This is a genomic window from Luteolibacter arcticus, from assembly GCF_025950235.1.
Taxonomy (GTDB): domain Bacteria; phylum Verrucomicrobiota; class Verrucomicrobiia; order Verrucomicrobiales; family Akkermansiaceae; genus Haloferula; species Haloferula arctica.
Genome location: NZ_JAPDDT010000020.1, coordinates 57672 through 103070 on the forward strand (window position 1 = coordinate 57672; position 45399 = coordinate 103070).

The 45399-nt window shown below is 63.3% G+C and carries 34 protein-coding genes and 1 tRNA gene (1 of these 35 cut by a window edge); 23 read left to right on the forward strand and 12 right to left on the reverse strand.

Annotation, left to right across the window (positions count from 1 at the left end):
- On the reverse strand, positions 1–687 hold the 5' portion of the coding sequence (locus OKA05_RS26100) for an NAD(P)-dependent oxidoreductase (RefSeq protein WP_264490161.1). 153 nt of this gene lie to the left of the window's left edge; only the first 687 of its 840 coding nucleotides appear in the window; its start codon is at positions 685–687; the stop codon falls past the left edge of the window.
- Complete coding sequence (locus OKA05_RS26105; protein WP_264490162.1) at positions 684–1523, reverse strand: hypothetical protein; 840 nt, start codon at positions 1521–1523, stop codon at positions 684–686. Before OKA05_RS26105 ends, OKA05_RS26100 begins: the two co-directional genes overlap by 4 nt.
- A gap of 176 nt (positions 1524–1699) precedes the next feature.
- On the opposite strand from OKA05_RS26105, the gene OKA05_RS26110 reads away from it, so the two are divergent.
- The 6 genes from OKA05_RS26110 to OKA05_RS26135 all read left to right on the forward strand — a co-directional run bounded on the left by OKA05_RS26110 (position 1700) and on the right by OKA05_RS26135 (position 6733).
- Positions 1700–3208 carry a cellulose synthase family protein gene (locus OKA05_RS26110; RefSeq protein ID WP_264490163.1) on the forward strand — a complete coding sequence of 503 codons (1509 nt, stop codon included), beginning with the start codon at positions 1700–1702 and terminating at the stop codon, positions 3206–3208.
- 8 nt (positions 3209–3216) lie between these two features.
- The gene (locus OKA05_RS26115) at positions 3217–3843 is read left to right on the forward strand and encodes a L,D-transpeptidase (protein ID WP_264490164.1); all 627 of its coding nucleotides are present in this window, start codon (positions 3217–3219) and stop codon (positions 3841–3843) included.
- 107 nt (positions 3844–3950) lie between these two features.
- On the forward strand, positions 3951–4214 hold the full coding sequence (rpsT, locus tag OKA05_RS26120; RefSeq protein ID WP_264490165.1) for a 30S ribosomal protein S20: 264 nt from the start codon (positions 3951–3953) through the stop codon (positions 4212–4214).
- 74 nt (positions 4215–4288) lie between these two features.
- Entirely contained in the window at positions 4289–4525 is a 237-nt protein-coding gene (locus OKA05_RS26125; protein ID WP_264490166.1) for a hypothetical protein, read from the forward strand.
- 113 nt (positions 4526–4638) lie between these two features.
- Complete coding sequence (locus OKA05_RS26130) at positions 4639–5115, forward strand: hypothetical protein (RefSeq protein ID WP_264490167.1); 477 nt, start codon at positions 4639–4641, stop codon at positions 5113–5115.
- 133 nt (positions 5116–5248) lie between these two features.
- Positions 5249–6733 carry a cryptochrome/photolyase family protein gene (locus OKA05_RS26135; RefSeq protein ID WP_264490168.1) on the forward strand — a complete coding sequence of 495 codons (1485 nt, stop codon included), beginning with the start codon at positions 5249–5251 and terminating at the stop codon, positions 6731–6733.
- On the opposite strand, the gene OKA05_RS26140 is transcribed toward OKA05_RS26135, so the two are convergent.
- Entirely contained in the window at positions 6730–7614 is an 885-nt protein-coding gene (locus OKA05_RS26140; protein WP_264490169.1) for a tyrosine recombinase, read from the reverse strand. The genes OKA05_RS26135 and OKA05_RS26140 overlap by 4 nt on opposite strands.
- 115 nt (positions 7615–7729) lie before the next feature.
- On the opposite strand from OKA05_RS26140, the gene OKA05_RS26145 reads away from it, so the two are divergent.
- The 3 genes from OKA05_RS26145 (at position 7730) to OKA05_RS26155 (ending at position 11601) form a co-directional block, all read left to right on the forward strand.
- Positions 7730–8719 carry a TerC family protein gene (locus OKA05_RS26145; RefSeq protein ID WP_264490170.1) on the forward strand — a complete coding sequence of 330 codons (990 nt, stop codon included), beginning with the start codon at positions 7730–7732 and terminating at the stop codon, positions 8717–8719.
- Positions 8720–8782: 63 nt separating this feature from the next.
- A complete protein-coding gene (locus OKA05_RS26150; protein ID WP_264490171.1) occupies positions 8783–10093 on the forward strand; it encodes a hemolysin family protein in 1311 nt (436 codons plus the stop codon).
- A 356-nt stretch (positions 10094–10449) separates the two neighbouring features.
- Complete coding sequence (locus OKA05_RS26155) at positions 10450–11601, forward strand: Fic family protein (RefSeq protein ID WP_264490172.1); 1152 nt, start codon at positions 10450–10452, stop codon at positions 11599–11601.
- 7 nt (positions 11602–11608) lie between these two features.
- On the opposite strand, the gene OKA05_RS26160 is transcribed toward OKA05_RS26155, so the two are convergent.
- Together OKA05_RS26160 and OKA05_RS26165 are read right to left on the reverse strand one after the other, a co-directional pair.
- Positions 11609–12415 carry a TatD family hydrolase gene (locus OKA05_RS26160; protein WP_264490173.1) on the reverse strand — a complete coding sequence of 269 codons (807 nt, stop codon included), beginning with the start codon at positions 12413–12415 and terminating at the stop codon, positions 11609–11611.
- 8 nt (positions 12416–12423) lie between these two features.
- The gene (locus tag OKA05_RS26165) at positions 12424–12687 is read right to left on the reverse strand and encodes a hypothetical protein (protein WP_264490174.1); all 264 of its coding nucleotides are present in this window, start codon (positions 12685–12687) and stop codon (positions 12424–12426) included.
- Positions 12688–12794: 107 nt separating this feature from the next.
- Between OKA05_RS26165 and OKA05_RS26170 the strand changes: the two genes are divergently transcribed.
- The 6 genes from OKA05_RS26170 to OKA05_RS26195 all read left to right on the forward strand — a co-directional run bounded on the left by OKA05_RS26170 (position 12795) and on the right by OKA05_RS26195 (position 20589).
- The gene (locus tag OKA05_RS26170; RefSeq protein WP_264490175.1) at positions 12795–13349 is read left to right on the forward strand and encodes a sigma-70 family RNA polymerase sigma factor; all 555 of its coding nucleotides are present in this window, start codon (positions 12795–12797) and stop codon (positions 13347–13349) included.
- Positions 13346–14710 carry a hypothetical protein gene (locus OKA05_RS26175; protein WP_264490176.1) on the forward strand — a complete coding sequence of 455 codons (1365 nt, stop codon included), beginning with the start codon at positions 13346–13348 and terminating at the stop codon, positions 14708–14710. The genes OKA05_RS26170 and OKA05_RS26175 overlap by 4 nt, the downstream gene beginning before the upstream one ends.
- A gap of 75 nt (positions 14711–14785) precedes the next feature.
- Positions 14786–17539 carry a DUF1549 and DUF1553 domain-containing protein gene (locus tag OKA05_RS26180; protein ID WP_264490177.1) on the forward strand — a complete coding sequence of 918 codons (2754 nt, stop codon included), beginning with the start codon at positions 14786–14788 and terminating at the stop codon, positions 17537–17539.
- 126 nt (positions 17540–17665) lie between these two features.
- Complete coding sequence (locus tag OKA05_RS26185) at positions 17666–19069, forward strand: DUF1501 domain-containing protein (RefSeq protein ID WP_264490178.1); 1404 nt, start codon at positions 17666–17668, stop codon at positions 19067–19069.
- A gap of 68 nt (positions 19070–19137) precedes the next feature.
- Positions 19138–19617: a rhodanese-like domain-containing protein gene (locus tag OKA05_RS26190; protein ID WP_264490179.1), complete on the forward strand. Its 480-nt coding sequence runs from the start codon at positions 19138–19140 to the stop codon at positions 19615–19617.
- Positions 19618–19662: 45 nt separating this feature from the next.
- The gene (locus OKA05_RS26195; protein ID WP_264490180.1) at positions 19663–20589 is read left to right on the forward strand and encodes a ThuA domain-containing protein; all 927 of its coding nucleotides are present in this window, start codon (positions 19663–19665) and stop codon (positions 20587–20589) included.
- 53 nt (positions 20590–20642) lie between these two features.
- Here OKA05_RS26195 and OKA05_RS26200 read toward each other — a convergent pair whose 3' ends face one another.
- The 4 genes from OKA05_RS26200 to OKA05_RS26215 form a co-directional block, all read right to left on the reverse strand.
- Positions 20643–21254, reverse strand: coding sequence for a transposase (locus OKA05_RS26200; protein WP_264490181.1), 612 nt, complete (start codon positions 21252–21254; stop codon positions 20643–20645).
- Between the two features lie 80 nt (positions 21255–21334).
- Positions 21335–24625: a carbamoyl-phosphate synthase large subunit gene (gene carB / locus OKA05_RS26205; RefSeq protein ID WP_264490182.1), complete on the reverse strand. Its 3291-nt coding sequence runs from the start codon at positions 24623–24625 to the stop codon at positions 21335–21337.
- A 127-nt stretch (positions 24626–24752) separates the two neighbouring features.
- Entirely contained in the window at positions 24753–25508 is a 756-nt protein-coding gene (locus OKA05_RS26210) for a class II aldolase/adducin family protein (RefSeq protein ID WP_264490183.1), read from the reverse strand.
- 9 nt (positions 25509–25517) lie between these two features.
- Complete coding sequence (locus OKA05_RS26215) at positions 25518–26405, reverse strand: helix-turn-helix transcriptional regulator (RefSeq protein WP_264490184.1); 888 nt, start codon at positions 26403–26405, stop codon at positions 25518–25520.
- Between the two features lie 158 nt (positions 26406–26563).
- Between OKA05_RS26215 and OKA05_RS26220 the strand changes: the two genes are divergently transcribed.
- The 6 genes from OKA05_RS26220 (at position 26564) to OKA05_RS26245 (ending at position 35677) form a co-directional block, all read left to right on the forward strand.
- Positions 26564–28345 (forward strand): L-fucose isomerase, encoded by a 1782-nt coding sequence (locus tag OKA05_RS26220; RefSeq protein ID WP_264490185.1) that lies wholly within the window; start codon positions 26564–26566, stop codon positions 28343–28345.
- An 80-nt stretch (positions 28346–28425) separates the two neighbouring features.
- On the forward strand, positions 28426–29394 hold the full coding sequence (locus OKA05_RS26225; protein ID WP_264490186.1) for an ABC transporter substrate-binding protein: 969 nt from the start codon (positions 28426–28428) through the stop codon (positions 29392–29394).
- 82 nt (positions 29395–29476) lie between these two features.
- On the forward strand, positions 29477–31069 hold the full coding sequence (locus tag OKA05_RS26230) for a sugar ABC transporter ATP-binding protein (protein WP_264490187.1): 1593 nt from the start codon (positions 29477–29479) through the stop codon (positions 31067–31069).
- 19 nt (positions 31070–31088) lie between these two features.
- Entirely contained in the window at positions 31089–32021 is a 933-nt protein-coding gene (locus OKA05_RS26235; RefSeq protein ID WP_264490188.1) for an ABC transporter permease, read from the forward strand.
- A 62-nt stretch (positions 32022–32083) separates the two neighbouring features.
- Entirely contained in the window at positions 32084–33463 is a 1380-nt protein-coding gene (locus tag OKA05_RS26240; RefSeq protein ID WP_264490189.1) for a DUF58 domain-containing protein, read from the forward strand.
- Positions 33464–33493: 30 nt separating this feature from the next.
- Complete coding sequence (locus tag OKA05_RS26245; RefSeq protein ID WP_264490190.1) at positions 33494–35677, forward strand: transglutaminase-like domain-containing protein; 2184 nt, start codon at positions 33494–33496, stop codon at positions 35675–35677.
- Here OKA05_RS26245 and OKA05_RS26250 read toward each other — a convergent pair.
- Entirely contained in the window at positions 35667–36326 is a 660-nt protein-coding gene (locus OKA05_RS26250) for a hypothetical protein (protein ID WP_264490191.1), read from the reverse strand. The two genes, OKA05_RS26245 and OKA05_RS26250, sit on opposite strands and share 11 nt — an antisense overlap.
- Before the next feature lie 241 nt (positions 36327–36567).
- Between OKA05_RS26250 and OKA05_RS26255 the strand changes: the two genes are divergently transcribed.
- Positions 36568–40935 carry a DUF7133 domain-containing protein gene (locus OKA05_RS26255; protein WP_264490192.1) on the forward strand — a complete coding sequence of 1456 codons (4368 nt, stop codon included), beginning with the start codon at positions 36568–36570 and terminating at the stop codon, positions 40933–40935.
- Between the two features lies 1 nt (position 40936).
- On the opposite strand, the gene OKA05_RS26260 is transcribed toward OKA05_RS26255, so the two are convergent.
- Both OKA05_RS26260 and OKA05_RS26265 read right to left on the reverse strand, forming a co-directional pair.
- Positions 40937–43129 carry a hypothetical protein gene (locus OKA05_RS26260; protein WP_264490193.1) on the reverse strand — a complete coding sequence of 731 codons (2193 nt, stop codon included), beginning with the start codon at positions 43127–43129 and terminating at the stop codon, positions 40937–40939.
- Positions 43130–43190: 61 nt separating this feature from the next.
- Positions 43191–44717 (reverse strand): arylsulfatase, encoded by a 1527-nt coding sequence (locus OKA05_RS26265; RefSeq protein WP_264490194.1) that lies wholly within the window; start codon positions 44715–44717, stop codon positions 43191–43193.
- Positions 44718–44845: 128 nt separating this feature from the next.
- Here OKA05_RS26265 and OKA05_RS26270 point away from each other — a divergent pair.
- A tRNA-Cys gene (locus OKA05_RS26270) sits at positions 44846–44920 on the forward strand.
- Positions 44921–45399 lie beyond the last annotated feature (479 nt).

Consider the following 45399-nt stretch of genomic DNA (forward strand, 5'->3'; position numbering starts at 1 on the left):
GAGCATGTTGGAGAGCGAGAAATGGGTGTCGAACTCGCCCTTGGCCATGGTGGGCAGCTTCATCGACGCGAGCACCGAACCACAGGCGTTGAGGGAAACGGCATGGGTCAGTGCCTCCGGGGAGATGCCATGGCGGGTGGCGGTCGCCAGCGATTCAGCCAAGGCCTGCACGGTGCAGGCGGAGATCAAGTTGGTGACCAGCTTCATCACCGTGGCGGTGCCAGCCGCGCCGCAGCGCAGCACGGACTTCGCGGTGTGCAGGAGCACCGGCTCCACGCGGTCGATCAGCTCGTCCGGGCCGCCGGCGTAGTAAACCAGCGCTCCTCCCGCGGCGGCCTCGCGGCTGCCGGTGAACGGGCAATCGAGAAAACCGATGCCGCGGGCGGCGCATTCGTCGGCCAGCCAACGGGTGGTCGGCAGATCGACGGTGGCGTGATTCACCAGCACCCGCTCGCGGGCCGGGGCGGCGAAAACCCGGGCTGCGACTTCGCGCACGGCGGGCGCGTCCTTCAGGTAGAGGAGCACCAGATCGGCGTCGGCGACGGCGTCTTCCACGCTGGCGGCTTCGTCCGGCAGCCCTTTCGGGGTGCGGTTCCAAGTCTTCACGCGGGCCGCTTTGGCCAGATGCGAGGCGGCACGGGAACCAATGATGCCGAGGCCGAGAACGGCGATGGTGTCGAAACTCATGGCCCTTCGTCGCGCCGGAGGGCGAGCTCGGCAAGCTTCGCCGCCTGCTTGGTGATCTCGGCGACCTTGGACTGGGTCACTTGTTCGCCCTCGGCGACCGTCATCTCGGTCCGCAGTCCGGCGAAGAGGTCGCGCATTTCCAAGTAGGTGGGGCGCTCGGAAATCCGCGGATTCAGGCTGCCAACCACCGCCGAGTAGTAGTCGGCGATGTCCTCACGCATCACGTGCTTGGCGCGCTCCGGGCTGAACTGGGCTTGCACCGCGGAGGAGGAAACCTGCAGCGCCCGGATCCAGCCGCCCATCGAGATCAGGTGGGCGAGGTCGGCATCGCGGAGGGCGACGAGTTCCAGCTCGACGTCCTTCTGGGTGTCGCGAAGTTCCATTTTGAGCTGGGCGATATCCTGCTTGCGGGCGCTTTCCAGCAAGCTGGCGGCGTGGCGGTTCACCCGTTCGCCCGCTCCGAGGGCCTTCCCGTAGCGGGTCATGTCGGCGGCCAGCTTCTCAACCTTGCCCAATTCTCCGGCTTGAACCACCAGGAAGCCGTCGGCGATCAGGAACCCGAGTTCCACCGCGAGATCGGCACGGTCCAGCGGGGTGGTCGCCGGGGTTTCGCGCTGGAATTTCAGGAACGGCAGCGGGGCAAGTGCCTCCAGAGATTCGAAGATCTTGGCGATGGACGGGGCGGTGAACTCGTTGATGGCGAGTTCCTCACGGACATGGGCATCTTCCAGGAGGTCGGCCGGGATTTCCGGCTTCTCCGCTTGTTGGGCGGTCACGGGCAGACAGGCCAGCAGAGCCCCGAGGGCGGCGGCAAACGTCGGGCGGGAAAGGATCACGGAAGAAATGCTGCCACCGGACTGTATTTCCCGCAACCGGCAATGCGGAGCCGGCCTAACAAGGTTGGCGAGTTCCCGGCTTGACTTGGGGGCGGGGGCATGTTGGCCTCCGGCCGCCCGGATTGCCTCTATTTCAAGCGCTTGGCGACGCCGCGTCTCATCCAATACCCGAGCTCATGGAACTCTCTTCACCTCTTTGGTACGCTTCCTACGTTCTTGTCCTGATCGGCCTCGCCGGTTACGGCTTCCATCGCCTGTGCATCGTTTACCTCTATGCGAAGCACGCCCGGAACAAGCCGGAGCCCAAGGAGTTGTTCAAGGATCTCCCGCTGGTGACCATCCAGCTCCCCGTGTTCAACGAGATGCATGTGGTGGATCGCCTGCTGGAGTCCGTCTCCAAGCTCGATTACCCGCAAGACAAGCTCCAGATCCAGGTGCTGGATGACTCGACCGACGAGACCACCGAGATCTGCCGTCTCGGCGTGGAACGGCTTCGCGCCCAAGGCTTCGACGCGGAGATGATCCACCGCACCGACCGCACCGGCTACAAGGCCGGAGCGCTGGAACACGGCACCAAGTTCGCCAAGGGCGAGCTGCTTTTCATCCTGGACGCCGATTTCGTCCCGAATCCGGACGTGCTCCAGAAGACGGTGCACTACTTCACCGACGAGAAGATCGGCATGATCCAGACCCGCTGGGGTCACCTGAACCGCACCTTCAACGTGCTGACCCGCATCCAGGCGATGTTCCTGGACGGTCACCTGGAGCTCGAGCAGACCGCCCGCAACCGCAGCGGCCGCTTCTTCACCTTCAACGGCACCGCCGGTATCTGGCGGAAGGGCTGCATCGCCGACGCCGGTGGTTGGGAGCACGACACGCTCACCGAGGACATGGACCTCAGCTACCGCGCCCAGCTCAAGGGCTGGCGCTTCATTTTCCTCAACGACGTGGAAACCCCGGCCGAGCTGCCGGTGGACATGGACGGATTCAAGAGCCAGCAGCACCGCTGGACCAAGGGCTCGATCCAGGTGTGCAAGAAGGTCCTGCCGGCGATCTGGAAGTCGAAGGTGCCGCTCTACATCAAGATGGAAGCCACGGCGCACCTGACGTCGAACTTCGCCTACCTGATGCTGATCTGCCTGTGCTTCTTGATCTACCCGAACCAGCACGCGGCCCCGAACTTCGGCCCCATGACGTATTACATCGTCAATATCCCGATCTTCTTCTTCGCGTCCGTCTCGGTGATCGTCTTCTACGTGACCGCCCAGAAGGCGCTCCGTCCGCACACCTGGTGGAAGGAGCTTCCCTACCTGCCGCTGTTGCTCGCGCTGGGCATCGGGATGTCGATCAACAATGCCAAGGCGGTGATCGAGGCGATCTTCAACCACCAGACCGGCTTCGTCCGCACGCCGAAATACGGCATCGGCCAGAAGGCCAAGGGCGACTGGAAGAAGAGCAGCTACAAGGCGATGAAGACCCTCACGCCGGTGGTCGAGCTGTTGTTCGGCTTCTTCTTCCTGTTTGTGGTGGTCGAAGCCGCGATGCAGAGCCGTGTGGCCTCGGCAATTCTTCTCCTTCCCTTCCCGATCGGTTTCTTCTACACTTCGCTATCGTCATTGGCACGCTTGCTGCCCTCCGGTCGCGTAGCCTTGGACTCCACTGCTGACAACTCCAAGGAAAACTAGAAGCACCCATGATCCGGCGAATTCTCCGTACCGGCTTACTCATCGCATTATCCCTTCCCGCGGCATTCACCCTCACCAGTTGCGGGGGCGGGAAGGACCAGCGAAATCAAATGATCGTCAGCGTGACCGACCAGCGCATGCTGCTCGTCCACGATGGCAAACCCGTCAAATCCTACCCGATTTCGACTTCCAAGTTCGGGATCGGTTCGGAGCGCAACAGCAACCGCACCCCGCTGGGGCGCTTGGAAGTTGCCCGCAAGATCGGTGACGGCGCTCCGACAGGCATGGTTTTCAAGAGCCGCCGCCCCACCGGCGAGGTTCTCAAGCCGAATGCTCCCGGCCGCGACCCGATCGTCAGCCGCATCATGTGGCTGCACGGTACGGAAACCCACAACCGCAATACCTACGGGCGCTGCGTGTACATCCACGGCACCCCAGAGGAGTGGCGGCTGGGGAGTCCGGCGTCCTACGGCTGCATCCGGATGGGCATGAAAGACGTGGTCGATCTTTACGACCGCATCGGCGAGGGAGCTGAGGTCCGGATCATGCGCGGATCGCTGCTCGATACCTGGGCCGGCCAGGAATACGTCCGCAAGCACTCATCCGAACAATTGCTGGGTGTGGCTAAAAGGTAGATTCTGGATTCCACCCGAGACACAAGCTTGACAGGAGAGGTTCGATTCCTACATTGCCGCCCCCGCGCGACCCGGATCGCGCATCAACCGTCCGAACTTTTCCGAAAATGGCTAATCACAAGTCCGCCCTCAAGCGCGTCCGTCAGACCAAGGTCCGCACCGAGCGCAATCGCGCCCGTAAGCAGACCATCAAGACGCTCCGCAAGAAGACCCTCGCCGCCGTCGCCGCCTCCGACAAGCCGGTCGCCGGTCAGTCGCTCTCGGAGTTCTCCTCCGCTGTGGACAAGGCCGCCAAGAAGGGCCTGATTCACAAGAACAAGGCCGCCAACCTCAAGAGCAAGGCTGCGAAGGCGCTGGCCACGCTCGGCTGAAACTTTCTACCGGACGGTTTTGAAATCTTGAAGCGGCTCCGGGCTCCGGTGCCGCTTCTGTTTTTTGAAGGCCTATGGCTACTCCAACCCCGGATCCCGATTCACGCGAAGCGAAAGCTGCCCGGATCGCCGCCAACCCCGCTTCCTACAAGGTTTGCGAGGGCTGCGACTCGATCGTCGGCAGCGGCGTCGTCCTCTGCCCGAACTGTCACAGCTACCGCTTCGACGCCACGCCGGAGAGCGTCCGTCGCCAGGCTTTGGCGCTCGGATCGCGTGAACAAACCTCGGTCACGGCAGGGGATTTGAGCTGAGTTTGAAAGATTTCGAAAAAAATTGCCACTTTCCGGGAACAAATTCGCCTTTCCTGTGTTCTCAGATGAGGTTAAACGACCAACGGATTCCATACCAACCACCACAGCCATCCATGAAACTGCTACTCAGCTCATTCGTCGCGCTCTTCTGCTGCGCCCCGCTCGCCTTCGCTGGTGATTGCGAAAAGTGCAAGGAAGGTGACAAGAAGGAAGAGACCACCCTTGCCGGCAAGTGCAAGGACGGTGACTGCGACAAGGAAGAAGACCCAGCTCTCGCCGGCAAGTGCAAGGATGGCGATTGCGACAAGGAAGAGGACACCGCCCTCGCCGGCAAGTGCAAGGACGGCGATTGCGACAAGGAAGAAGACACCGCCCTCGCCGGCAAGTGCAAGGACGGCGATTGCGACAAGGAGGAAGACACCGCCCTCGCCGGCAAGTGCAAGGACGGCGATTGCGACAAGGAGGAAGACACCGCCCTCGCTGGCAAGTGCAAGGACGGCGATTGCGACAAGGAAGAAGATCCCGCTCTCCTCGCTGGCAAGTGCAAGGATGGCGATTGCGACAAGGAAGAAGATCCGGCCCTCGCCTGATTTCCCTTTTCAGCACTGATTTTTCCAAGCCGCCGGGTTTCCGGCGGCTTTTTCGTGTTCGCGTCGCTCGGCATGAGATGGCGTGCTCCGGTGGTCCGCGGTAGCCTGAGAGCGGCTTTCCCCCCTTTTTCCCATGCACACGGTCAGCCTCGTCTACCCTCACCAGCTCTTCGAGCGACACCCGGCGCTGCGAGCGGGGCAGCCAGCGCTGCTGATCGAAGATCCGCTGTTCTTCGGGAATGACCCGCACTGGCCTCTTGCGGTCCACAAGCAGCGGCTGGTCCTGCACCGGGCGTCGATGAGGGTTTGGGCCGCGGGGCGGAAGGACGTCCACTACGTCGAGGCCCCGTGCGGGGCTGAACTTGATTCGGCCGAGTTGTTGGAAAGGGTCGTGCCGCAAGACGTCACGGGGCTGGAGCTTGCCGATCCGCTCGATGATGTACTCCTGCGCCGCATTCGCCGTTTCTCCGCGAGGCGCGGGATCGGGTTGGTGGTGCACCCCACGCCGAACCTGCTGACGCCGCCGGACTTCCTGGAGAAGCACACCGGCAGCGGCCGGAAGAGGCCCTTCATGGCGACCTTTTACCAGGCCCAGCGTCATCGTCTGGCCATCCTCCTTGAGCCCGATGGCTCGCCATCCGGCGGCCAGTGGTCCTTCGATGCTGAAAACCGGCAACGGTTCCCCGAGGACCACCTCGCACCAACCGAACCCCGGGCCGCGCAAAACGAGCATGTGAAAGCGGCGATCGATTGGGTGGACACCCGCTTTCCCGACAATCCCGGACGCTCAGGGACCTTCGCTTACCCGGTGACGCGGCGCGACGCCCTGGCGTGGCTGGACCGCTTCCTTGGCGAGCGTTTCACGGACTTCGGTGCCTATGAAGACGCGCTGTCGCGGAATCACCGGGTGCTCTTCCATTCGGTGCTCACGCCAGCCCTGAACATCGGCCTGCTCGATCCGCTGGAAATCGTGGACCGCGCCTTGGCTCACGCCACGCGGCACCAAGTGCCGATGAATTCGCTCGAGGGCTTCATCCGTCAGGTGATCGGTTGGCGCGAGTTCATGGCCGGGATTTACCGCCATCGCGGCGTGGAGATCCGGAACGGTAATTTCTGGAAGCACGACCGGCCGATGCCGCGCGCCTTTTATGATGGGACGACCGGCATTCCGCCGGTGGACGACGCGATCCGGCGGGTGCTCGACCACGGCTGGTGCCATCACATCGAGCGCTTGATGGTGCTGGGCAACTTCATGCTCCTCTGCCGGATCCGGCCGGACGATGTCTACCAGTGGTTCATGGAATTGTTCGTCGATGCCTACGACTGGGTGATGGTGCCGAACGTTTATGGCATGTCGCAATTCGCGGACGGCGGGACCTTCACTACCAAGCCGTACCTGAGCGGATCGAATTACCTCCGGAAGATGTCGTACTATCCGAAGGGAGACTGGTGCGACACGTGGGACGCGCTGTTCTGGTGCTTCATCGCCGATCACCTGGAGTTCTTCGGCTCGAACCCGCGGCTGTCGATGATGGCCCGCACCTGGGAGAAGCTGCCAGGAGCGAAGAAAGAAGCGCACTACGCCCGGGCCACGGCCTTCCTCGCGGGGCTCGGCTAGCCGCGCGGATGGAACTTCTTGTGCACCGCCTTGAGCCGCGTGCCATCGACATGGGTATAGATCTGGGTCGTGGCAATGTCCGCGTGGCCAAGCAGCTCCTGGATCACCCGCAGGTCGGCCCCGCCTTCCAGCAGGTGGGTCGCGAAGGAGTGGCGGAGCAGGTGGGGATAGACGTTCTGGTCGATCCCCGCCATGGCGGCCCGCTCCTTCACCACTTGCCTCACCCGGTCGGGAGAGAGCTTGGTGCCCCGGACGCTCAGGAAGATCTCCGAGCCGGTCCGCTTCTTCACGAGGGCCGGGCGTTCGTTGGTCAGGTAGTCCTCGATCGCCTCTTCCGCGCGCTGGCCGACCGGGACGAGACGGGTTTTCGACCCCTTGCCCACGACCCGGATGAAGTGCTCGACCGAATCGAGGAACTCCAAGCGTGCGGAGCAGATCTCCGCCAGCCGTAGGCCGGAAGAGTAGAAGAGTTCCAGAATCGCGAGATCGCGGCGGCCGAGCTGCTTGGTGCGGTCGATCGATTCGAGCAGCTTGCGGATGTCCTCGGCGTGAAGCGTTTCCGGCAGCGTCTTCTCCGGCCGTGGGGAGAGCAAGGGCTCGGCGGGATCCATCGGTAGCTTGCCGCGCCCCGCCAGCCACCGGAAGAAGACCTTGAGATGAACCGTGGCGATCCGCAGTGACGAAGCGGCCAGGCCAGCGGTCTTTCGTTCCGCGAGGAAGGCGGAGAGTTCGTCGGTTCCCACGTCGGCGAGTTGCAGGCTGCGCGTCCGGAGGTAGGCGGAAAATGCATCCAGGGTTTGCTGCACGGAAAGCTGATAGCTTGCCGAGAGACCACGCTCGGTCGCCAAATATAGGATGAATCCTTCGACCTCCGCGTCCACGGCGTGAAACTGCCAAACCGCCGGGATTCTGGCGAGGGCTCAGGGGGCCGCTTGAAAAACCGGGCCGGGTTTCCAATTGCCTCGGCACGCCGATCGCTCTTGGTTTTGGAGCTTCATGCCTGCGATACCTATCTCCTGGTGGATTGCCTTCAATGCCTTCGTGATTTTCATGCTGGCCCTCGATCTCGGAGTCTTCAATCGGAAGGCCCACGTGGTGAAGCTGAAGGAGGCGCTGGGATGGACCGCGGTGTGGATAGCCATGGCGATGGTCTTCAACGCCTGGGTCTGGTGGAAGCTGGGGGCGAAGTCCGGGCAGGAATTCCTCGGCGGCTATCTGTTGGAGAAATCGCTGTCGGTGGACAACGTCTTCGTCTTTGCGGTGATCTTCTCGTTCTTCAAGGTGCCGCGGGAGTACCAGCACAAGGTGTTGTTCTGGGGCATTTTCGGAGCCCTGGCGCTGCGTGCCATCATGATCGCTGGCGGTGCAGCCCTGATCACGAATTTCGGCTGGATCATCTACATCTTCGCCGCGTTCCTAGTCTACACGGGCTTCAAGATGTTCTTCCACAATGAGGATTCGGTCGATCCCGGGAAGAGCCTCGTCGTCCGGTTGCTGAAGCGAACGATGCCGATGACCCCCGACTACGTCGGCTCGAAGTTCTTGGTGAAGCAGGATGGCAAGTGGTTCGCGACGCCTTTGCTCGCGGTGCTGCTTTGCGTGGAGGTGACCGACGTGATTTTCGCGGTCGATTCGATTCCGGCGATCTTCGCGATCACGACGGACACCTTCATCGTCTACACGTCGAACGTGTTCGCGATCCTGGGTCTGCGCGCCCTGTATTTCGCCATCGCGGGCATCCTGCCGTACTTCCATTTCCTGAAGTATGGCTTGGGAGTGATCCTGATTTTCGTCGGCGTGAAGATGTCGCTGGCCCACACTCAGTGGAAGATCGACATGAACGTCTCGCTGGGGGTCATCGCCGGCGTGCTGGTCGCGTCAGTCATCGCCTCGATCATCCACCGGGAATTGCACCCGCTGCCCGAGCCGCTGGAAACGCCTGAAGATGCGGTGAAGGCTGAGGAAGAGGAGAAGGAAAAGGAATGATGCTTGCTTGCCTGGAAGTGGGGATGAAATCCTTCCCAGCCTCCCTCGGGTAATCACTCTAAAATGTCCGTTCTCTTTGAAATCGCGCTGATCCTCGTCCTTCTGGCGTTCAACGGGGTCTTCGCCATGGCTGAGATTGCCATCGTGTCGTCGCGCCGGGCCGTCCTCCAGGCGCGCGCGGAATCCGGCAGCAAGGGCGCGGCGCGGGCATTGCGGATGGCGGATTCGCCAAACCAGTTCCTTTCCACGGTCCAGATTGGCATCACCCTGGTCACCATCGTCAACGGTGCTTTCGGCGGTGCCAGTCTCGGAGCCAGGCTTGCGGAATGGCTCAAGCCAATGGGCATCTTCGGGAAGTTCACCGAGGAGATTTCCATGGCGGTGGTGATCACCTCGATCACCTATGTCTCGATCGTCGTGGGCGAACTGGTGCCGAAGCGGCTGGCGATGCGTTACGCGGAAAGCATTGCCAGCATGATGTCCGGCCCCATGTCCGGGCTTTCCAAGGCGGCTTCTCCCTTCGTGCGGCTGCTTTCGTGGTCCACCAGCGGTCTGCTCCGTCTCTTCGGCGTGAAGGAGTCCGACGATCAGAAGCTCTCCCGCGAGGAGATGACAGTCTTGATCCGTGAGGGCATGGTGGCCGGCGGGGTGGAACGAAGCGAATCGCGGATGATGGAAGGCGTGCTCGGGTTCGACAAACTCGACGTCTACGACATCATGATCCCGCGCCCCAAGATGGTGTGGATCGAACGCGACGAGCACCACGCCGAGGTTTGGCCTCGGATCGTCAAGAGCACCCAGGGAGTGTTTCCGATCTATCAAGGGCAGCGCGACAATCTCGTCGGGGTGGTCTCGGTGAAGGACTGCTATGCCCAGCTCGCCGCGGGGATCGAGGTCAAGTTCCAGAACCTGATGCAAGCGCCGCTGCTGGTGCCGGAAGTGCAGAAGGCGAGCCTTTTGCTGGAGGATTTCCGCCGCACCGGCCATCACGCAGCCTTCGTGGTGGACGAGTTCGGCGGCGTGATCGGAATGGTGACGCTCATCGACCTCATGGAAGCGATTGTCGGTGACGTGCCGTCGAAGGAAGAGCGTCTCACCATGCCGATCAAGCAGCGCAAGGACGGCTCATGGCTGATCGACGGGCTGTTCGAGATCGAGAAGCTGGATGCTTTCCTGAAGGGCTTCCGGCCACCGGATGGCGCCGGGGATGAATACCAAACCCTTGCGGGCTGGTTTTCCCAGCGTCTCGCGCGCGTGCCGACCGAAGGTGATCAACTCGAGGAATACGGCTGGCGTTTCGAGATCGTCGACATGGACGGCATCCGTGTGGACAAGGTGCTGGCGATGCGGATTCCACAGGGGCCAAAAGGATAGGACAATCGTGCCAGATTAAACTGGCGCGATTTGGTAAATCGTGCCAGATTGCGCGCGAGGCGGCACGATACCGAGGAATCGTGCCACTATTCCTCAGCCCAAATATGCCGCTTGAAATTCCACCCGATGAACTGAACGCCCTCCTAGAGTTAGTCAGGCGTCGTTACAATGGAGCTTCTATCAGCGAGTTGCTTCGTTATCCAGAACTCGGGCTACCGAAGCGAACCCTACAGAGACGTCTGGGCCGCTTGATCGAAGAGAAGAAAATCGTGCCACATGGGGAGGGGCGGGCACGCCGGTATCGTGCCACTTTGCAGGAGAGACCTAGGGAGGTTTCCAAGGAGGAGCCCCGCGAGGTGTACGTCGTCCTTCGTGAAGAACCGCCGGGAGGCGAGCTTTCCACGGCTGCCCGGGAGATCCGCACGTACATCCGCCAGCCGCTGGTGAAACGGCAGCCGGTAAATTACTGCGGGGAGTTTCTTGATGCCTACCAGCCGAACCGCACGTTCTACCTGCCAGAACAGCTGCGCGACGAACTCGGACGGATTGGCCAGGTCGGCATGGAGCAATTGCCCGCTGGCACCCACGTCCGGCAGGTAATGGGCCGGCTGCTGATCGACCTGTCGTGGAACTCCAGCCGACTGGAGGGAAATACCTACACGTTGTTGGAAACCCAGCGGCTGTTAGAGCTCGGCGAAGACGCCGACGGGCGGGCGACGGAAGAAGCGCAGATGATCGTGAACCACAAGGCTGCCATCGAAATGCTGGCCGAGGACGCGGGGGAGATCGGCTTCAACCGATACACCATCTGCAATCTCCACGCCGTGCTGGCGGACAACCTCATCCGCGACGGGGCTTTGGGACGGGTGCGCTCGATCCCGGTGGGGATCAGTGGAACCGTTTACCATCCGCTCGCGGTGCCGCAGCAGATCGAGGAGCGCTTCGACGAAGTCCTGCGGAAAGCGGAGGCCATTCGGAACCCGATCGAGCAGGCGTTTTTCGCGATGGTCCATTTGCCGTACTTGCAGCCCTTCGAGGACGTGAACAAGCGGGTGTCGCGGCTGGCGGCGAACATCCCGCTGATCCGGAGCAACCTGTGCCCGCTGTCCTTTGTGGAGGTGAAGCGCGAGGACTACATCGGGGCGATCCTCGGCGTGTACGAGCTCAATCGCGTGGAGTATCTGTGCGAGGTGTTTGCGGATGCTTATCGCCGGTCGTGCTTGCGCTACGCGCGGGTGCGGCAGGAGGTGGGCGACCCGGATCCGTTCCGGCTGCGTCACCGCATGGCCATCGCCCGTGTGGTGCGGGAGGTCGTGCAGGGCGCGATGAACCAGCGGCAGACGCTGAAATGGATCGCCGCGGAGGCGGAGAAGGAAATGCCGGCTGCCGACCGCGCGCAGTTCTCCGGAGAGGTCGAGCAGGGGCTACTCAACTTGCACGAGGGGAACATCGCGCGATACCGGCTGCGCCCGGCCGAGTTCGAGGCGTGGCGAAAAAACTGGCGGTGAAGCCTGGTCAGTCGCCGAGCTTGAAGTTCGGCGACTGGCTGAGGAAACGCTTCGGATTCTCGTAAAGCACGCGCTCGATGTCCGTTGCGGAGTGCTTGCGGCGCTTCATCTCCAAGCCGCATTTGACAACCGCCAGCGGGTCGGAGACACCCCAGTCGCAGGCGGAATTCAGCCACAGCCGGTCGCTGTCGCAGGTTTCCAGCATGTCGATCGCGCGGTTCGGCGTGCACTTGCTTTCAGGATAGAGGGTCATGCCAGCCCAGTAGCCCTGCTCTTGTACGAGATTCACCGTATGTTCCTCGACGTGGTCGATGATGACCTTGCCGCGGTCGAGCTTAGAGAACGACGCCAGCGCATCCAGAATGAGCCGGGTGCCCTTGAGCTTGTCCTCGAGGTGCGGCGTGTGGATGAGGATCGGCAGGTCGCGGTCGAGAGCGAGCTGGACGTGCTCTTCGAAGATCGCGAGCTCGCTCTTGGTGTTCTTGTTCAACCCGATCTCGCCGATGCCGAGCACCGTCGGCTTGTCGAGAAACTCGGGAATGATCGCCATCACCTCGCGGGCGAATCCTGCGTCCTCGGCTTCCTTCGGATTGATGCACAGCCAGCAGAAATGCGGGATCCCATACCTCGCGGCGCGCTTCGGCTCATACTCGGTGAGCTGGCGATAGTAGTCGTAAAAACCAGCGGGCGACGAGCGGTCGAAGCCAGCCCAGAAGGCGGGCTCACAAAGGGCGGCGCAACCGGCGAGGGCGAGCTTTTCATAGTCATCCGTCGTCCGGCTGACCATGTGGGCGTGGGGCTCGATGTATTTCATGGAAAATCTCAGGCTTGGGGAGCGCCGAAGGCACCTTGGAAGGTGGCCTTTTCCGCCGGTGCGGTGGAGTGATCGGAGAGCGACTCGAGCACGGCCTTGGCCCGGCCGGGGTGATCGGAAAGGAGGATCGGCAGCGCTTTTTTCAGGCCCTCGAAGCGGAAATCCACCTCTCCTGGGTGCCTCTCGACCCGGTCGAGGAAGGCGGCGAGGTCGATGAGTTTGCACCGCGCATCCATGAAATGGAGGTCGAGGATGTCCTTCTTCGTCGGCATGGGACGACATTACGGTGTCAATTTCCGATTCCCAGCGGGAAAGCGTGGCAGCAGCAGGGGAATCTAAACCTTTCGCGCCGGACCGACATCGTCTCAAGTAGAGGATCATGAACGCCGCCAGAAACCCGGACGAAGGCGAGGTCTCCGAAGCCTTTGTGAGCGAGCTGACCAACCACCAGACGGCCATGCTGGCGTTCATCCGCGCGCTGATGCCGGGGTCCTCGGGCGCACGCGACCTGCTCCAGGAGGTGAACATCATCCTCTGGCAAAAGCGCGCTCAATTCGAACCAGGCACCAGCTTCAAGGCGTGGTCGTTCCAAGTGATCCGCTACCACCTCATGAACCATCGCCGCCGGCTCGCCTCGAAAGGCTGGCTGATCTTTGATGACGACCTCGTCGAGCGCATCTCGCCAGCGCTGGAGGCGGATCCCGAGGAGCTGGAATGCCGCCACCAGGCACTCCACCTCTGCCTGTCGAAACTCCGGCCGAAGGACCGCGCGCTGCTGCAGCACCGCTATGCCAGCGGAGCGCCGCTGAATGACTACGCCAAGGTCATCAACCGCAGCGCCGGCACGCTCAAGGCCACGCTCTTCAATCTCCGCACGGCTCTCCGGAAGTGCATCGAACGCCGCTTCCAGGAACAAGGCATCCCCCTCCCATGAATCTCAACGACCAGCAGCTCGTAGCCGCGGCCTTCGACGGTGCGCTCGACCAAACCAGCTTCCGCAGTCTGCAAGACCGGCTCGGAAACGAGCCCGCGCTGCTTGCGCTCTATCGCGAGCACGCCCTGCTGCACCACTCGCTGTGCGAGGAATTCGAAGGCAGTCAAATGATCGGCCACAGCATGCCATCGGTGGGCCGGGTGCCGCGATGGGCACCGGTGATCGCTGCCTGTGCGGCGGCTATCGCCATCGTCTTGGGCGCATGGCAGTGGCTGAAGCCGTCTCGACCCGCCCCGGTCATGGCCGGCTGTGCCTTTTCCGCCGATGCGATCGTGAAGGTCGACGACCGTCAGGCGCTTGATGGCTCGGGCTTCGCGGTGGGTTCCCGTCTTTCGGTCGAGCGCGGTTGGGTGCGGCTGAATCTTCCACAGAAAGCCATCGCACTCATCGAAGCGCCTGCGTCGGTGCTCTTCGAAGCGGATCATGTGTTGCGTTTCGAGAGTGGTCGCGGCCGGCTTCACTGCCCGGAAGGAGCGCGCGGATTCACCGTGAAGTCCGGCTCGTTGGTGGCGGTCGATCACGGCACCGACTTCGGCATCGTCAGCCGCCCCGGCGCTATCGATGAGCTACACGTCTTCTCCGGCGAGGTCGCGGTGGATGCGGTCACCGGCAGCGCCAAGGCTGTCCTGCAGGCGAAGGAGGCGGCTGCCGTCGACAGTGCAGGCGCGCTCCTGCGCATGCCGGCCCGTGAGGAGGACTTCGAGTCCATCACGCCGGAAATCCGGGTGCTGTTAGAAGATCGCTTCGACACGGGCGCGCCACTGGCCAACCGCCAGCCGGTCGTCGGGAACAGTCATTGGCGCTTGGAGAAGGGCACCCCGCAGCTCAAGGACGGCCACCTCGAAGGGACCGGTTTCGAGGCCTTTTACTCGCTGCCCACCGACGGACTGACGGCTTCCCGGCCGGTGCTGCTGTTCACGGTCGAAACCGTGGCCGCGCCTTCGTTCCACACCCCGGAATGGGCTGGCTTCAGCCTCTATCAGGAAGGCTATGAGCATTGTTTCTTCGGCGACTGCTACGGCTCGGAGGAGACCTGGTCGCTGGATATGAAGCGTCGCTTGGTCCCGGTTCCCACGGAACCGCGCCTCACCGGTGCGCGCACGATCACGCTTCGCTACGACCGTCGCGATGGCACCGTCGAAATGCACGAGGGAGCGAGCGCCGACAACCGTCCGCTATTGCGCAAGATGATCCAGTCCGGCCTTTCTTTCGATCAAGTCCGCATGGGCGCGGCTGACGGGGCGACGCTCGCGGTGTCGAAGATTAGCGTCCGGGCCATCCAAGAGCCGCCGCTTCGTTAGCTCGCGCATTGCAAGTAGCGAAACTGCGCGATGGTGAAAGATTTCACCGGGGGATATCGTCCCGCCTGTCGAACCATGCGTGCGCCCGTCCTCTTGCTAGCCCTGCTTTCCTCCGCATCCGCGGAGGAGAAGCACTGGGCCTATGCGCCGCCGGTGAGGGCAGAGGTGGCAGGGCATCCGGTCGATGCATTGCTCGCCCGGGCGTGGGAGAAGTCCAAGCTGAAGCCGGCCTCGCAGGCAGCTCCGCGGCAGTGGCTTGAGCGGGCAGCTTTCACGCTCACCGGGTTACCGCCGGCGGACGAGCAGTTGCGGCGGATCGAGGCGACGCCTGACGATGCCACTTGGAAGGCTCTGATCGATGAGTTGCTGGCGAGCCCGGCTTACGGCGAGCGCTGGGCGCGGCACTGGATGGACGTGGCGCGGTATGCCGATACCCGGGGCTACAATTTCGACCAGGACAATCGCTACCCCTTCGCCTACACCTATCGGAATTGGCTGATCAAAGCCGTCAACGACGATCTGCCTTATGATCGCTTCGTGAAGTTGCAGATCGCAGCGGACCATCTGACGGGCCGGCCGGACCATCCCGACTTGGCGGCGCTTGGTTTCCTCACGGTGGGATTGCGCGGTGGCCAGGTGGAGACCGTCGATGACCGCGTCGATGTGGTTACCCGAGGATTTCTTTCCAGCACCGTCTCGTGCGCCCGTTGCCACGATCACAAGACGGATCCGATCACGATGCGGGACTACTACTCGCTCTACTCGATCTTCGATCACACCGAGGAGCCGGATGACAAGCCGGTGATTGGCAAGGCGGAGGACGAGGCGGCGTTCCAAGGCTATCAGGCGGAGGAGGCGAAGTTGCAGGAGAAGGATCGCGAGGTGAGGCAGCAGCTCGTCGATCATGTGCGCTCGAAGGAGGCGCTACCGAACTATCTGGAACTCGCATGGCGGGCTCGGAAGGAGAACTGGAATCATGGCAAGGCGACCAGCGAAGGCTTCAAGCGGGGCCGGCTTCGGCCAAACGCGCTGATGCGTTGGAAGGATTTCCTCGGCGAGAATGCCGGTGGAGAACGGCTGAAGCGCTGGCTCTCGGAGATGGATGCCGCGGCCGATGACAATACGCGCAAGTCCCTCTGCGAAGTGCTTGCCGGCGAATGGCTCGCGGCAGGTGAAGGGAGCGAACTCGCTCAGCTTTCTGCGAAAGGTGGCTGCCCGCTGAACTACGGCGTGGATCGTATTTCGGAGTTCATGGACGTGGAGGATGGCAACCAGCGCCGCGCCCGCGTCGGGGCCATGGCCAAGCTGATGACCGAGCATCCGGGCTCGCCGCCGCGCGCGATGAATCTCTGGGACAAGAAGCAGTGGGGGCAGGCGGTGATTTTCGAGCGTGGCAACCCGGCGAACCGCGGGGAGAAATTCGACCGCCAGTGGCTGTCGTTTCTGGGAGGTGGCGCTTATGCCGAGGGCAAGAGCCCGCGCCTGTCATTGGCGGAGAAAATCACCGATCCCGCGAATCCGTTGACCGCACGGGTGATCGTCAATCGGGTGTGGGCCTGGCACTTTGGTGCGCCGCTGGCGGAGCCGGGAGACTTCGGTCCTCAGACGCCTAGGCCGGAATTGTTAGAGCTGCTCGATACGCTGGCGGTGAACTTTCAGGAGAAGGGGCAATCGTTGAAGAACCTGCACCGGCTGCTGCTCACGTCGAAGGCCTTCCGACTCTCGGCCGAAGGTGCTGCAGAGAACGATCCGATCGATCAGGCCAACACCAAGTTCTGGAAATGGAGCCGTCGTCGTCTGGACTTCGAAACGATGCGCGACCGCGTGCTGGCGACCAGCGGGGCGCTCGACACGAGCCGCACCGGCGGGCGTTCGGTGAATCTGGATAGCGCTCCGTCGGACGCGCGGCGAAGCATCTATGCATTCGTCGATCGCTATGCCTTGCCCGGCACCTTCGTTTCATTCGACCTGCCGCATCCCGATCACCATAGTCCGAAGCGGGTCGAAACGACAGTGCCACAGCAGGCGCTGTATTTCCTCAATGGCCCGCTGATCATCCGCCAGGCGGAGAAACTGGCGGGCGACGCGGCCTTCAAGGCGCTTCCCGATGATCAGGCGAAAGTGAAGTGGATCTATCAGAAGTTGTTCCGCCGGAACCCGTCGGAGGAGGAGATCCGTGGAGTGCAGGACTGGATCGCCAGCCTGGATCCCGCCGATTACGCGCCGAAGCTCGGCGGCTATTGGGAGGTCCGCCATGCCCCCGACACGGGTGCGCCGAGTGATGACCTGAGTACTTTCCCGATGTTTGCCGACAACGTTTGGAAGACTGCTGCCGACGTTTCGCAAGCGCCGATCCGTTGGCTGAACGTGGGTGCCGGTGGCGGCCATGCCTCGGTGCATCACACGATGGTGCTCCGTTGGCGCGCGACGGGTGCAGGTCAGGTCAAGATGACCGGTCACCTGAAGCGCACGCAGAAGGGCGGTGACATCCTCGCGTGGCGGATCGATGGAAAGGGCAAGGCGCTTGCCGAAGCGAAGCTCTCGCCGGAGGCGTCGATCGACATCGCGGGCACGTGGATCGACGTGAAACCCGGAGATACGATGGATTTCGTACTTCGCGCGCCGGACGGCGACAGCTGTGGGAACGTGAACTGGACGCTCCGCATCGAAGGCCGCGAAAGCGAATCGAAGCCGGTGACCGAAGTCGGGGATTTCAGCCGGCAGTTTCCCAAGTCCAATGATCCTGCGACCGGTGCCCAGCCCGCGAGTCCGTGGGCGGATCTGGTGCAGATGCTCTGGGCCTCGAATGAGTTCCACTTTGTCGATTGAATGGCTGAAAGAGTTTCACATCTTCCTCGCGTGGCTGGAGCGTCTCGCTCCAGTCGGTTGAAGAGGCGGGGCGAGACGCCCCTCCAACGGACTGGGGCAAGATGCCCCAGCTACAGTTAGATCCCCATGTCCCATCACCGCCTCACTGCTTCAGACATCTTGCTCGACCGCCGCGATTTCTTGCAGCGGTGCGGGATGGGCTTCGGCGCGATGGCGCTTGGCGGTCTGGTGAACGCGAATGATGCCCCGGTGCCGCACTTCGCCCCGAAGGCGAAGCGGGTGATCCATCTTTTCATGAACGGCGGGCCGTCGCAGGTGGATACCTTCGACCCGAAGCCGAAGCTGCAGGAGTTCCACGGCAAGTCGATGCCGCTCGATGGCCTGAAGACCGAGCGGCCGACGGGCGCTGCGCTGCGCTCGCCGTTTTCCTTCAAGAAATACGGTCAGAGCGGTCTCGAGGTGAGCGAGCTCTTTGAGCACACCGCGAAGCATGCCGACGATCTGTGTGTGGTCCGCTCGATGACGGCGGACGTGCCCAATCATGAGCCGTCGCTGATGCTCATGAATTGCGGCGACGGGCGCTTGCCGCGTCCATCGATGGGTTCGTGGATCAGCTATGGCCTGGGCAGCGAGAACGAGAACTTGCCGGCCTATGTCGCGCTGTGTCCCGGCGGGATGCCGATCAAGCGTGCGGAGAATTGGCGCTCCGCTTTCCTCCCGGGGAACTTCCAAGGCACCTACCTCGACAGCTCGATCGAAGAGGTGGACCGGATGATCGAGAACCTCAAGAATCCATCGGCTCGCGATGGCCGTCAGGCGCGGCAGCTCGATTTCCTGCGAAAGATCAACGACCGGCACCTCGTCTCGCACGGCCACGACCCGCAGCTCGAGGCGCGCATCCGGAGCTTCGAGCTCGCGTATCGCATGCAGAGCGAGGCGACGGATGCCTTCGACGTGACCAAGGAGCCGCAGCACGTCCGCGATATGTATGGCCCCGGCTCCTTCGCGCGGCAGTGCCTGATGGCGCGCCGTCTGGTCGAGCGCGGTGTGCGTTTCATCCAGCTCTGGCACGGCAATGGCCAGCCATGGGACAGCCACGACGATATCGAGGATCACCGCCGTCTCGCGAAGGAGTGCGACCAGGGGATCGGCGCGCTGTTGGCCGATCTCAAGATGCGCGGCCTGCTTGAGGAAACGTTGGTCCTGTGGGGCGGGGAATTCGGCCGCACGCCCGCGGTCGAGCTGCCGCAAGCTGGGTCTAACAAAGGCGTGATGAAAGGCCGCGACCATAACCACTACGGCTTCACCGTGTGGATGGCCGGCGGCGGCGTGAAGGGCGGCCACATCCACGGCGCGACCGATGAGTTCGGCTACAAGGCAGTGGACAAGCCGGTGCACGTCCACGACCTGCACGCGACCATGCTGCATTTGTTAGGCTTCGATCACGAGGAACTCACCTATCGCTACTCCGGCAGGGATTTCCGGCTGACGGATGTGCACGGGAAAGTGGTGCAGGATCTTCTTGCGTAAACCCGTTGCGGCGGGACGGTGACAATGGATTGCCCGGAGCTTCGGAAAGCGCTGGAATCCTGCCTGCCATGAAATCGTTCGCTGCCGCCGGCATCACTCTCCTCGCCTCTTGCCAGGATCAGGCTCCACCGCCGCCGATGACGACACCGGTGCCCGCTGCGACGCCTGCTGCGATCCCGGCCAAGCCGACGACGCCTCCGGTGAAGGCGGGCAAGCTGACCTCGATCGATCTGCCGACCTTGTTTCCGCGCCAGCAGGCGGGGACGGTGTTGCTTTACGATGCCCGCCCCGGCTTCGTCGCCGGCTTCGGAAAAATCCCCGGCGCGATCTCGTGGTCGCGTCACGATTTCGACGCCCGCCTTTCCCAAGGTGAGGCCGAGATCCGCGCGGCGAAAGCCGCAGGCAAGCCGGTGGTGATCTACTGCACCGATGCGGCCTGCCCGGACGCCCGTGCGGTGGCGGAGAAGCTGGTCGCCCGAGGTCACGACATCGCGATCCTCGACGGTGGGTTCGCGGCGTGGAAAGAGGCCGGCTTGCCGACGGAGTGAGATCTTGAAATGCGTGGAGAAATTGCCGTGTATGGTAGAACTCCGATGCCAACGTCCTCGCGTTCCTTGCTCATTGCCCTCGGCTGCGTGGCGGCCGCGACCTTCGCGTTCATGACCCAGAGCCCCGCGGAGCCTGCCAAGGCGGAAGCGGCTGCGAAAAAGAAGATCGTCTTCGTCGCTGGCAAGCCGAGCCACGCGGCCGGCGAGCACGAGCACCGCGCGGGTTGCATGCTGCTGGCCGAGGACCTGAACCAAAGCGGCCTGCCGGTCGAGGCGGTGGTTGTCACCAACGGTTGGCCGCAGGATGAGTCGGTCTTCGACGGTGCGGCGGCAGTGGTGTTCTACGCCGACGGTGGTGAAGGACATCCCGCCATCAAGCACCTGCCGAAGCTTCGCGAGATCGCCGGCACGGGTGCGGGCATCGGCTGCATTCACTACGCCGTGGAGATCACGAAGGGCGAACCGGGGAATGCCTTCCTCGATCTGATCGGCGGCTATTTCGAGGGCGGCTGGTCGGTGAATCCGCATTGGGATGCGTCATTCAAGCCGGCCAAGCACGAGATCAGCCGCGGCATCGGCGACTTCAAGATCCGCGATGAGTGGTACTACCACATGCGCTTCCGTGAGAAGATGGAGGGTGTCACGCCGATCCTGAGTGATCTGCCGGGGCCGGAGACCTTGTCACGGCCGGATGGATTTCATTCGGGGAATCCTGAGGTGCGCAAAGCCGTGTTGGAGCGCAAGGAGCCGCAGCATGTGATGTGGGCGTTCGAGCGCGAGGCGTCCGCAGGGAAGGGCCGGGCATTCGGCTTCACTGGCGGTCATTTCCACAAAAACTGGCAGCACGATGATCACCGTGGGATTGTGCTGAATGCGATCGCTTGGATCGCGAAGGTGGAGGTTCCGGAGAAAGGGGTGCCGAGCAAGACGCCAACGGACGAGGAGATGAAGGCGAACTTGGATAAGAAGTGAAGTAAGGGGTGTCGACGTTCCGTCGACACGGGTGGACGGAACGTCCACCGTCCTTAAACTCGCTGCGCTCGTGGGCTTTGCCAGAGAGTGAATGTGTCTTCGGGCAGCTTTGCTTTTGTGGGGTTGTTGCGGATGTAACGGACGGCGTTTGCGAAGTGGTCTGCGTCCCGGATGAGGGTGTCGCGGTAGTTGCGTTGCCAGATGTGGCCCTTCCCAATCCGGCTCGCTGATTTCGATTTCCATGCTTGGATCAGCTTCTCCAGAGGAACGCGTGGCACGCATAGCAAGTGCACATGATTCGGCATGATTACCCAAGCTTGGTGTTCATAGCGTTCGCCTTGGAATTTCATGAGCACGTCGGCGAGGATGGACCTCGCGGCAGATTCCCGTAGAAGGCATGAGCCCGCTCCACGATCCAGCCAACGCTCTAGCCTCCATGTGAATTCCTTATGATACTCGGCCTCCGTGGCGGCGTTCCAAGGTCTGGGATGGTGGGTGAGCCAGACTTTTCGCTGGGCGAGCCAAAGCTGGACCTTTTCCTTCGGCAGGGCGTCGCCAAGCCGGAAGGTGATGAATTGCATCACTTCTCCCTGCTGCCAATGGGGTAGTAGGTCGCCGTGTTTTTTGACGATGCCCTCAGGATTGAAGAACTCCGGTGCCACCATGGAGTTATACGGGGCGTGCACAGTCTGTCCACGCCGTGTCGACGGAACGTCGACACCCCTTAATGAAACGCCGGCGGCGTTTAATGATACTCCTGAATGCTCTTCACCGTCAGTTCCTGTTCCTTCAGCGAGCGGATCGCTTTCACGGACGCGCGGGCTGCGGCCATGTTGGTGCAGTAGGAGATCTTGTTGGCGACGGCACCGCTGCGGATCTTCACCTCGTCCTCACGTGCGGCGTGGCCGCTCGGTGTGTTGATGATGAAGTGGATGTCCCGATTCTTCATCATGTCGATGACGTGGGGGCGACGGCCTTCGCTGAGCTTGTAGAGGCGGTGGCAGGGGATGCTATCCGCTTGCAGGCGGTCGCAGGTCCCGCCGGTGGCGTAGATCTCGAAGCCGAGTTCAATGAGTTCGCGGGCGACTTCCATCGCGGCCGGCTTGTCGCGGTCGGAGACGGAGAGGAAGACATTGCCCTTCGTCGGCAGCGGGTTGAAGGAACTCATCTGCGCCTTGGCGTAGGCCATGCCCCAGTCGGCGTCGATGCCCATGACCTCACCGGTCGAGCGCATCTCGGGGCCGAGCACGATGTCGATGCCCGGGAAGCGATTCCACGGGAAGACGGCTTCCTTCACGGAGAAGTGGGTCGGGATCACCGTCTCGGTGAAGCCGAGCTCGGCGAGCGTCTTGCCGACCATGATCTGCGCGGCGTACTTCGCCAGCGGCACGCCGGTGGCCTTGCTGACGAAGGGAACGGTGCGCGAGGCGCGAGGATTGACCTCGATGACGTAGAGCTGCTCGTCCTTCACGGCGAACTGGATGTTCATCAGTCCCTTCACCTCCAGCTCGCGGGCGAGCTCCTTGGCAGCGCGGGTGATCTCGTCCTTGATCTCGTCGGTCAGCGAGTGGGCGGGGATGCAGCAGGCGGAGTCACCGGAGTGAATGCCGGCTTGCTCGATGTGCTCCATGATCGCACCTACGACAGCCGTAGTACCATCGGAAATGCAGTCCACGTCCACTTCGGTGGCGGCTTCGAGGAAGCGGTCGACGAGCACCGGACGGTCGGGCGAGACATCCACGGCCTCGCGCATGTATTTCCGCAGCTCGCTCTCTTCATAGACGATCATCATCGCGCGGCCGCCGAGGACGAAGGAAGGCCGGACCAGCACCGGGTAGCCGATGCGTTCGGCGATGACCGCTGCCTCGTCTTCCGAGACGGCGGTGCCGGCTTCCGCTTGCTTCAGGCCGATTTTGTCGAGCAGTGCGGAGAAGTGCTTGCGGTCCTCGGCCAGCTCGATGCTTTCCGGCGAGGTGCCGATGATCGGCACGCCGTGGCGCTTGAGGTCGGCGGCGAGGTTGAGCGGGGTCTGGCCGCCGAACTGGACGATCACACCGTCCGGCTTTTCCTGGTCGCAGATGTTGAGGACGTCCTCAAGGGTGAGTGGTTCGAAGAAGAGCTTGTCCGACGTATCGTAGTCGGTCGAGACGGTCTCGGGGTTCGAGTTCACCATGATGGTCTCGTAGCCAAGTTCCTTCAGGGCGAAGGCGGCGTGGACGCAGCAGTAGTCGAACTCGATGCCCTGACCGATTCTGTTAGGACCGCCACCGAGGATGATGATCTTCTTCTTGTCGCTGTCGCGGGCTTCGTTTTCGTCGCCGTAGGTGGAGTAGAAGTAAGGCGTGTAGGCTTCGAACTCCGCGGCGCAGGTATCGACGAGGCGGTAGGTCGGGATGATGCCGCGGGCCTTGCGCTCGGCGCGGATGGTGTCCTCCGTCGGGACGTCGACCACGGCTCCCTCGGGCTCTGCGCGCGGTGGCGCACCGGCGGGCTGGTCCTTCTCGCCGTGGATCGAGGCATCATGGATCGCCGGCGAATGCGCGCGGGCCATGGCGATCTGGCGGTCGGAGAAGCCGAGGCGCTTGGCGTCCTTCAGGTCGAGCGTGGCGAGGTTCTTGCCCTCGTCCGCGATCTCCTTGAGGTGATGGAGGAACCATGGATCGATGGCGGTCGTTTCGAAGACCTCATCGATGGTCCAGCCATTGAGGAAAGCGGTCTGCAGCCAGAAGATGCGCTCGGCATTCGGCACGGCGAGCTTGGTCTCGATCTCCTCGCGGGTCGCACCGTGGATGTCCTTCTTGTCGAAGCCGAAGCCCCAGCGACCGGTCTCGAGCGAGCGCAGCGCCTTCTGCATCGACTCCTTGAAGGTGCGGCCGATCGACATGGCCTCGCCGACCGACTTCATGGAAGTGGTCAGGACCTGGTTCGCGGTCGGGAACTTTTCGAAGGTGAAGCGCGGGACCTTGGTGACCACATAGTCGATGGTCGGCTCGAAGGAGGCCGGGGTCTCGCGGGTGATGTCGTTCGGCAGTTCGCCGAGCGTGTAGCCCACGGCGAGCTTGGCGGCGATCTTGGCAATCGGGAAGCCGGTGGCCTTCGAGGCGAGCGCGGACGAACGCGACACGCGCGGGTTCATCTCGATCACGATCATGCGTCCGGTCTTCGGGTCGATGGCGAACTGGATGTTCGAGCCGCCGGTCTCGACGCCGATCTCGCGGATGACTGCGAAGGACGCGTCGCGCATGATCTGGTACTCGCGGTCGGTCAGCGTCTGGATCGGCGCGACGGTGATCGAGTCACCGGTGTGGACGCCCATCGGGTCGATGTTCTCGATCGAGCAGATGACCACGCAGTTGTCGGCCTGGTCGCGCATGACCTCCATTTCGAATTCCTTCCAGCCGAGAAGGGATTCATCGATGAGGACTTCGGAGACGGGGGAAAGGTCGAGGCCGCGGTGGATGATTTCCTCGTACTCCTCGCGGTTGTAGGCGATGCCGCCGCCCTGTCCGCCGAGGGTGAAGGCGGGACGGATGATGAGCGGGAAGGTTCCGATCTCCTCCGCCACTTTGCGCGCTTCCTCGATCGTGTGGGCGATGCCGGAGCGAGGCATGTCGAGGCCGATCCGGATCATGGCCTCCTTGAAAAGCTGGCGGTCCTCGCCCATGTCGATCGCTTCCGGCTTCGCGCCGATCATCCGGACGTTGTGCTTTTCCAGCACGCCGGACTTGTGAAGGGACATGGAGGTATTAAGCGCCGTCTGGCCGCCGAGGGTGGGCAGCAGCGCGTCTGGCTTTTCGCGGATGATGATCTTTTCCACCACCTCCGGCGTGATGGGCTCGATGTAGGTCCGGTGGGCGAACTCCGGATCGGTCATGATCGTGGCCGGATTGGAGTTCACGAGCACGACCTCGTAGCCTTCCTCGCGCAGCGCCTTGCAGGCCTGGACCCCGGAATAGTCGAACTCGCAGCCTTGGCCGATAACGATGGGACCGGAACCGATGACGAGGATTTTGCGGATCGAGGTGTCTTTGGGCATGGCGGGACAGGAGTTAGGCGCGTGGGGGGTAAATTTCGCGGTGTTTCGCAGGCCCCGCCCCGGATGTAAAGGGTTGGATTGGCGTGATTTCGCCAGCCGCCCTTCCGCGCCCTAAAGCCTCCTCCGATCAGGCCTTCGCCTCGATCATTTTCCGCCGGTAGGCCTCATCGAGGCGGCCGTCGATCTTGGCGGCGTCTTCCTCAGCGAGGAAATTCGGGCCGCCCGTGGCGAAGGCGCCGAGAAGGACGCGCGCCCACTTGTCGAGCATCAGCATGATATTCAGCACTTCCTTGCTGCTCGACCCGAGGGCGACCGGGCCGTGGTTTTCCATCAGGATCACCTTCGGCGGCTTGCCGTGCTGAGCGCGGAACTTGGCCAGGCCGTCACGGACCGCCCGGGCGAGGTCGAGGCCGGGATTGATGTAGGGAATGGTCAGCACATGGCGGCCGCAGACGACGATGGCGTCCGGGCAGACGTGGCGGTGGAAGGGCTGCGCGCCGTGCTTGCTGGCGAGGATGGCCAGCACCGAGGTGGTGTGGGTGTGGCCGGTCCATTTCACGCCGGGCTCGCGGAGGCAGAGCGAGTGGAGAAAGGTCTCCACCGAGGGCTTCTTGCACGCGGGATCGGCGAGGCAGGCGACCAGGCCGTCCTCGATTTCCTGCTCGGTGACGCTTTCGTTGGCGAGCAAGGTGTCCACCTTCTCATGGGAGACCCGCGACAGGCCATCGGGGGTCAGCGTGCCAAGGGAGGTGCCGGACGCCTTCACCAGAAAGGTCCCGTCGCCGAGATCATGGGAGGTGTTGCCTTCGCCGAGGATGGCGAGCTGGCGGTCTTCGCGACCGAGTTCGCGGGACAGTTGGACGAGTTCTTCGGCAGGGGTCATGAAAATGGATCAACGCGGAAGCTTGTCATGCATCGCATCGCGGAAGCGCGACGGCGGGACGCGGTGGACGGATTTGAAAACGCGGGAGAAGTGGAAGGGGTCCGGGAAGCCGCAGGCGGCGGCGACTTCCTTCACCGAGCTGCCGCCTTCCAGCAGCAGCGAGGCTGCGTGCTGCATCCGCAGACGGGTGAGGAACTGGTAGGGGCTCTCATCGTGGAAGCGCGAGAACAGCCGGCACAGGTAGGGCGCGTCGAGGTCGCAGGACTTGGCGACGGCTTCCAGGGTGCCGAGTTCCAGATAGTTCTGCTCGATGCAATGCTTCACCCGGCTGAAGGTGGCGAAGGCGCGGGTTTCCGTGCTGCCGGCATCGACCGCGTCCTCGCGGCACATCAGCAGGAGCTGCTGGATGATCGCGGTGCAAATCGGGCGCGAGTACTTCGAGTTCCGGGAGCCGCGGTCGATCAGCGTGTCGAAGGCCCGGCGGATCGGCTCGGATTTCAGGCAGTGCGAGACCACGCCCATCTTGAGGTCGTGGCGCTCGAGGAACTCCGCCGCTGCCGGTCCCCAGAAGCCGACGAAGTACTTCAGCAGCAGCTTGTCGGGATCGGTCTTGATGTGGTGCTCGACTCCCGGGCCGTAGAGGAAGAAGTCGCCGGACCGCAGAGGCGTCTCGACGCCGTTGAGCACGACTTTCCCTTTGCCTCCATGGACGAACTCTATGACGAACCACGGGAAATCCACGCGGTCGATGCGGTATTCCGGGCGGCAGCGTTCGAAGCCGCCGCATTTCACCTCGAAATCGCCGGGCTCGGGTTCGTCGTAGAAAAAGACCCGCGACGACTCGACCTGCCTCGACATGAAGGTCGCGGGGTTCACATTGGGATCGACCGGGCTCACGAACGCGTTTGTGTGCTAGAGGAGGATTGGGATGGAAGCAAAAAAATCCATTGATGGAAAGAATGCTCCATTGTTGGCCGAGTTGAAGATACCATTTCCTGACAAGGATCTCCATTTCCTTCGTGACAAGCTGGACCGCTCCTCGCAGCGTCCGGCCCATGACTTTGACGCCCTTTCCCAAGGTGGGCATTCGTCCGACGATCGACGGCCGTCTCGGCGGCGTGCGCGAATCGCTGGAAGAGCGCACCATGCAGCAGGCCCGTGCAGTAGCCGATTTGATCGCGAAGGAACTGCGCTATCCCGATGGCTCGCCGGTCGAGTGCGTGATCTCGGACACCTGCATCGGCGGGGTGAAGGAAGCCGCGGCCTGCGCTGACAAATTCAAGCGCGAGAATGCCGGCGTCTCCCTGACCGTGACGCCGTGCTGGTGCTATGGCTCGGAGACCATGGACATGGACCCGCACGTGCCGAAGGCGGTGTGGGGCTTCAATGGCACCGAGCGCCCCGGCGCGGTCTATCTCGCCGCTGTGCTCGCCGGCCACACGCAGAAGGGGCTGCCGGCCTTCGGCATCTATGGCCAGGACGTCCAAGCCGCGACCGACACCGAAATCCCGGCGGACGTGAAGGACAAGCTCCTCAACTTCGTCCGCTGCGGCCTCGCCGTCGCGATCATGCGCGGCAAGTCCTACCTTTCCATGGGCGGCACCTCGATGGGCATCGCCGGCTCGGTCGTGGATCCCGCCATGTGGGAAAAGTGGCTCGGCATGCGGGTTGAGGCGATCGACATGAGCGAGTTCGCCGGTCGCATGCGCAAGGGCTGGTACGACCAGGCGGAGTACGAAAAGGCACTCGCCTGGGTGAAAACGAATTGCCCCGAGGGCAAGGATTACAACTCACCCACCACCACCCGCAGCCGCGAGCAGATCGACAGCGAGTGGGAGGACAGCGTGAAGATGGCGCTGATCGCCCGCGACCTGATGACCGGCAACCCGCGGCTTGCCGAAAAGGGCCTTGGTGAACAGGCGCAGGGCCACAATGCCATCGCCGCCGGCTTCCAAGGCCAGCGCCAATGGACCGACCACTTCCCGAACGGCGACTTCCTCGAGGCGATCCTCAACTCGTCCTTCGACTGGAACGGCAAGCGCGCGCCCTACATCGTGGCCACCGAGAACGACGCCCTCAATGGCGCCGGGATGCTCTTCGGCCACCTGCTGACCCACACCGCGCAGATTTTCGCCGACCTTCGCACTTACTGGAGTTCCGCTGCCATCGAAAAGGCCAGTGGCAAGAGCTTCACCCATCCGCTGGTGGGGGATGGCATCCTCCACCTGATCAATTCCGGCCCGGCTGCGCTCGACGGCACTGGCGAGCAGGAAATCGACGGCGTGCCCGCGATGAAGCCGTTCTGGGACATCACCGACGCCGAGGTCGAGAATTGCCTCAAGGCCACCACCTGGCACCCGTCCATCACGGAATACTTCCCCGGCGGCGGTCTCAGCACCCGCTACCGCACCCGCGGCGGGATGCCGGCCACGATGATCCGCCTGAACCTCGTCGATGGCCTCGGCCCCGCGCTGCAAATCGCGGAAGGCCACACGATCGACCTGCCGGACGACGTGCACGACGCGCTCGACCAGCGCACCAATCCAACGTGGCCGACCACTTGGTTCGCGCCGATTCTCAATGGCCAAGGGCCCTTCCGCAGCGCCTACGAGGTGATGAATCACTGGGGTGCGAACCATTGCGTGATGAGCCACGGCCACATCGGCCACCTCTATCTCACGCTCGCCTCGATGCTGCGCATCCCGGTGTACATGCACAATGTCAGCGAGGAGCGCGTCTTCCGCCCGAGCGCCTGGCGCGCCTTTGGCACGGCCGATCTGGAGGGTGCCGATTTCCGCGCCTGCGCCACCTACGGCCCGCTCTACGGGAAAGTCTAACCGCCAATTTCCGCGGAAAGCACGGCCAAGCGTGACTTTCCGCGGCCAATCCCTCAGGTATTTTCAGCATTCAACCCAAGATGAAACCGACCTCGATCTTCGCTCTCGCCGCTGCCGTGCTGCTCGCCGGCTGCAACAAGTCGTCCACGCCCGGACAGCTCCGCATTGCCGTCATCCCGAAAGGCACCACCCATATCTACTGGAAGTCGGTCGAAGCCGGTGCCAAGAAGGCCGCCGACGAACTCGGCGTGAAGATGACGTTCGTCGGCCCGCAGAAGGAGGACGACCGCTCGCAGCAGATCGACCTGGTGAAGAACCAGGCGTTGCAGAACGACGCGATCGTGCTCGCCCCTCTCGATGCGGTGGCCTTGCGCGATGTGACCAAGGAAGTCGCCGGGAAGAAGCCGGTGGTGATCATCGACTCGTCCTTGGCTGACAGCGATGGCTTCATCGCCAGCTACGTCGCCACCGATAACCGCGAGGGCGGTCGCATCGCCGCGCGCGCGCTCGCCGAAAGCATCGGCAGTAAGGGCAAGGTCGCCGTGCTCCGTTACGCCCAGGGCAGCGCCTCCACCGAGCAACGCGAGGAAGGCTTCCTGGAAGAGATCAAGAAGTTCCCTGACATCCAGGTGGCCAGCTCGGAGCAATACGCTGGCGCCACCGCCAGCCAGGCGCAGGACACCGCGACCAATCTGATCACCCGCCTCGCCGAGGGCGGCGGGCTTTCGGTCCAGGGCATCTTTTGCAGCAACCAGACCAGCACCTACGGCATGCTCCAGGCGCTGCGTGGCAAGAACCTCGCCGGCAAGGTGAAGTTCGTCGGCTTCGACTGCGATGCCACGTTCATCGATGCGCTCAAGAAGGGCGAGATGCAGGGCAGCGTGCTGCAGGATCCGCTCAACATGGGCTACATGGGGGTGAAGACTGCCGTCGCCAAGCTGAAGGGTGAAACGGTCCAGCCTGTCGTCGACACCGGCGCGACGCTGATCACGCCGGCGAATCTCGCGGATCCGAAGATCGACGCGTTGATCAAGACGCAGCTTCCTTGAGAAGTTGAAAGTGGAGGGTTGAGAGTTGAGAGCGAAAGCTCGTGATTCTTTCTCTCAACTCTCAACCATCGACTCTCAACTGATGGCTTCTCCTCCTCCACGCCTCGTCATGCGGGGCATCCGCAAGACCTTCGGGCCGACGGTCGCGCTGGGACGGGTGGATCTTGAGATCCTGCCGGGGGAGGTCCATGCGTTGGTCGGCGAGAATGGCGCGGGCAAGAGCACGCTGATGAAGATCCTCTCCGGTGCGCATGCGCCGGACGAGGGCGAGATGCAGTTCGATGGCCAGCCGTATCATCCGCGGAATCCGCTCGATGCCCGCGCCCGCGGTGTTGGCATGATCTATCAGGAGCTGTCCGTTGCACCGCACCTGACGGTGGAGGAAAACATCGTGCTCGGCATGGAGCCGCGGAAGGGGCCCTTCATCGATCGCAAGGCAATGCGTGCCCGTGCCCTTGAAGCGCTGGCGCATTTCGATCATCCCGACATCCGCCCGGACGTGAAGGCCGGCACGCTGTCGGTTTCCGCACAGCAGTTGATCGAGATCGGCCGCTCATTGGCGATGGGTTGCAAGCTGCTGGTCTTCGACGAGCCGACCTCGTCGCTCGCGCAGAAGGACATCGAGCGGCTGTTCCTGCTCATCGATCGCCTCAAGGCGCAGGGCATTTCGATCATCTACATCTCGCACTTCCTTGAAGAAGTGAAGCGCCTCGCCTCGCGGCTGACTGTGTTGCGGGATGGCTCGGTGGTGGGGACCCGCGACGTCGCGACCACGGAGCCCGAGGAAATCGTGTCCCTGATGGTGGGCCGCGATGTGGAGGATCTCTATCCGCGCACGGCAAGGACCACTGGCGAACGTATCCTCGCCGTGGCCGGGTTGACGGGCGCGCGTAACAAGCCGGACGGGGTCACGCTCGATCTGCATCGCGGGGAAGTGGTGGGCATCGCGGGCCTGGTGGGTTCCGGGCGCACCGAATTCCTGCGGGCATTGTTCGGGCTCGATCCGGTGAAGGGTGGTGCTGTGGAAGTAGCGACGCCGGGAACCGGGAATGCAACGCCGCGCGGTCGCTGGAAGCAGCGCATCGGCATGCTCAGCGAGAATCGCAAGGAGGAGGGTCTCGCGCTCAACCTTTCCATCGCCGACAACGTCACGCTGCCCTGCCTCGAGCGCTTCGGCTCCGCCGGCACGCTGTCGCCCGCGAAACAAAAGACCGCCACCGCCGCGTGGATCGACAAGCTCGGTATCAAGTGCCAGGGCCCGGGCCAGCCGATCGGTGCGCTTTCCGGCGGCAACCAGCAGAAGGCCGCGTTCGCTCGTTTGCTCGAATACGACGTCGATGTCCTCTTGTTAGACGAGCCGACCCGCGGCATCGACATCGCTGCCAAGGCGCGCATCTACGAGGCGATCAACGAGGTCGTCACCGACCCGCACCGTCCGCGCGCCGTCATCATCATTTCCAGCTACCTGCCCGAACTCTTCGGCGTGTGCGACCGCATCGCCGTGATGAGCCAGGGCAAACTCACCCGTGCGGTCCCCGTCGGCCAACTCACTCCGCACGACGTCATGCTGGTCGCCACCGGCAAGGCCGCCGACTTGCCGGAGGTCGGAGGACGGAAGTCGGAAATCGCGAGCAGTCCGAACTCCGCTTGCGACCTTCCGTTCTCCGATCTCTGACCTCCGATCTCCGTCTCCCATGCGCCTCAAGTCCATCCTCACTCTCCTCGGCCCCTTCATCGCGCTGCTCGTCGTGTATGGGGTCTTTGGGTCGCAGAACCCCGCGATGTTCACCGAGGATGTCGTGCTGAACATTCTCACCCAGACCGTCATCGTCGGCATCGCGGCCATCGGCATGACGCTCATCATCATCTCGGGCGGCATTGATCTTTCCGTCGGCTCGATGATCGCGCTGTGCGGCACCGTCGGCGCGACCATGGTGACGAAGGACGTCTCACCCGTGCTCGTCTTCATGGGGACCATCGCCTTCGGCGGGTTCTGCGGGCTGATCAATGGCGGCTTGTCCACGGGGCTCAAGTTGATGCCCTTCATCGTCACGCTGGGCACCATGCAGGCTTTCCGCGGTGCCGCGAAAGTGGCGACCGATGGCACTCCCGTGAATCTTCCCTTCGACGTGACTGCCTACAAGCCGTGGCTGGGTGGCGCCGGCATCCCGTGGGGCGTGTGGCTGATGCTCGCGCTCGTAGTCCTGTTCACGCTGGTGCTGCGTTACACCCGCTTCGGTCGCCACGTCTTCGCCGTCGGCTCGAATGAAAACACCGCGACGCTCTGCGGCGTGCACGTCGCGAAGACGAAGCTCTTCGTTTACATGATCGGCGGCGCATTGGCGGGGCTGTCCGCGGTCATGAACATGGCCAAGTCTTCCCAAGGAGATCCGACCACGGCCACGGGCATGGAACTCGACATCATCGCCGCGGTGGTGATCGGCGGAGCCAGCCTGTCCGGCGGCGAGGGCACCGTGCTCGGCGCACTCATCGGAGCCTTGTTGATGACGACGATCCGCACCGGCTGCGTGCTCAATGGCATCCCGACCCCGTGGACCGAAGTCATCACCGGCGTCATCATCGTCGTCGCCGTGATCATCGACCGTCTGCGGCACCGCACGGCGTGATCTCTTGCGCGGCGGGTGCTTTCCACTTGGCGGACGGCGAGGCACGGTGAAGTTTGCTCCAGATGCCCGGCACTCCGCCCGAACCCCACGCCAAGCGCTGGCGCTTGTTCCCGCGGAATCCCGTTTATCAATTCTATGCCCGCAGCACGGCGCTCAATCACTGGTTCCGGCGGCGGGTGAGGGCACCGGGGATCGCCCTGATGATCCTGATCGTGATTTCGGCGGGTGCGGCGGCGGGAAATGCCGAGACTCCGGTGTTCCAGGCGTTTTCGCTGATCTGCGGGCTGCTGATGACGGGCCTGTTCCTGCTGCTGTTCCGCCGCGCCTCGCTCGAGGCGGTGCGCGACCTGCCAGCCCATGCCACGGCCGGGCAACCGATGACGTACCATGTCACCCTGCGCAATCTGTCCCGGAGGCCGCTGAAACGCTTCCAGCTCCAGGAGACGCCACCGGATCCACGGCCGGACGAAGAGACCTTCCGGCTGAGCGAGGAGCCCGGGGAGAAGCTGCGCAATGTGTTCGACCGTTCCTTTGCCTACTACCGCTGGAACTGGCTGTGCGAGAAGCGCTTGTTGTTCGATGGCGGGAGCAGCCCGGTCGTCGATCGGCTGGGGACGACCGGCCAGATCTCGGTGACCAAAACCCCGCGGCGTCGCGGTTTGTTACGTTTGAATGACCTGCGGGTGCTGTTGCCCGACCCGCTCGGGTTGTTCCAGCGCTGCGTGAAGGTGTCCGCCCCGCCGGCCATGTTGGCAGTGCTGCCGAAGCGCTACCCGCTCCCGCGCTTCGAGCTGCCTGGCAGCGCGCGTTTCCAGCCCGGCGGCGAGGCGACGGCCCGGCATTCTGGGGCGACCGGCGAATTCACCGGCCTCCGCGATTATCAATCGGGCGATGCATTGCGGCTGATCCACTGGAAGACCTGGGCCCGCACCGGCAAGCCGGTGGTGAAGGAGCTGGAGGACACCTTTTTCCCGCGCCACGGGCTGATCCTCGATACCTTCCCGGCGGCGGGGGACGACGCGCTGTTTGAGGACGCGGTCTCCGTCGCGGCTTCCTTTGTGGTGGCGGTGGATGCCCAGGAGTCGCTGATCGATCTGATGTTCATCGCCGGCCGCGAACGAGTGGTCACGGCGGGACAGGGGATCGCGCGCGCGGAAACCTTGTTGGAAGTGCTGGCCGGCGTCGAAAGCTCGCCGGTCGAGGACCTCGACTCGCTCGCGCGGCTGGTCCAACGCCACGCCGAAGACCTTGCGGGTTGCCTGTGTGTTTTCGCCGGCTGGTCGGACAGCCGGGCCAAGCTGCTCCACTGGCTCAACCGGATGGGCATCGAGACTTCGGCAATGGTGGTGGTAAGGGAGAAGCCGGGATCCCTGCCACGCTGTCATTTCCTACGCTCCACCGACCTGGCGGGTGACCTCATGAAGTTGCCACGGCGGCTATGAAGGCTAAGCTCCCGGAGAAGTCCTGATCTCATGTCCCCACCCCGTTTCCTGCTCGGTGCCGCGCTCCTGTTCTGGGGCGCGATGACCGAGCGTGTGGTGCCGGGTCTGGCCTGTGCGATGTTGGTCGAGGGCGCGCACTGGACACGAGTGCGCTGGAATTTCGGCGAGCGCGCGTTCCTCAATGCGTGGCGGCTGTCGGTGCTGTTCCTGCTGATGGCGATGGTGCTGGTGCTGCTGAACGGCGCACGGCTCAGCGCGATGTCGATCGTATTCACCTGGCTGCCCGTGATCCTGATTCCGCTCCAGTTCGTGCAATCCTACGGGATGTCCCGGACGACGACGCTGGCGACGTTTTCGATGATGGTCAGGCGGCGACGCGAACACGCGTTGAAATACGGGCTGCCCTTCCGCGAGATCCGTTTCGGCTTCGGCAACGTTTACCTGTGCGCCACGCTGCTGGCCTCGTGCCTCGGTTCGCGGGCGGAAATGCCGGCCTTCTATCCGCTGCTGGTGATCCTCGGTGCGTGGGGGCTGATGGCAGCCAGCGGCCGGGCATGGAAACAAGTCGGGCTGGCCTCCCTCTTCGCGGTCCTGCTGTCGGCCCTGCTGGGAGCCGGCGGTGAGATGGGGCTGATGAAGTTGTACCGCATGGTGACCACGATCGGTACGAGCGATGGCAGCTACAGCTCGGAGTATGCCCGCGAGCGCCAAACTTCGATCGGTAGCCTGGGCAGGCTGAAGCAGTCGCCGGAGATCGTATGGCGCTTGATCCCGGAGCAAGGACCGCTGCCGCGTTTGCTGCGGATTGCGTCTTACAATACCTACTACGACCAAGGCTGGCAGGCCGACCTGCTGCCTTCCGGCACTGATCCCGACATGGATGGATTCGACGAGGTCGCGGAAATCACCAACCCGGACAACTTGGAAGACCTTGAGGACAAATTCCTGATCGCGGCACCGAACCTGCCAGAGCCGAAGGTTGCTGTAGCCCGCGACCTCCCGCGCTTCCGCCTGCGCGGTGCCACCCCCTCGTCTCGGAATTTCAGCCTGCTTCCGTTGCCGGGGAACGCCGCCAGCCTCCACCAGTTCGATCCCGAGGAATTCGATCGCAATCCCTTCGGCACCTTCCGCCTCAAGCCGTCGCAGCCGGTGGCGGATGCCCGCGTGCTGTGGCATCCGGATTTCTCTCCGGAACTGCCGCCGTGGAAATCCCTGGCCAGTTCCTACGATCGCCGCCGCTTTGACCATGGCCCCCTTTCTCCGGACGCGAAGAAGCGCGTGACGGTGGAGCCGGAGCTCCAGATCCCGCCGTCCGAGGCCGCGGTGATCAAGCGCGTCGCGACGGAGCTTGGCCTGCACGACGTGCCGCTGGAGGAAAAGATCGCGCGACTGCGGCGGCACTTTGTGGCGAACTTCCAGTACACCCGCTACAACCGGACCCGCGAGGACTTCGACCCGGCGAAGCACAGCACGCTGCTCGGGAAATTCCTCACCGATACCCGCGCCGGGCACTGCGAGTTCTTCGCGACATCCGCAGCGTTGCTGCTCCGCGAGGCCGGGGTGCCGACCCGCTATGTCTCGGGCTTCATGGCGGCCGAAATCGATCCCAAGACCGGCCAAGCGCTCCTCCGTGGCATTCATGCCCACGCCTGGTGCCGGGCGTGGGACGCGGAGCTGAATCACTGGTTCGATCTCGATCTCACGCCGCCCGACTGGCTCGGCTTGGAGACCCCGCGCATGGCCCGCTTCCAAGAGCTGACCGACTGGTTCCAGCGGGTGCGGGAGGATCTGCTGGTGTGGCGCGACCAGCCCGGCCACATGATGTGGCTCACGCTTGGCCTGCTCGCCCCGCTGGTGATCGGCATGGCCTACATCGGACGGAACCTGTGGCGGTCACGCAGCCGGCTGGATGCGGAAAAGGCCCGCCGCCGCGGCGCGACCGTGGTGGCCACGGCATTGACCGCGCTCGAAAGGCCCGCCCGCAAGGTGCTGGGCGAGCGCCCGCCCGGGATGCCGCTGGCACCGTGGCTGCGCCGGCTTGCCCCGCTGCTGGCCAGTCCGGACCCGCTGGAAAAAGCGCTGGCTCTCCATCACCGGCTGCGTTTCGACGCGGGAAATACCGATTCCGGATCGGACGCGGAACTGCAGAAGCTGGTCGAGGGCCTGAAGCGGGAGCTGGGCGCCGCCAAAGGGGCGCTCCGGACTACTTCTTGATCTCGGTCTTCTCCCCGGCGCCGGGCACGTCGAGCTTGGCGGCGGTGGTCGGGGGCAGCACGGGGCCCTGTACCGGTTCCTCCGGCTTCTTCGGCTCCTCTTGCTTCGGCGCGAGGTCGCTGGTGCTGCGGATGGCCTGATAGATCAGGTTGTAATTGTGGCGCACCGCCGAGGGGAAATTGACCCGGCCCGGCTCGACGATCTTTTCACGGAGCAGCTTCGAGGAAAGGTCTGCGGTCAGGTCGGCACCGACTTTCACCGCTGCGCCCACGCCGGGGACTCCCAGGCCGACGCTGCCGCCGGTGCGGATCACGTCGCTGGAAATCGTCTTCCCTTGCAGGGCCAGATTCGACTGCGCCGAAACGATCGAGCCGTTCTTGTCGATGGTCACCTCCAGCACCGCGTGGTCGTCACTGGCCAGCCAGCCGCGGCGGTGGTCGATGCGCACCGAGGCGAAGATGCCGCCGTCGGGGGTGGGGGTGATCTCGGGCTTGTAGGTCCGGTACTCGGAGCCGGAGAGATCGTAGTCGCAGACGTTCTTCGACTTGGCATTCCAGCCGCCGAGGCTTTTGCCGAAGGCCTCGATATCGAGCGTCACGCCGGCGTGCAGCGTGGAAACGAGCGAGAGGAGCAGTGCAGTACGAATCATGGTCGGTGGCGTGGCGGAAAATACCACCGTGCAGACGGAATCCTTCAGTGAAAAATTCGAGACCGCTTCCGAAGGCCACGGGAAATGCGCAAGGCTACTACGGAAACGCGCATGCGATCGCCGCGATTCCACGGCTGTCGAAAGATTCCGGGACAGGCTCGCCGTAGCGCGTCACGCCCGACCGCCTCCGTCAAATCATGGAGATTGTTGCCCTTTTCGATCGCATTTGTCACAAGCCGTCATGATCACGAATCCCGCCTTTCTCCGCCTCGGCGTCCCCGCTCTCGTTGTTTCCCTAGGAGGCGCGTCGTTTGCCGCCGAGCCACTGGTTTCCCTGAAAAAGGGCGACCACGTCGCCATCGTCGGCAGCGGCTTGGCCGATCGCCAGCAGCACCACGCCTGGCTGGAGGCGCTGATTCATCGGGCCTATCCGGATCTGGACCTGACCGTGAGGAATCTTGGCTTCGCTTCCGACGAGGTGAACGTCCACGTCCGCTCTGCCGACGTGCCGACGACCGAGTGGTTCCTTTCGATGAAAAAGGGCGACTCGACCAAGCCCGGCAATCCGAAGGTCATTTACAAGGCGGGCACCGACTTCGGCGCGGATGTCATTTTCGCTTATTGGGGGTTCAACGAGTCCTTCCGCGGGCCTCAGGGGCTGGACGGCTTCAAGGCGGAGCTGGGGGGCTATCTCGATGCCCAGCTCGCCGCAAAATACAACGGCGAAGCCGCGCCGCGGCTGGTGCTCTTCTCGCCGATCGCCCATGAGAACCTGAAGAGCCCGGACTTTCCCGATGGTGAGGCGAACAACGCGAACCTCGCGCTTTACACGAAGGCGATGGCCGAAGTCGCGAAGGCCAAGGGCGTCCCTTTCGTGGATCTCTTAACCCCCTCGAAGGATCTCTTCGCGAAGGCGGGCTCGCCGTTGACGATCAATGGCATTCACCTCACCGAGGAGGGCGACCGGCAGCTCGCGCCGGTGCAGTTTGAGGCACTCTTCGGCAAGAAGCCGCCGTCGCCCGATGACGCGAAGGTGGAAAAGATCCGCACCGCGGTGGTCGAGAAGAACCTCGAGTGGCACCACCGCTACCGCACCGTCGATCAGTTCAACATCTTCGGCGACCGCTCGCGGATCGCTTACAAGGGCGTCACGAATGCCACCACGCTCGGCGAGGAGCTGGCGCAGCGCGACGTGAAGACCGCCAACCGCGATCAACGCGTGTGGGCGATCGCCAAGGGCGGTGACCTCAAGGTGAGCGACGACAATCTCCCCAAGGTCAACCTAGTCCCGCCGAACCGCGACGACGAGGTGCCCTACCTCGATCCCGAGGAAGCGATCAAGCACCTGAAGCTCGCGCCCGGCTGCAAGGTGGAACTCGTCGCGAGCGAGCTGTCCTTTCCCGATCTGGTCAACCCGGTGCAGATGTCCTTCGACACGAAAGGCCGGTTGTGGATCGCCGCGTGGCCGACTTATCCGGAGACCTCGCCGACCACCACGAACTTCGACAAGCTGCTGGTCTTCGACCTCGATCCCAAGACCGGCAAGGCGGCCAAGTGCACGACTTTCCTCGACGGGCTGAATTGCCCGACGGGCTTCCAGTTTTACAAGGATGGCGTGCTGCTGATGCAGTCGCCCGACCTGTGGTACGTGCGCGATACCGACGGCGACGGGAAGGCCGATACCAAGGAGCGCGTGCTGCACGGCCTGGATGCGGCGGACTCGCACCACGAGACCAACAGCATGTGCCTGGAGCCTGGCGGTGCGGTTTATCTCAGCGATGGCGTCTTCCACCGCAGCGGTGTCGAAACTTTCAGCGGCCCGGTCCGCAATACGGACGGCGCGATCTATCGCTACGAGCCGAACACCGGGAAGTTCATGCGCCATGCGTCCTACGGCTTCGCGAATCCGCACGGCCGCGTCTTCGACTATTGGGGCAATGACCTGATCACCGACGCGACCGGCAACGCGAACTACTTCGGCCCGGCGATGAGCGGCCACCTCGACGAGGGCAAGCACCCGGGCATGAAGCAATTCTGGAACCGCCCGTCGCGTCCGTGCCCCGGCACCGCCATCCTGACCAGCCGGCATTTCCCGGATGACTGGCAGGGCCTGTTCCTCAACACCAACGTCATCAGCGTGCAGGGCATCTTCCGCGCGAAGATGAGCGAGGAAGGGTCGGGCATCAAAGGTGAGACGATTCCTAATCTGATCGAGACGGACATCGCGAAGAACCCGAACTTCCGTCCCTCCGGCATCACCGTCGCGCCGGATGGCTCGCTGTATTTCATGGACTGGTCGCAGATGCTGATCGGTCACTTGCAGCACCACTTGCGCGACCCGAATCGCGACCACCAGCACGGCCGGCTTTACCGCATCACCTATCAGGGTCGTCCATTGTTAGAGCCGAAGAAGGTCGATGGCGAGCCGGTGGCGAAGCTGTTGGATCTGCTCAAGGAGCCGGAGAACGACGTCCGCATGCGTGCCAAGATCGAGCTCGGCAAACGCGACTCAAAGGAAGTCATCCGCGGCGTGAAGTCGTGGCTGAGCGTGCTGGATGAAAAGGATCCGGCCTTCGAACACCACGTGCTTGAGGCGCTGTGGGTTCACCAGTGGCACAATGTCGTGGACCTCGACCTGCTCAAGCGCGTGCTCAAGTCGCCCGATCCGCGCGCCCGTGCCCAAGCCATCCGCGTGACGGGCTACTGGCGCGACCGGGTGCCGGATGCGCTCTCGATTCTGAAGACCGCGGCAGATGACGAAGCTCCGCGCGTTCGTCTCGAAGCCGTGCGCGTGGCCAGCTACTTCCGCCAGTGGGAGGCGGCCGATGTGGCCCTCACCGCGCTCAAGCACCCGACCGACTACTATCTCGAATACTGCCTGAAGGAGACGATGCGCCAGCTCCAGCCGTGGTGGAAGGCCGCGGTCAGCGAGGGCAAGGCAATCGCCGCCGACAATCCCGCGGGCATCGAGTATGTGCTCGGCTCCGTCAGCACCGGCGATCTGGCGAAACTGCCGAAGTCACCCGTGACGCTCACCGCCCTGCTCACGCGTTCCGGCGTGCCCGCCGCGCAACGCCAGCAGGCGCTGGCGGATCTCGCCCAGCTCCGCGGGGCGAAGCCGCTGGATGTGCTGTTAGGCGCTCTCGCGGGAGGTGGCGCGGGAGTGGAGGATCTTTCCCGTCTGCTTCTCCAACAGCCTGCGGCGGACCTGAAGGCTTCCCGCTCGCCGGTGGAAAAACTCGCCGCGTCGAAGGTCGCCGCAGTGGTCCGCCAGTCGGCCATCGCCGCGATGATCATCGCCGACGGCAATACCGATGCGACTTGGACGGCGGCCATGAAGTCCCCGGGCGCGCTGGTCGATTTCCTGGAAGCCCTGCCGAAGGTCACCGATGCCGGTCTCCGTGCCAGTGCCTTCGACAAGGTGCTGCCGCTGTTGTCCTCGCTGCCTCCGGAGATGAGTGCCGCCCTTGCCAACAAGAATGGCGAGGCGCGCTACGTCCGCATCGAGTTGCCGCGCGAGGGCACGCTCACGCTTGCGGAAGTGCAGGTCTTCGCCGGCGGCCAGAACGTGGCTCTCAATGGCAGTGCCAAGCAATCGAGCACTTCTAACGATGGAGAAGCGAAGCGCGCCATCGATGGCAGAACCGACGCAGGCTACGAATCCGGCACGCAGACTCACACCGAAGAAGGCGAGGATCGTCCCTGGTGGGAAGTCGATCTCAAGAGCGGCCAGCCCGTGTCCGAAATCGCGGTGTGGAATCGCCAGGGCTTCGAGGACCGGCTCAATGGCTTCACCCTCACGGTGCTAGATGGAAATCGTCAGGAGCTTTTCAAGAAGACCGGCATTCCTGCGCCACGGCTGTCGTCGAAGATCGAGGTGCCGCACGATCCCGCCGCCGGAGTGCGCGGCGCCGCGATCCGCTCGCTGGTGACGATGAAGAAGGATCCGGCCAAGGTCTTCTCGGAGCTGGCGAAGCTCATCCAGGCGGACGAGCAAGTGCCCGCCGCGGCCAAGGCGATCTCGCAGCTTCCGCGCGATTCGTGGTCGAAGGATCTCGCCGATCCGCTGGCTGCCGCGTTGGTGACTTGGGCGAAGAAAGTGCCCGCCGACAGCCGGACGACGCAGGACTACAGCGAGGTCGTGCAGATGGCCAATGAACTTGCCTCGCTGCTTGCCCCCGACCGTGCCGCCGCCGCACGCAAGGTGCTGGCGGATCTGAAAGTGAATGTCTTCGTGATCAAGGCAGTGACCGAGCAGCTCCGCTTCGACACCACCGAGATCACCGTCGAGCCGGGCAAGCCCTTCGAGGTCATCTTCGAGAACCCCGACCTGATGCCGCACAACCTCGTCTTCGTGCAGCCCGGCACCGTGCAAGCCGTCGCCACCGCGGTGCAGGCGCAAGCCCCCGACAAGCTCGACAAGCAAGGCCGCGCCTACGTGCCGGACAACGACTCGCGCGTGCTCGGCGCCACCAAGCTGCTGGAGGCCGGCCAGAAGGAAACGCTGCGTCTCACCGCGCCCGCGAAGGAAGGAATCTATGAATTCGTCTGCACCTTCCCCGGTCACTGGTCGGTGATGCAGGGCAAGCTGGTGGTGAAGCGGCCTTGATTCACTTCTCCAGCGCATCGAGCTTCATCAAGATCTGGCGGACGATCCAGTCTCCGTATTCGCGCTCCAGCCGTGAGCCGAAGAACGAGGTGTCCGCCAGTGACTCGAAGCGAATCTCCCGGGTCCATGCCTTCTCTTCGGCATGGACCCACAGGATGGCGAGGCAAGGAAGGATGATCGCGATGGCGATGAAGGGGTGAGCCGCGCTCATCAGCACCGAGCGGTGAAGCTTTCTGGCCTGGGGGCCATTGAAGCAGCCGACCGCCTGAATGATGAGCCAGATCAGCGGGAATCCGAGCAGGCAGCCGAGCATGACCGCTGCCATTGCCAGGGCATCCGGCCACGGGCCCATGACGCGTGGCACGATCGAGGCCAGCGGCATGATTGCCAAGGCAGCGGGAAAACATAGCCGCCCCGGGTCCGGCCCGACCCATCCGAGGGCGAGCAAGGCGCCCCGGCGGCCAAGCCGCTGTCGGGCCACTTGAAGCGTCCCCAGCAGTACGGACACAGCGAATGCCACCGACTGGGCGATCCAAAGCATGAAGCCGATCTCCGAAATGCTTTCATCCCTGAATCCAAGCCACGGCATTCGGGTGGAAAACAGGTAGACGATTGCGGGCAGGATGACTCCCACGGTCAGGATCGCGAGCCGGTCGCGATGATCTAACAGGCCGGCGATCCGGGCGTCCAGCAATCCGACTTCTTTTCGTTGGATGAAAGAAGCGATGAACAGGAATCCCAATGCCAATAGGAGAAGCACAGCCATGCCATGCATCATCAACCTCTCATAAACCGCATACTCGGCGAGACGTCCTCCGCGCAGGTCAGTCTCCGACACCTTGGCAGAATCAGGGCTCCGGCGGGAGGAACTGAAAGCCATTCCCTGGACCACGAAGTTGCTGCCGAGGTTTTTGCTCAGGGCGTCGGGAGCAGGGGTAGGATCGGGTTTGAGCTTCGGATCGATTGCGCCGGTGAAGTCTTTCCACCGCTTCGCTTTCGAGGGGTCCCCGATCTCGCTCCATGTTTTTTCCATGGCGCGACCGCCACTCAGGGCCGTGGCGCGGACCATGAGGGAGTCAATGAGCTGGGTGCGCGAAACGGTGCCGAGTCTGCGGACGAACCTTCTTAACAAGTCATCGAGTGAGGCGAGCCGTTCCGAATCCGCCGCCTTGGAAGCGCCGGTCGCTGCCAGCCCGAATCCTTCGTGGTAGCTTTTCAGCTCTACCCAATTCGCCGCGGTGTCCTCCGGTTGAAGGATTGAGAAGTAAATTCCCCGGGACCACGCTGCGAAATCATCAGGTGGTGGCACCGCTGCGAGGCGAATCGAGTCGAGGCGCTTCCCGTAGTCATCCCATCGTGGCATGGACAAGGCTTCCTCAAGCAATCGCCATCCTTTTTGGAAGCCAGCCGGGTCGATCACCTGACGCTGGGGTTTGGAAGGCTTCGGGGTGGACGGAGGTGGCAGCCCTTTTTCACGCGCGGCCAGACGTTCGGCCCTGGTGATTCGTGGGGGTGGGGGAGGCTCTCCCACGGCGGATTTCACCTCTGATGCCCCCGCCAGAAGGCGGAACCAGCCATTGCCGGGATCCAATTCCTCGCCGGTCTCGACGAAATTCTCGGGCCAATTCCCGAGTTCTTTCCGATGGGCCAATGCATAGGCGTAGTAGTGGGCCGGGTCGCGGGGATGGCGCTCCCACACGCGCTTCCATTTCACTACTGGATCAAGCTCGGTGGGTTCACCGATGAGCAGGTGGAGTTGAGCGGGCGAAACCTTGCTGCCAATTTGCTTGGCGAAGGATTTATCATCATAATTGGCTCGCAGGAATAGTAACTTGGGTAAGCGCGGCACTCCCGCGTGGCTACAGCATAGGCTGCTCACGGAATTTGCGATCTCATTGACCTCCCAAATATCTGACAGCGACCCTCTGGCACCCGGGCCCGCAATCGCGAACCATGCGACCACGAACCACGTCGCGAGCAAGGCGGCTGAGAGAATCCGGTGCCTCGCCAGAAAGCCACGGCTTGTCCGGTTCATCCGGTCCGCGGCCGTGAGGGCATCGTCGCCGGTGGCCGCGCTAGGCCAGGTGGAGGCGAGGGCGACGGCTCCTTCCAACGTCTCGCGCCGCGAAGGGTCGTCCCCTAACGGGCGCATCACCGCGTCGACAAACGTGCGCTGGTCCGGCTCCAATTCCATCGTCGCTGACCTTGAATCAGCCGTGGCGTCCGAGGCAATTCCAGGAAGTGGGGAATTGCATTCACCAGACACCCACCTCTTTCGCCCACGTCTCCCAAGCCGCAGTCATCGCGGCGGCCTTCTCTTGGCTGGCTGCGGCAAGGTCGGAGAGTTCACACGGATCCTTTGCCAGATTGTAGAGTTCCCACGGCGATGCCTTGTTCTTGCGGACCAGCTTCCAATCGCCATCGCGCCATGCGGCGGCACCGAAGTGTTCCCAGCCGATGGCGCGCGAGATTCCCGCACTGCCTTTCAACGCCGGCAGCAGGGACTTGCCCGGCATTCCCTCCGGTGGCTTCGCGCCGGCGATTTCGCAGAAGGTCGGCATCACGTCGATGACGTGGCCGACGGCATCGCTTGAGGTGCCAGCTTTGATCGTGCCCGGCCAACGGATGAGGAACGGGGAGCGGATCCCGCCTTCATGGGTGTGCGACTTGTGGCGGCGGAACGGCGTGTTGGAGGCGTTGGCCCATGATTGGCCGTAGTTGTGATAGGAGTCCACCGTGCCGATTTCGCCGGCGAGGTCGGGGCGGAAGTTTTGGCCGAGCAAGCCGCCCTCGGCGCAGGCGCCATTGTCGGAAAGGAAGGCGATGACGGTCTTGTCCAGCTCGCCGGCCTTGGCGAGGTCGTCGAGGAGCACGCCGATCTCGGTATCCATGACCTCGATCATCGCGGCATAGACGGCCATCTTGCGGGCCATTTCAGCGCGTTTCGCTTCCGGAAGTTTTTCCCACTCCGCTCCATCCGGCGGGCTCAAGGGTGTGCCTGCCGGTAGCAGCCCGAGTTCGATCTGCCGCCGGTGCCTCGCCTCGCGCACCGGCTGCCAGCCATCCCGGTAGGCCGGCTCGTGCTTCTTCACGAGCTCCTCCGGGGCATGCAGTGGCCAATGCGGCGCGGTGTAGGCGAGGTAGAGGAACCACGGCTCGGCCGGGTGCTCCTTGCGATGTCCCGCCAAAAATCCGGCGGCTTCTTTGGTGAACTCGCGAGTGATGTAGCGGCCGTCGGCGGGCGGGACGATCTTCTCGCCATCGCGGGCGAAGACGCGTTCGCCCTCCTTGGTTTTGTCGATACGAAGGTCGTAGTAGTTCATCGCCCCGGAGATGAGTCCATAGGAGTGCTCGAAGCCGCGATCGATGGGCCACTGCGGACGGAATTCGCCGACGTGCCACTTTCCGGAAAGGTAGCTGTGGTAGCCGGCCGGCTTGAGCGCCTCTGCCAGCGTCGTGCAGGTGTCGTTCAGGTAGCCCTGGTAGGGGCCTTTTTCGTTCCCCGGCTTCTCGACGACCATGGCCCCGATGCCGGCTTGGTGCGGATAGAAGCCGGTCAGCAGCGCGGCGCGGCTCGGGCAGCAGCGGGCGGCATTATAGAACTGGCGGAACTTCATTCCCTCCGCTGCCAGCCGGTCGAGATTCGGCGTCGCGATTTCCGAACCGTGGCAGCCGAGGTCCGACCAGCCGAGATCGTCCGCCAGGATGACCAGGAGGTTGGGATTCTCTGCCGCGGTGGCGGTCATGGCGGCGAGGAGCCAGACGAGGATCGGGGGCTTCATTTCCGCAAAGCTAGAGGCCGGGGAGGGGGCTTGTCCGGCCCGCAATCGGGGGATCCGGTGGAAAAACCCGGGCATTGACAGGTCCGGCTGCGGCACGTAGGGAATCGGCCCCGCGCTGAAAGCGTCACGGCGGAGTAGCCAAGTGGTAAGGCATCGGTTTGCAAAACCGCTATTCGAGGGTTCGATTCCCTCCTCCGCCTCCATCATCTTCAGTCACTTATGGAGGGTGATGCCTAACGGAAAGATTGTCCGGTGCATTAATGTCGCACTAATCCGCCCGCAGTGAGGAGTGGCGTTGGGCCCGCCCGCGGTCCTGCACCTAATTACATCGAGCGTGCAACGTGATCTCCCACCGCTCGCTGGGGCCAGAGCGGAATCCGTTAGCCTGTTGAACTGCCGTGGTGCTCGACGCCCTCCCCGCCAGTGTCCCTGTCAGCCTGCTAGGAAAGACCGGCTAGCTTGGCTGGGATTCCCCTTGCAGTGGCCCATGAAGGGCAAGATGCCGATGCTCACCGAAGCCCGCCGCGTCGAAGGTGGGCGGCTCTTGGGTCTCATGTCAGTCGGTGTAGAGGGGACGGTATTAGAGGCTGTCTTAAAAATCATCTCCGCGGATTTTAATCTGTACTAGTTAGGTCAGGTATTGGAGAAGCTCGGGATGCCAGATTACCCGAGCAGCTTGACC

Coding starts and splice junctions, on each gene's coding strand:
- OKA05_RS26110 (WP_264490163.1), top strand. CDS start 1,700: ATGGAACTCTCTTCACCTCTTTGGTACGCTTCCTACGTTCTTGTCCTG.
- OKA05_RS26115 (WP_264490164.1), top strand. CDS start 3,217: ATGATCCGGCGAATTCTCCGTACCGGCTTACTCATCGCATTATCCCTT.
- rpsT (WP_264490165.1), top strand. CDS start 3,951: ATGGCTAATCACAAGTCCGCCCTCAAGCGCGTCCGTCAGACCAAGGTC.
- OKA05_RS26125 (WP_264490166.1), top strand. CDS start 4,289: ATGGCTACTCCAACCCCGGATCCCGATTCACGCGAAGCGAAAGCTGCC.
- OKA05_RS26130 (WP_264490167.1), top strand. CDS start 4,639: ATGAAACTGCTACTCAGCTCATTCGTCGCGCTCTTCTGCTGCGCCCCG.
- OKA05_RS26135 (WP_264490168.1), top strand. CDS start 5,249: ATGCACACGGTCAGCCTCGTCTACCCTCACCAGCTCTTCGAGCGACAC.
- OKA05_RS26145 (WP_264490170.1), top strand. CDS start 7,730: ATGCCTGCGATACCTATCTCCTGGTGGATTGCCTTCAATGCCTTCGTG.
- OKA05_RS26150 (WP_264490171.1), top strand. CDS start 8,783: ATGTCCGTTCTCTTTGAAATCGCGCTGATCCTCGTCCTTCTGGCGTTC.
- OKA05_RS26160 (WP_264490173.1), bottom strand. CDS start 12,415: ATGAAATACATCGAGCCCCACGCCCACATGGTCAGCCGGACGACGGAT.
- OKA05_RS26165 (WP_264490174.1), bottom strand. CDS start 12,687: ATGCCGACGAAGAAGGACATCCTCGACCTCCATTTCATGGATGCGCGG.
- OKA05_RS26170 (WP_264490175.1), top strand. CDS start 12,795: ATGAACGCCGCCAGAAACCCGGACGAAGGCGAGGTCTCCGAAGCCTTT.
- OKA05_RS26175 (WP_264490176.1), top strand. CDS start 13,346: ATGAATCTCAACGACCAGCAGCTCGTAGCCGCGGCCTTCGACGGTGCG.
- OKA05_RS26180 (WP_264490177.1), top strand. CDS start 14,786: ATGCGTGCGCCCGTCCTCTTGCTAGCCCTGCTTTCCTCCGCATCCGCG.
- OKA05_RS26185 (WP_264490178.1), top strand. CDS start 17,666: ATGTCCCATCACCGCCTCACTGCTTCAGACATCTTGCTCGACCGCCGC.
- OKA05_RS26190 (WP_264490179.1), top strand. CDS start 19,138: ATGAAATCGTTCGCTGCCGCCGGCATCACTCTCCTCGCCTCTTGCCAG.
- OKA05_RS26195 (WP_264490180.1), top strand. CDS start 19,663: ATGCCAACGTCCTCGCGTTCCTTGCTCATTGCCCTCGGCTGCGTGGCG.
- OKA05_RS26200 (WP_264490181.1), bottom strand. CDS start 21,254: ATGGTGGCACCGGAGTTCTTCAATCCTGAGGGCATCGTCAAAAAACAC.
- carB (WP_264490182.1), bottom strand. CDS start 24,625: ATGCCCAAAGACACCTCGATCCGCAAAATCCTCGTCATCGGTTCCGGT.
- OKA05_RS26210 (WP_264490183.1), bottom strand. CDS start 25,508: ATGACCCCTGCCGAAGAACTCGTCCAACTGTCCCGCGAACTCGGTCGC.
- OKA05_RS26220 (WP_264490185.1), top strand. CDS start 26,564: ATGACTTTGACGCCCTTTCCCAAGGTGGGCATTCGTCCGACGATCGAC.
- OKA05_RS26225 (WP_264490186.1), top strand. CDS start 28,426: ATGAAACCGACCTCGATCTTCGCTCTCGCCGCTGCCGTGCTGCTCGCC.
- OKA05_RS26230 (WP_264490187.1), top strand. CDS start 29,477: ATGGCTTCTCCTCCTCCACGCCTCGTCATGCGGGGCATCCGCAAGACC.
- OKA05_RS26235 (WP_264490188.1), top strand. CDS start 31,089: ATGCGCCTCAAGTCCATCCTCACTCTCCTCGGCCCCTTCATCGCGCTG.
- OKA05_RS26240 (WP_264490189.1), top strand. CDS start 32,084: ATGCCCGGCACTCCGCCCGAACCCCACGCCAAGCGCTGGCGCTTGTTC.
- OKA05_RS26245 (WP_264490190.1), top strand. CDS start 33,494: ATGTCCCCACCCCGTTTCCTGCTCGGTGCCGCGCTCCTGTTCTGGGGC.
- OKA05_RS26250 (WP_264490191.1), bottom strand. CDS start 36,326: ATGATTCGTACTGCACTGCTCCTCTCGCTCGTTTCCACGCTGCACGCC.
- OKA05_RS26255 (WP_264490192.1), top strand. CDS start 36,568: ATGATCACGAATCCCGCCTTTCTCCGCCTCGGCGTCCCCGCTCTCGTT.
- OKA05_RS26260 (WP_264490193.1), bottom strand. CDS start 43,129: ATGGAATTGGAGCCGGACCAGCGCACGTTTGTCGACGCGGTGATGCGC.
- OKA05_RS26265 (WP_264490194.1), bottom strand. CDS start 44,717: ATGAAGCCCCCGATCCTCGTCTGGCTCCTCGCCGCCATGACCGCCACC.